This window comes from Desulfonauticus submarinus (assembly GCF_900104045.1).
Classification (GTDB): Bacteria; Desulfobacterota; Desulfovibrionia; order Desulfovibrionales; family Desulfonatronovibrionaceae; genus Desulfonauticus; species Desulfonauticus submarinus.
This window is the reverse complement of record NZ_FNIN01000004.1, coordinates 1-57671: the sequence shown is the minus strand read 5'-3', so window position 1 is coordinate 57671 and position 57671 is coordinate 1. Positions and strand designations below refer to the sequence as shown.

Sequence of the window (57671 nt, the reverse complement as noted above, 5' to 3'; positions counted from 1 at the left end):
AATAAGGAATTTATGAGTTCCATCCCTACTTACAGAGACTTTATTTAACTTAGGCCAAGAAATAGAAAATGTTTCATTTAATCGTTCACGCAACAATTTAGAAATATTTGTCATTTCATAAAAGTTCTCAACTCCTTTTCCCCATAACCACTGCCAAACTTGTTCAACACGAAATTTTTGCTCTCCTTGAGTTAAAAACCAAGCTAAAAGATCTTCTTTTTCTACTTCTAAAATATTACGCATTTATCCCCAAGACCTTAAAAACTTTTATTAGACTTGAAAATCAAGATCGCTACGAAATTACTATTTTACAAGATAAAAGGTTATGATGCTAAGATAATAACCAAATTTTAAGAAAGTTTCTCCTTAGTCGCATAACTACGCACAAATTCTACAGCTTCTTCCAAATTATTTACATCTCCACGAATTTGAGCTTGCAAAAGCTCGTCTCTAATCACCCCAACTAGTGGACCTGGCTTAATACCAGTATATTCCATAATCTGGTGACCGTTTAATAGCGGTTCCAACAATTCCTCACTAATCTCAGCTCTTTCTAACATCTTTAAATTATGGTTAAACTCTCTATAACTACCATTCCTAGCCTTCAAATCTGCTCTAACCATCTCTATAAGTCTTGGATACTCATCTAATCCTTTAAACCTTCTGATTCCCTTATCTGTCAGCATAAAATGAAAACGCATATGATGCTTTACCAAATGGCAAATTAAATCAATATCTTCACTCGGAAAACCTAATCGTCTTAAAATTTTTCGCGTAACTTTAGCTCCTATTTGATGATGTTGATAAAAAGTCAGTTGCCCATCTACTTCCTCTGCAGTGTAAAGTTTACCTACATCATGGAAAAGGCAAGCCAAAGTCCCATACCAATCATAAGGAAGCTCTTCTGGATAGCGCTTCATTACCTCAATAGTATGTTCAAAAACAGTTTCTTCTCCTTCTTCTGGGTTCTTTATATGCTTTACCCTACTTAAGGCAGCCAATTCAGGTATTAAACCGTGAAGTATCATGGAGTCGAATAACAATTGAACAAATTGCCACATATTTTCAGCTTCTACTTTTCTCCATTCATCCATAATATCTACTACAGAAACATAATCCACTACTCTTCTAGCAGCTCTTACAATGGCTAGCCACGTATTCGTTTCTATGGGCATTTGATAGTTTGCCGAAAACCTAAGTGCTCTAACAGCCAAAAGATAATCTCGTTTTAAAGTTTCATCAGCAATTCCCTTAAAAGCAATCTGACCACTATCCAAAGTCTCAAATCCATCAAACGCATCTTTAGAACGAGGGATATAAGGACAGGCTAAATTTAAAGACAATTCCCCCCTTGCTTCTAACTTTTTTAAAAGCCTAGGAGTAAGTCTAGCTAGTGCAGCCTCTGGGTAAGAGGCATCTAAAGTATCTGCATTGTAAAAATGAAATATTGTTTCTCCTTCTTTTAAATGAGCAAAACTATACTTTGCCAAAGGAGGACTTACATTTGGGAAAATTTTCTCCAAAGACTCCCACGAAATATCTGTACATATATCTATTTCCTTTTCTTGATTAGAATCTATTAGGGCTTTTTTTTGTAGAGGACTATTTATTATATACGCTTCATAACCATTACGGATAATGGCTTTACATACACTAATTGCATCTTTTAACGGTTGGGGCATCTCTCTATCTCCTCTAAAAATTTTTATTCAAGATAGCCTTAAAATCTAAATAGCTCAAGTTTTAAAGTTTAACCTCTTAAGGCACTTAATCTAATTTTGTTTAAGATTCCATTTTTTAAACTTGTAAGGATAAAGAGGATTGAGCAAAAGTAAATTCCACTACCAGTACCTATTCACTGTTAAAAATACATTTCATGCTAAAAAATATCTACTAAATTAAACCTCTAAGCTGCCAACCCATTCTTTTAAGCTAACTATTCCTAACTTATTCATAAGATGAGGCAACTCTTCAACCAATTCAAAACTAAGACCAGGACGCATAAAATTAGCACTACCTATCTGGACAGCTAATGCTCCAACTAAAAGAAATTCTAAAACATCTTCTACTTTAGATATACCACCTACTCCTATAACAGGAATATCAAATTTAGAAGCCACTTCGTACACCATCTTTAAAGCCACAGGCTTTATAGCAGGTCCAGAAAGACCACCAAAAATATTTTTTAATTTTGGTTTTTTAGTATAAATATCTACTGCCATGCCACTTAAGGTATTAATAAGAGATACAATATCGCTACCTGCATCTATTACAGCTCTAGCAATCTCTTTAATATCTGTAACATTAGGACTTAACTTCACAATTACAGGCTTTGGGCCTGCTTTTTTTCTCACTTCTTCCACTACTTTAAAAGCCATCTTTGGTTCTTGTCCAAATTGTACACCTCCTTGCTTTACGTTTGGACAAGATATATTTACTTCTAGTGCTGCAACTCTAGTCTCCTGACTCAAAATCTCTGCTAACTCTCCAAATTCTTGAACCGAATGTGCATATAAATTTACAATCACAGCAGTATCTTTAAAAGGAAGAAATGGTAACTTATCTTTTAAAAAAGCATCTATCCCTATATTTTGCAAGCCTATAGCATTTAACATTCCACAAGGAGTTTCTACGATTCTAGGCATGGGATTGCCTTGCCTGGGTTTCAAAGACAAGCCTTTTACTATAACTCCTCCTAAAGAAGCTAAATCGCCAAATTGAGAAAATTCTAGGCCATAACCAAAAGTACCAGAGGCCGTTAAAATAGGATTTTTTAATTTTAATGGTCCTAACTCAACTTCTGTATTCACTACTGACATTAAATCTCCTCCAATTCGGTCGCCTTAAAAACAGGTCCTTTTATACAGGTCTGAACATAGCCATTGACTGTTTTGGCTACACAACCAAGACATGCTCCGACCCCACAGGCCATTCTATTCTCTAAAGACAAATAAACCCTATCTGCACACTTAAATTCAAAAGCATACTTATGAACTATTTTAAGAAAAGGACGAGGTCCACAAACTAAAATTTTCCCTATGTCTTTGAAATTATATATCTCTTGTTTTATTTGTTTCTCAAACTTTTTTAAATCCTTTTCATTCTCTTGTCTAAAAGCAAATTTATCCACCAAAGAAGGAATTAAATTCCAAGGATAAACTCTTAAATCCAACCTATGACCAAAAATCAAACGAATATTCTGGGGATTTTGATGTTGAGTACAAAAGGATACAAAAGGAGCTATGCCCATACCGCCACATAAAATTAAAACCTTTTCTCTTCTATCTATAGGGAAACCATTTCCTATAGGGCCCCAACAATCTATCTTATCTCCTTTATTTAACAGAGCAAGGCGTCTCGTCCCTCGACCAACAACCTGCAAAAAAATATGCAATCCGTCTTTATCTTGATTGCAAATAGAAAAAGGGCGGGGCCAAAGTGGATCAAACTCCCAACCCCTTGGTCTAAGCATTACAAATTGCCCAGCACGGTGATTTATATCTAATCCCTCTAAAAACAAATGTATTAAAGGTGCTCCTTCTAACTTCACTATTTTTTTTACCTGCACTGTCTTAAATTCCATTTACTCCTTCCTTTTCCTAAACTTCTTTCCCACTAAAAATTAATGTGGTTTCATTCATAGTGCCAATTCTCCCTCCTAAACAAACTCTAAAACCTCTATACGCTACTTAAAAGACTTTGGGCTAAGACATCTCCCTGCGTTCCTCCTCCAGCCATTCTACTTAATTCTTGTTGTCTTTCTGCTTTTGATTTAAGTTCTTTACACACAATAATTGTTTCTTTTGCTTTACTCTTTTTCTCCACTCTAAAATGCTTATCTGCTAAAACAGCTAGTTGAGGCCAATGAGTAATTAAAAGAATCTGCTGTTTCTCTGCCAACTGTTTTATCTTTTCCCCTACCTTTAATAAAGTAAGCCCTCCTATCCCAGTATCAATCTCATCAAAAATAATCGTATCTCTGTCTGCTCCTTGCAATGTCATCAATGCTAATAAAAATCTAGATAATTCCCCCCCTGAAGCTATTTTATTTAAAGGCTCAAGATTTACTCCTGGATTGGGTTGCCACAACAACTTGAATCTTCTTTCTTTTAATTCATCATACAATAAAAAATCATAGGGTTGGAAATATATCTCTAAGCCCTGAGAAAAGCCTAAACTTTTAAGTTCTTCTTTTAATTTTATTGCCAATTCTCGACTTTTATCTTCCCGAAGTTTATTCAAATCTTGTAAAACTAATTCTAATTCTTTTTTTAATTTAATTTCTTTTTTTAAAATTTTAGAAAGTTCTAATTTACTAGCATCCAAAAAAGATAAATTTTCTTCTATTTCTTCTTTTAACCTTATAATCTCCTCTAGCGATTTGTTGAACTTTCTCTTTAAATTAGCCAAAGCATAGAGCCTGCTCTCCAGTCTATCTAATTCATAAGTAGGCTGGAATTCATATTTACCCAACTTTCCTTCCAATTCTTGAAGCAAATAAAAAAAATCTTGGGCCTGTTCATAATAACTCAAAAAGTCTTTGTCTTCTGCTAACTCTCCTAATGCATCTAATAATTCTCTAAAATCCTCCATAAAATGGCGAGTATTAAATAAAGCCAAAAGTTGCTCTACTTTCTCGTATCTTTTTTGTTCTTCTTTTATTTTAGAAACCTTGCCCAGTAATTCTTCTTCTTCTCCTGGTTTTGGATTAACCTTCTCAATTTCTTTTTGTTGAAAAGCTAGAAAATCTTTTTTTTCCTTTAACTCTGAAATTTTTTGTTCTAATTTTAACTTTTCTTTTAATAACGTATCTATTTTTTTACATAATTCTTCTTTTTTTACTTTTAAGTCTTCTAATAAAAAGGCATCAACTAATACAGTAGCTAATTTAGGATTTAAGAGCCTCTTATGGCCATGCTGACTTACATAAAGTAATAACCTATCTCCTAATTCTCGCACCTTTGCACTAGACGCTAAAATATCATTTATAAAAAAACGACTTCGTTTAGACAAAACCTCTCTTCGTATTATCCACTCATTATCTGACTCAATAAACACACCTTCAATAATCCCTTTTTTAGTTTCATCTCTCAATGTAATCTTTTGTCCACTTCCCCCTAATAAAGAAGTTAATGCCTTTAACAATAAAGATTTACCCGCTCCTGTTTCACCTGTAAAAACATTAAGGCCAGAACTTAATTCCATTTCCTGATCTGCTAAAAGAGAAAAATTTTTTATCCGCAAATACTCTAACATTTAATTACCTCTTTACACTTCTCCTTCCATACTAAGATAAGAAAAATGCCTTTTCAAACTCTCCTAAAATCGCCTTTTTACGTAACCAAAACAAACTCTCTTCCCCTTGTTTTTTGGCATTTTCATAAGCTAAATACAATTCTTCTTCAGCTTCTTTTAGACGAAAATTTTTTAAATTCGTTAAGACCAAATCCAAATTCAAACGCCAGTTATTTGGTTCTAGTAAAGAAAGCCAACTTTCCACTTTTAATAAAAAATTTTCTTGACCAGCAATTTTTTTCGCAAGTACCCTTGCTAAATGTAATACCTGCTCATTGTTCTGATTTTCTTCCAATGCTAAATAAATAAACTCTAAGGCAGCTCTGGGAAAATGTTTTTTGGAATCAAAAAGAAAACCTTGTCTTAAAATACGTTTCTCCTTCAAAAACTCTTTTGCCCAAAATAAATGGATATCTATTGAATTTAATTTCTCTACAACAATATTTTTGCCTTTAACATAACGCAATAAAAATAACTTCGCCAATCGTAAGTTGTCTAACCTTAAAGCGGCCTCACTACCTATAGCATTCAGTTCTAAATCTCTTTCTCCTATCTTATTTAATAATAAAAAATCCAATAATTCTTTTAGTTTTTGTTGCTTGTCAATAAATACTTCTAACAAAAGACTCCAATAGAAATTATCTCTAGGCAATGTAGATATGAATTTATCTATCTTATTCTCACAATTTTCATTAATACCATTTAAAGACAAAAAATAAAGACTTAGTATTGTATTATTATAAACTTCTAACTCATCTAGTTTTTTACTTTCAATATCCTGGACACAAGATAATATTTTTCTTACTCTATGCTCTGCTAAATGACACTTTAAAGACTTCTCATATCCATTTCTAGCAATGGATAAGGCCTTTAAATCATTCTTGATATAAAATTTTAACTTATCTCTTAGTTCTAAACCATGAGTATATGAAACAAATTCTTTTTCTGGTTCAAATAATAAATCTATACAAGGCAAATTTGGAGTAACTAAAAGAGCTCCATTTCCCATGGCCTCAAAAAATCTAAAATTTAAATCCCCAGCTATACATTCATTAACTACTATTTTACTTTGTTGATATAGACAAAACATTTCATCTCTGCCTATATCCTGTTTAAAAATAAAATCTGAAAAATTTTGTTTTAAAAAATTTATCAAGCGTTTTCTAATCGGTCTATATTGAGAAATTCTACCAACAAAGCATAGCTGATGTTTTCGTAAAGACCAAGATATCCACTTATTTTTTTCCACATACCAGGGTAAAAACTCTGCATGAATATTATGCTCTTGAAATTTATCGACCCAGTGGGGTTGGGCTGAAAAAACTATATCATAATTTTTCCCATAATATTTATGCCAAAAAAAATTTAAATGCGTATCTATAGACCAAAATACCTTTGGACAATGAAACTTATCCAAACCTATTAAAAGAGTTCTGGGGCCTAAATTTTCTTGGTGAAAAATCAATTCTGGTTTAAATTCTAATGCTCCAGGATATTTAGCTAAATCAATTATACCACCAGGTAAATTTACAGAAAATACTTCTCCTACTTTTGAAAATTCTAAATTCAAAGAACAATTAATTGTCAAAATTCTCATCTGTGTCGCCTAGGATCCAACATATCTCTTAGTGATTCTCCCAGCAAATTATAGCCTAAAACTGTTATAAGAATCATTAAGCCGGGGAAAATAGAAAGCCACGGAGCAATCTCTAAAACATCCTTTCCTTCCATCAACATATTGCCCCAACTAGGAATAGGAGGCTGCACCCCTATCCCTAAAAAACTCAAACCTGACTCAACCAAAATAGCTGAGGCCACACCTAAAGTGGCTGAGACCAATACAGGAGCAATACCATTTGGCAAAACATGAACAAGCAAAATTCTTAGGACAGAAGCTCCATTTAAACGAGCGGCTAAAATAAATTCTCTATTTTTCAAAGACATTGTTTCTGCACGAATCAGCCTAGCCACTCCCATCCAAGAAGTAAGGCCTATCACGATCATAATATTAGTTAAATTCGGCTCCAAAAACGCGACCACTGCCAAAATTAAAAAAAATGAGGGGAAACAAAGCATAATATCTACAAAACGCATAATAAGCTCATCTACTAAACCTCCAAAATATCCAGCAACTAACCCAAGCCCTAAACCTATAAATATAGATATTCCTACTGCTAAAAACCCGACCCAAAGTGACACCCTTGCTCCATAAAGCAAACGAGAAAAAACATCTCGTCCTAAAGCATCTGTTCCAAGCCAATGTAAAGAGGAAGGAGGCTGAAATATGGCATTTACATTAATAGCAGTAGGATCATAAGGCGCTAGATAAGGAGCCAAAACAGCTAAAACAGATGTTCCTAAAACTATGCCAAACCCAATAAAAAAAAATAATCGTTCATTTCTCATCTTTTAGCCCTAAATTCGTCCTCTTTTTAACAACATTTTAAAAATAAACTGTGTCATTTATTTTTAAGCTATTTTCTTGTCCGGGGATCAACCAGTGTATAACCGACATCTGCTAAAAAATTACCTATTAAAGTTAGAATGGCCCCCAAAACTAAATTGCCTAAAATTAAAGGATAATCTCTGGCCATAACTGCTTGATAAAAAAGCTGTCCTAGCCCTGGCAAAGCAAAAATTGACTCTACAATTACACTTCCGCCAATCAATCCAGGTACAGACAAGCCTAAAATTGTAATAATAGGCAATAAGGCATTTTTACCAGCATGCTTTAAAACCACTCGCCAGTAGGGCAAACCTTTAGCTCTGGCCAAAAGAATAAAATCTTGGCCTAAAATTTCTAACATACTGGCCCTCATATATCGCGAAAATCCTGCAAGTCCTGTAAGAGTAAAAACAAACACAGGCAAAGCCAAATGGCGAGCTAGATCCAAACATTTTTCCCAAAAAGTAAAAGATTCAAATCCCAAAGATGTTAGGCCCGAGATAGGGAAAATAGGAAGCCAAATACTTAGCCCAAGAATTAAGAGTAATGCTAACCAAAAACTAGGAATAGAAAATCCTATAAAGACAAACACTGTCATTAATTTATCAAACCACGAATTTACATACACAGCAGATAATATACCAATAGGAATAGCTAAGATAAAAACCAAAAATAAAGAAACTGCATTAAGAGTTAGAGTCAATGGCAAGCGTTCTTTTATTTTTTCCCATACAGGACGATGATCTCCACTCAAAGAATTGCCAAAATCAAAGTGAATGACTCTTTTAAGCCATTCTACATATTGCACATGGAGGGGTTTATCTAATCCATATAATTTTAATAATCTTTCTCTTGCTTCAGAACTTGCCTTAGGATTCAAAGTGGTTTGTAAGTCGGTTGGCGAACCAGGAGCTAAATGTATTACCCAAAAACTTATAATAGTAATCCCTAAAAAGGTTATGGTAAAAGATAAAATTTTTGAAAAAATTTTTTGTAATAATAACCTCCACATTATTAAGTTCATACTCTACTCTTCTTTTAATTTTCTTTCCATTAATTCACAAACAGCCTGTCTGGGATCCTTATTATCATACAAAATAGCGTATACCTGCTCTGTTATTGGCATCTCAACATTTAAACTCTGAGCTAATCTATATACTGCTTTGGTTGTTTTAACGCCTTCAGCCACCATACGCATAGAATTAATTATTTCTTTTAACTTTTCTCCTTGTCCAAGCCTAAGTCCAACCTGTCTATTTCTACTAAGATCTCCTGTACACGTTAAAACCAAATCACCCATTCCAGAGAGTCCCATAAATGTTCTCTCTTTTGCCCCTAAAGCTATACCAAGCCTACTCATCTCTGCAAGTCCCCTAGTAATAAGTGCAGCTCTTGCATCATGTCCAAAACCCAAACCATCAGCAATACCTGCAGCTAAGGCAATAATATTTTTCAAAGCTCCTCCCAACTCAACCCCTCTATAATCAGGATTATAATAAACTCTAAAATAAGAATTTGAAAAAAGTTGTTGAAGGTCCCTTCCCACTTTTTCATTAATACATCCTAAACTAACTGCTGTGGGTAACTTTGCACTTACTTCTTTTGCAAAAGAAGGACCTGAAAGGATTGCATATATAGGTTTTTTTTCACTCAAAACATCATTAATTACCTTTGAAAGAGGACTAAGGCTCTCTATCTCTATCCCTTTACTAGCACAAATTACTATAGGATTAACAGGGAACATATCTTTTACTTCTTGCAAAACTCCACGAATATATTGACAGGGAACAACCACTAGAAAATAGTTCGCATCCATAAGGACTTCTGTAATATCTGCAGAAGTTCTTAAATTAGAATGTAATTTAACTCCAGGTAAGTACCAAGTGTTTTCACCTTTTGCCTTTACTTCAGCAAGTAATTCTTTTTCACGTATCCAAAGAAATACCTCTAACTTAGCATTCTCAGCTAATAAGTTGGCTAAAGTTGTTCCCCAGCTTCCTCCTCCTAGAACTGCTATTTTTTTCACCACTTCCTCCCGACACCTAAGATTTTGATTGTTTCTATAATTTTAAAACAGACTTAAGTAAACTCAACTTTTAACCAAAAATAAAAAAAGGACAAGCAAGCTTGTCCTTTTTTATTTAAAAACCCAAACCAAAATTAAACGAAACTATTTTTCCAATCCTTCTACTATTTTGCCATTTGGCATCATATCATCACTAGGAGGAACTCCATGCTGCTGTCTATATTGCTTTCTTTTACATTCATTCATCATAGGGCCTTTACAATAACTCTGCAAAAATCCTTTTAAAAGAGCATCTTTTGTTCCCTTATATTTTTTAAAAAAACCACATTTGGGCAACAGCTCACACTCTAAATCAATCTTATACCTTTTTAATAATTTATTTAACTTATCTGCTAAATCCAACAACTTCTCACTAAAATCAAAAACATGAGAACTTGAAACAGCCATTAAATCAGCGATTTCCTTTACATTTTCTATTTCCTTTGCAATATTTTCTGCAGCAACAGCACTTTCATTAACTTGTTGAGAAACCCCTACAAGACCATCTGCAGCTTGACTCACATTAGTTGCAATATCTTTTGTAGTAACAGATTGTTGTTCCACTGAAACAGCAATTGTAGTAATAATTTCATCTATATCCTTTATTACTTTGGATATATCTTGGATCTCTTTTACAGTAAAATCTGTCTCTTGCTGAATTGCTTCTATCTTTTGTTTTATTTCCTCAGTAGCCACAGCAGTCTGTTTAGCTAACTCTTTAATTTCATTAGCTACAACAGCAAAACCTTTTCCTGCTTCTCCAGCTCTAGCAGCTTCAATAGTAGCATTTAATGCCAACAAATTGGTTTGAGACGCTATTGCATTTATTGTCTCAGTTACTACACTAATTTCATTTGCTGCTATGCCCAGCTTATTAACTCTTTGAGAAGCATTATTCGCTTTATCCACTGCTTTTGTAGCTACACTTTTAGCTTTAGAAGTGTTTTGAGCAACTTCGTCAATAGTAATAGAAAATTCTTCTGCTGCAGAAGCAACTGTATTAATATTATCTGATGCTTGTTGCATAATATGAGCTACAGAATGCATACTCTCATTCAAACTCCCTGCAGCTCCAACAGCACTAGTAACTAACGTATTAGTTTTTTCTGAGTTAGAATTTATTTCATCAGCAATAACATTTAGTTCTGCAGCAGAAGAGGATAACATCCCCACACCACCTCTAATTTCAAGAAACATGTTTTTTATATGTTCTACCATTATTTGAAAAGAATGAGACAACTCTCCTATTGCATCTTTTGCCTGATAAGAAAATTCTATAGAAAAATTTCCTTCTGCAATTTCCTCGCTTTTATACGCTAATAACCGTAATGGTTTAATGATCACTTGTAAAAAAAACCATAGCAAGATAGAACTAACTACAACGATTAAAATAAAAACTATTATACTATTAAAAAATAATCTTTTGTCTACATCTTGTAACAAATCACTCTTTTTTATTTGCACAGCGATATTCCAATCCAATGGCTTAAGATAACGAGTTATTAATAAATAGGTTTTTCCATTTAAAGAATAACTAACAACTCCTCTTTTTGAATCAAAAATTATTTTATTTTTAATAAAATTAAATACACTTCTTCCCTCTAAACTTCGATCAGAATGGATTAATATTTTGCCATTAGAATTAAAAACAAATACTTTTCCATTAAACTTTTTAGAAGCATCTAAAACATATTTCTCAAGTTGAGGGATTAAAGTTGTTCTTTCTATATTTTTCTGCATAGATATAGCATTATAAATACATTGAGAAATTTCTTCTAAAGACGACTTACCCACTCTGAATAAAGTTTTTTGAAATTGATAATAATTCAAGAAGCTAACAGATAAAATAGATATTCCTAATACACATATTACAGCTACAAAAAGTTTTGTTCCAAACTTTATCCTGGAAAACATTTCTCCTCCTTATAAAATAAAACTGAAACCTTTAATAGCTATCTCAAAATTTAAAATATGTAAATTTCGTTTAAATTAAACAAATAAGTTTACCCTATAAACCGTCTTACAACAATCTTACTCAATCCTATTTAGCAATATAAAATAAAAACTAGGAGATATTATTTGCTAGAAATATTTTTACAGTTTATTTTTTCAAAAGGAGAAATTTATTGATTGTCAATTTTTTTGAACTAGGATAAACTAAAGTTTAAATGCTTAAAAAATTTAAGAGGAGGAATGTAAAATGAAAGGCAGAAAAATGAAGCTTTGCTGGATAATATTTTTTATTCTATTTCTGCTTCCTATGTTTATTACTAAAAACAGCTTTGCCATAAAGGAAGTAGTGGTTACGGGTATGGCGCCTATGATGGGTAATCAGGCTCAAGCTAGAAATCAAGCTTTGCAACAAGCTCTAAGAAGCGCTGTAGAGCAGGGAATTGGAACTTTAATAGATTCTAGCACTATTGTAAAAAATTATCAGCTTCTATCAGATAAAATATATTCTCAAGCATCAGGCTATGTAAAAAATTATCAAGTGCTTTCAGAAGGTCCTAGTCCAGACGGACAAATGTATAATGTAACCATTAGAGCAGTAGTATCTACAGAAAGCATCAAAAATGATTTGAGAGCCATTGGCATTTTACGCCAACAAGTAGGTAATCCTCGATTTATGACTATATACTTACCAAGGACACACTCTAGTGCTTATCGAAACTCTAGAGCGGTTATTGCGGCTGAGCAAGCAATTCAAGGGGTATTTGCTAGAAAAGGCTTTGTAGTCCTAGATCAAATGTTTGTTAACAACGTCTATAATGAAATAGAACAAGCTGGAAGAATTGATATAGACATGGACGACCTCTCTGCCCTTGCCCTGAAATACAGAGCAGATCTCCTCCTGGTCTATGACGTCCATGTGGGAGTAAAAAAAGGTGGCAGAAGTAAATATTTTGGCGGTGTTATGGTAGAAGTAGATTTAAAAGCTGTCGCTCCTGCTACAGGAGATCTCATCGCCCAAAAACACGGCGACTTATATGTCCGCACCCAAAGAGTTAGTGGAAACTATTATGAAGATATGATGGCTGCCAAAGCTGCTGACAAAGTAGGTAAAGCCGTCGCTAAAGCTCTTATTGGTGATGTTCTGGCTTATTTTGAACGTCAAGTACATGGCGGAGCCAGGTTTGATATTTGGTTTAGAAATTTTAGCGAAGAAGAAGTTTATACCATTTATGATATTTTACAAAACATCTCTGGCGTAAAAGACATAAATGTAAGGCAACAATCTCCTGGCAACTTCCAAGTAGATGTAAATTATCAAGGTAAAAAGTTTGATTTTCAAAGACAGTTATATATGCAAATGAAAAGAAGAGGTATTGCTTTCCAAACTCAACAAGCTAAAGGCAACCGATTCTTATTTTTCAAAAAAGGTACGGATAATCCTTTTCGCAATATCAATATTCAATAAGGAGGGCATATGGAAGTAAAAAATTCTAAAACTATTTTGCTGTTATCTTTAATAGGTGCACTTTTCTTTATGTTTTCCTGTGCTCCCAAAGCAAAACTAACAGCAATAAAACCAGCAGAAGTAGCTATGCCAGGAGTAAAGACTTTGGCTATTTTACCATTTAAAGGAAAATATGGTGATTTAGTTCGAGAAGAATTCTATTCAAAATTAGATGAGGTAAAGCACTTCACCCTACAAGACCTTAGATATAACGAGGCCTTAGATAGAATCCAGTGGGAGCAAATGGATGACCCACGCTTTGTGCCTGCTTTTGAAGAAATCCAAGCAGACGCTGCCATAGCAGGATATGTAGTGGGACAAATAAGGGACATTAAAGGATATGATCAAGTTCAAATGAAAGAGGGTACAGGTCGATATAGAAAAGTAAAAAGAAAAAATATTTTTACTGGCAAAACTGAAATTGTAGATGAAGAAATTATGAAAACTGTTTTAAAAAGAGTTCCTTATATTGTTCGCACTGCTTCACTCACAGCATCTATTAAAGTAATAGACCTAAAAACAAGAAAAATTCTAGCTACTAAACAAGTTACTGAGAGTTTTAAACAAAAATATGGCGGTAAAGAAGAAGCCCAGGGCGGATTTTTAGGTATTTTTGGTGGAGGTAACAGTATCGAACAAGTGCCAACACCAGAAGAAACAATGAGTTTACTGGCTCAAAAAATAGCTTCTAAATTAGTAGCTAAAATAGCACCTACAAAATATACTATTGAGGTAGAATTGGATAAAAGCGGGCCTTCTTATGTCAAAAAAGGAGTTAAATTGGCAGAAAAAGGAGACTGGGAAGGAGCTATGGAAATGTGGTCTGTTGTATTAGAAGAAAATCCTCACTGTGCTCCTGCACTTTATAATTTAGGTGTAGCTTATGAAGCCAGAGGAGATTTAAAAAGTCTTCTTAAAGCAAAAGACCTTTTTGTAAAAGCCTCTCGCTATGGAGACAAGGACATTTACATTGAAGCAAAAGTTAGGATTAAAAGAAAAATTAGAGACGCTCAGAAGCTAAGAAGGCAAAAACATCTTCTTAGAAAAGCTCCTGAAAGAAAGGCTCCTATAGGAGGTGTCCAGGTTTATTAAATTTATTAAATAGCATTTAAAAAACAAAAAAAAGCGGTCAAACTTGACCGCTTTTTTTTGTTTCCTTGTGTAGTATGCTTTTTACTTAATCTTTTACTTATCCCTTTAACTCTTCAATAATACCCTTTAAACGCAAGGCTAGTTTGGCCAATTCCCCAATAGCTGCATTGCTTTGCTCCATAGTATCTGCAATCTCTCTAGATACTTTCCTAATTTCCTCCATAGAATGAGTTATCTGTTCTGATGCAGCAGACTGTTCCTCTGATGCTGTAGCAATATTCCTGACTTGATCAGAAGTAGACTCCACAATATGAACAATATCCTCTAACGCTTTCCCAGATTCTTCAGATTTATGTCTAGTTTCTTCTACAACTTCTAAGGTTTTAGTAGTCTCAAAAATATTTTCTTGGGCACTATCTTGAATCTGGCCAATATAAGTAGCTACTTCCTTTGTTGCGGCCATAGTTTTTTCTGCCAACTTTCTCACTTCATCAGCTACTACAGCAAAACCTCTTCCTGCATCTCCTGCCCTTGCTGCTTCAATAGCTGCATTTAAAGCCAATAAATTAGTTTGATCTGCAATGTCTTCTATAGTGACAATAATTTTTCCAATACCTTCGGCTTGCACGCCTAAATTTTTCATACTTTCCATTAAATGCTTGCTGTGTTCCACAACCTGGGAAATTAAATTCATGGCTTCTTTTACTACAGTTTGTCCTGCAATAGCCTTTTCTCTTGCTTCCTCAGCCAAATTGGCGGCATTCGCCGCATTTTTAGCAACTTCTAAAACAGAAACATTCATCTGTTCCATAGCTGTGGCAGCCTCTGAAACCATCCTTTCTTGTCTGTTTGTCCCACTAGCTGCTTCTTCCATTTGAGCAGAAAGTTCATCAGAAGCAGAAGAAACCTGTTCAGAAACTTCTAAAGCTTTTACTGCTGCTTGTGCAATTGCTTTATTCTGAGCTTCTATCTGTTCTTGTTGATTTTTAAGCTTTGTTAAATCCGTAATTAAAATAAATGCACCAATAAGCTCTCCATCTAAATCTCTTAAAGGAGCTGCATCTCCTATAAAAAAAACCTTTTTACCTTTTCTATTTGTGATACTTCGTTGTATGTTTCTCATCACTTCGCCTGTTTCTAAGGCTTGTCCTACTACTGTTTTGTGATTTTTATCTCCGTAAAAAAATTCTCCAACATATTGTCCGATATAATCTTTGGGTTCGCCTTCTAACCCTAAAAAATCAAGCATAGCTTTATTAGTATAACTTACTTTTTGCTCTGTATCACATACCAAAAATGGAGCTGTTAGACTTTGTAAAACTCCTTTTGAAAATCCCAGTTCTCTTTTTAGTGTGTCTACCATATGTTCTAAATTACGAGCAAGGTCTCCTAACTCATCTTTACGAGAAGTAATAAACTCCTGGCTATAATTACCTTTAGCAATTGCACTACTTGCCTGAGCAATTTCTTTTATTGGTTGTAAAACGTTTTTACGTAAAAATAGGTTGACTATCACTACGAGAAGAATCAACGCTCCACTACAAGCCAAAGCAATTTCCCATGTCTGGGACTTTATCTTTTTCATGGTAGGAGTAACATCTTGAAAAATAATTAAGCTACCTAAAATATTATGCGCCTTACCATGGCAATGATAACAACTCGGCTTATTAAAAATAGGCTTTGCCCTTACAAAATACACATTTTTGTCTAAATTCACTAAAGACATTATCTCATTTCTTATTTTTCCTTCTAATATATTTTTAAAATCTAAAATTTTTTGGCCAAATTTACTCTGAATAAAATTTTTTCCTCTTTGATCCTTTAAAGTGGAATAAGTTGCCTTACCTTGAAAGTCAGTAAGAAACACATGCAAATCTTTATGTGTTTTGGAGAGATTTGAGAATTCTTCTTTAGTACCCTCATCATCACCTCTAATCATTGGTTTTCTTATTCCGTTTTCCAATGCTTGAGAAAGTTTTTGCACATCTCCCTCTAAAAGAGAAAAAATAAGCCTTCTTTCTAAAAAATTCATCGCTCCTAATAAAGCTACAAAAATAAATAAGGCTACAACTGTTACAAGAACTCCTGTTTTTAAATGCAAACTTGAAGACAATTTATTCCACATAATAATTACCTCTTTTCCGCCACATAAATTTAATGCACTCCACCATAAAGCAAAGGCTTAAAATTAAAAGTTTTTACTCTTTCAGATGTATGACAATCATTACAAGTTTTTAAATCCATTTTTAATCTAATTAATTCAGGATCTCCTCCAGATTCTACATGTTCTTTGCCCGGACCATGACAAGTTTCACAACCAACATCACTTAACTCTGGAGTTTTTTCATAAGAAATAAACCCACCTTTACCATATCCAGTGGTATGACAAGCATAACATTCTTGTCTTTCTCTTTCCTCAAGTTTTGGGAACATCTTTTTTATATGTTCAAAACTTTTTGCTTTTTTGGAATATGTTATAAAATTTTTATACTCTTTCTCATGACATTCACCACACTGCTTTGATCCAACATAATCACCTGCATTTACGTTGACAGAAATAAAAATAAAAAAACTTAAAACTATTATAGAAAATATACACCTCTTCATCATAACATCCTCCCACGTTTATCCTCACATCATTTTTAATAAAGACTTTTTGATTTGCAAGTCCTTTAAAATGTTTTTAAAATGTGCCTAAATAAAACCAAATACCTCCTATCGGGTTTATATTTTAACTAAGTTTTAGTTTAAAAATCAACTCGTTTAGATGAAAAAAAACAATTTTAAGGTATATTTTTTTCTCAAATTAAACAAACTCAAAAAATAAAATATTATTTTTACAGTCCCAATGTTTTTAGCTAAACTTAAAATATATACAAAAACAACATTTTTGACATAATAGAAAAATCTTGCCTAGTACCTCAAATTTTCATATGAAAGTTTGTTTCAAAAGCACACACGTTTCCCAAAAACTCTTGGGTGCTCCCTCTCAAGGAGAGAGTTTTTGGAAACGGAGGAAAAACCCAAGGAGGTATTATTATGTCTTATGTTACAATGAAGCAGCTCTTAGAAACAGGTGTTCATTTTGGGCACCAAACTAAACGCTGGAATCCCAAAATGAAGCCCTATATTTTTGGGGCAAGAAAAGGGATCCATATTATCGACTTACAACAAACCGTAAAAATGTTCCAAATTGCCCACGACTTCATTGTAGATGAAGTTGCTCAAGGGAAAACGGTTTTATTTGTAGGCACAAAACGGCAAGCTAAAGACATTATTAAAGAAGAAGCAGAACGATGCCAAATGCCTTATGTTATTCACCGTTGGTTAGGGGGTACACTTACTAACTTTCAAACCATTCGCAAAAGTATTGACCGCTTAAAAAATTTAGAAGCAATGTTTGAAGATGGAAGCATTGAACGCTTTCCTAAAAAAGAAATTATAAAAAAACAAAGGGAATTAGACAAATTAAACCGCAATTTGGGCGGGATTAAAAACATGGAAGGCCTACCTGGAGTAGTATTTATTGTTGATCCTAAAAATGAAGAAATCGCTGTAAAAGAGTGTTTAAAATTAGGAATTCCAACTGTAGCAATTGTAGACACTAATTGTGATCCTGATTTAATCGATTATGTTATCCCCGGAAATGACGATGCTATTAGAGCAATAAAGCTATTTGTCTCTAGCATTGCTGATGCCTGCTTACAAGGCATGGCCAAACGAGAAGAGCGGGGAGAAGAAAGTGAAAAAATTGAGAATGTAGAAGAAACAACTACTGCAGAAGATAATGAGAAGGAGGAGAAATAAATGGCAATCACAGCAGCTATGGTTAAAGAACTTAGGGAAAAAACTGGCGCAGGAATGATGGACTGTAAAAAGGCATTGGAAGCCAGCGGCGGTGACACAGAGAAAGCCATTGCTTGGCTAAGAGAAAAGGGATTGGCTAAAGCTCAAAAACGCGCTGACAGAGCTACTGCTGAAGGCTGGATAGGTTCTTATATCCATTCCAACGGCAAAATTGGAGTAATGATTGAACTAAAATGTGAAACAGATTTTGTAGCTAAAAGCGATCGTTTTCAACAACTGGCTAAAGACCTTGCTATGCAAGTAGCAGCAGCTAATCCTATTTGTTTAAAGCCAGAAGATTTGCCTCAAGACTTACTTGAAAAAGAAAAAGAAATTTATCTCAAACAAGCCAAGGAAGAAGGAAAACCAGATCATATTGCAGAAAAAATTGTCGAAGGACGTTTAAAAAAATATTATAAAGAGGTCTGTTTACTAGAACAGCCATTTATAAAAGACGATTCTAAGACCATAGCAGATCTTTTAAATGAAGCTGTAGTAGCTCTTGGAGAAAATATTCAAATAGGTAGGTTTGTAAGACTTAGCTTAGGAGAATAAAAAAGGGCCAACAATTGGCCCTTTTTTATTAAACATTAAGATAAACTTTTAATTAAAGGTAAAATATGAAATTTAAAAGAGTCTTACTAAAACTAAGTGGAGAAGCTCTAGCAGGAGACGAAAAATTTGGGATAGAGCCACACACTATTCAAGAAATTTGTGCAGAAATAGCAGAAGTAGCCAAGTCTGGCATTCAAGTAGCTCTTGTTATTGGGGGTGGGAATATTTTTAGAGGAGTTTCTGCTTCCTCTAAAGGCATGGACAGAGCATCTGCAGACTATATGGGGATGCTAGCCACTGTTATTAACGCTCTTGCAGTTCAAGATGCTTTAGAAAAAGCTGGCGTCCACACAAGAGTTATGACAGCGATCACTATGCGCGAGGTTGCCGAACCATATATTAGACGACGAGCAATCAGACATTTAGAAAAAGGACGCATTGTTATTTGTGCAGCAGGAACAGGCAACCCATATTTCACTACAGACACAGCTGCTGCTCTTCGAGCAATGGAATTAAAAGCAGATGCTATTTTAAAAGCCACAAAAGTAGACGGTGTTTACGATAAAGATCCCCTAAAATATTCTGATGCTAAAAAATTTGACTCTTTAACTTATATTGAAGTGTTACAACGTCGTTTAAAAGTAATGGACTCTACCGCTATTTCCATGTGCATGGACAATGACCTCCCAATAGTAGTGTTTAATCTTTTTGAAAAAGGGAATATATTTAAAGTATGTAAAGGAGACATAGTAGGAACCATAGTAAGAGGAAATTAAAAAACGTAATGCAGGGGAAATCTTGAGGAGGTGTCTTATGGAGCAGGTATTTAAAAGTGGAAAAGAAAAAATGAAGAAAGCAGTGGGTGTATTGGAAAAAGAATTAGCAAAATTGAGAACAGGACGTGCATCAACAGGTCTTGTAGAAAATTTAAAAGTAGATTACTATGGAACTCTTACCCCACTAAATCAATTGGCCTCTATCTCTATTCCAGACAGTAGAACAATTGCTATCCAGCCATGGGATAGAGGAGCCTTTTCAGAAATAGAAAAGGCTATTCAAAAATCTGATTTGGGATTAACTCCAGTCAATGACGGTAAAGTCATTAGGATAAACCTTCCTCCTCTCACAGAAGAACGAAGAAAAGAATTAGTAAAGCTAGCGAAAAAATATGGAGAAGAAGCTAAAATCGCAGTCCGTAATATTCGAAGAGAATTAAATGAAACTTTAAAAAAAATGAAAAATGAAAAAGAAATTACAGAAGATGACTTACATCGAGGTCAAGATGAAGTACAAAAATTAACTGACAAGTATATTGCCCAAATAGATGAAATCCTTGCAGACAAAGAAAAAGAAATAATGGAAATTTAATTTTTTATGGACAAAGAAGAAAAATTACCTGCTCACCTTGCTATTATCATGGATGGTAATGGCAGGTGGGCGAAAAAAAGAGGGCTATCCCGAACAGAAGGACATAAAGAAGGAGTTAAACGAGTAAAGGAAGTTATTGCTCATTGCTGTAAAATAGGTATTAAGTATTTAACTCTTTATACATTTTCTAAAGAAAACTGGAAAAGACCAAAAACAGAAATTTCAACTCTTTTTAACCTTTTAAGCGAACATTTAAAAAAAGAAGAGCCTTCTTTAAAAGAACAAGGCATAAAATTAAATATATTAGGAGAACTAGAGGATTTACCTCTTTTTACCAAAAAAATTATTCAACAAGTAATACGCAATACTTCTCAATGTAAAAAAATGACTTTAAATTTAGCCTTAAATTATTCAGGTCGAGAAGAAATTGTGCAAGCAGTACAAAAAATTATAAAACAAAACCTACCTCCGGAAAAAATAAATATAGAACTAATAAGCAAAAATTTATATACTACAGGCCAACCAGATCCTGATTTGATTATTAGAACTAGTGGAGAAATGCGCTTGTCAAACTTTCTTATTTTCCAGGCCGCCTACGCAGAACTATACTTTACTCCTGTATTATGGCCTGATTTTACTCCAGACCATTTAGATCAGGCCTTGTTAGAATATAGCAAAAGAGAAAGAAGATTTGGTGGTTTAGGTTCATGCTAAGCTCTCATCAAAAACGCCTTTGCACAGCTTTAATTTTATTGCCAGTTCTAGCTCTTATTATTTGGCAAAAAGGATTTTGGATAACAAGTGGTTTGATTATTATTTCTCTACTGGGCTTATTTGAATTTTATAATATCTTTTGGCAAGAAAAAAAATATCTTATTTTGAAAAGCACAGGGATTTTACTAGGAATTGGGATAATACTTATTCCTATAGAGATTTTTAGACATTTTGCTCCACTTGTAACCCTTATTTTATTTTGGTTATGTGCTTTAATCTTTTTAACTGACTTCGGATTAAAAGAAAAATATTCTTTCTCAGATGCTTTAATTCTTTTAGCCTCTTTTTACTACCTACCCTTAAATCTAAAAATTTTTCAAGACTTAACTTCTTTTGAAATTATCTTAGTATTAATTTCTGCTTTTGCCTCTGACACACTAGCTTATTATGCCGGATGTTTATGGGGAGATAAAAAAATATGGCCTAAAGTCAGCCCCAAAAAAACATGGATAGGAAGTTTAGGAGGACTCATAGGCTGTACTGCAATCAATATTTTAGCTGGTTTTTTTTGGGGCAAAAAAACAATTATTCTTTATATCCTTTTAGGTGTCTGTTTAAACCTTGCAGCTCAATTAGGTGATTTTTTTGAATCTGCTCTTAAAAGAAAATATAACATTAAAGATTCTGGAAATATCTTGCCAGGACATGGGGGAATTTTAGATAGGATTGATTCCTTATTATTCATACTACCTGTTTACTTTGGATTTAAATTTTTAGGACTATTTTAAACTATGGATTACATATCATCTTTAAATATAGACACCTCTTTGCCTCGCTCTGTAGTAATTTTAGGCTCTACTGGTTCTATTGGACAAAATACACTAAATGTCATCTCACATCACCCTGAAAAATTTAAAGTAATTGGACTAGCGTGTGCAACAAATATTCAACTTCTAGCCTCACAAATTAATAAATTTAGGCCCAAGTATGTAGCTGTTTTAAATAAAGATGTAGGAACTAAACTAAAATCTTTGTGCTCCACATATATCCCTAAAATATTATGGGGAACACAAGGGTATCAAAAAATAGCTAGCTTATCAGAAGCAAATGTAATTGTTTCTGCTATGGTAGGAGCAGCAGGACTTTTACCTACCATAGCTGCTGCTAAAAAAAGTAAAATTATTCTCTTGGCTAATAAAGAATCGCTAGTGTTAGCAGGACAACTTTTACGCTCTATTTTAAAACAGACTAACGGAGTAATTTTACCTATAGATTCAGAACACAATGCAATTTTTCAGGTTATTCACGGAAAATTTCAACATATTAAAAAAATTATCCTAACTGCTTCTGGAGGGCCTTTTTTAGGTAAAACAAAAAAAGAATTAAAAAATATAACTCCAGAGCAGGCTTTAAATCATCCCAATTGGTCAATGGGAGCCAAAATATCTGTGGATTCTGCAACTCTAATGAACAAAGGCTTAGAAATTATAGAGGCACATTATTTATTTGGACTTCCTTTAGAAAAAATTAAAGTAATTGTTCATCCTCAAAGTATTGTTCATTCTCTAGTAGAATTTATAGATGGCTCACATTTAGCCCAATTAGGCATTGCAGATATGCAAATACCTATTTCTTATTGTCTTGCCTATCCCGAGAGGATCAACTTATCCTACTTACCTAAGTTAGACTTAACTGAAATAGCTAATCTTACTTTTCAAAAACCAGATGAAACAAATTTCCCTTGTCTTCAAATTGCAAAACAGGCTTTAAAATTAGGACAAGCTGCATGTATAGCCTTAAATGCAGCTAATGAACTTGCTGTAGAAATGTTTTTAAATAAAAAAATAGGCTTCTTAGATATTCCCAAGATATTAAAAAAAGTACTAGACAGTAGCCCAGACATGACTATTGATTCTGTGGAAACCATTTTAGAGTTAGATAAAAAGATAAGAAAAATAACCCTAAACCTTGTAGAGAAGATAAAATGATTGGAATTTTTGCAGTTATTATTGTCTTAGCCTTACTTATTTTTTTTCACGAATTAGGTCATTTTTTAGTAGCTAAGATGTTTAAAATGGGAGTATCTATCTTTTCTTTAGGATTTGGACCAAAATTAATAGGGATAAAAAAAGGAAATACTGATTACCGCATCTCTGCTATTCCTTTAGGCGGATATGTAAAATTAGTAGGAGAAAAACCAGATGAACCAATAGAACCACCTTTTACCAAGCAAGAAAGTTTTGCGCTAAGACCAGCTTGGCAACGTATTTTAGTCGTCTTAGCTGGTCCTCTATTTAATTTTGTTCTAGCTTGGTTTATTTTTTGGGGACTATTTTTCACTCAAGGAAAATTACAAATATTACCTTCTATTGGAAAAGTAATCCAAAACTCTCCAGCTGAAACTGCTGGTTTAAAACCAGGCGACTTAATTTTAAAGGTAAACAACACCCCTATATCTACTTGGGAAGAACTAGTTAAAATTGTAAAAGAAAATCAAGAAAAACCATTAAGCTTAACCATTCAGCGAGGGAAATATGTCTATTCTCTAACAGTTACTCCAGAGATTAAAACAGTAAAAAATATATTCGGAGAAACCATAAAAACACCTCAAATAGGAATTGTTGCCGGAAATAATTTTAAAACTTATAAACTAGATTTTTTTACCTCCAGCATAGAGGGTCTTGTCCATACTTTTAATCTAACCAAGCTAACAGTAATAGGAATCGTAAAGCTAATAGAGCGTATTTTACCCCTTGAAACTATTGGAGGTCCAATAACCATTGCAAAGTTAGTAAGTGATCAAGCACAATATGGAATCATCAACCTTTTAAACCTTGTAGCACTTTTAAGTATTAATTTAGGTTTATTAAACCTTCTGCCTATCCCAGTTTTAGATGGCGGTCATATTTTATTTTATGGACTAGAAATTATTTTACGCAGGCCACTAAGTGAAAAGGTACAGCAAATAAGTATAAAAATAGGATTAACTATTCTCTTCTCATTAATGGGACTTGCGATTTACAATGACATCATGCGAATCATTAAATAATAAAAAATATCTACTAGTTTTAAACGGAGTTGAAGACTATCTACAAGTAGTCTTAGGAACCAAAGACCGTTTATTATGGGCATGGCAAGCTTTTACATTTCAAAAAGGCATGCTTTTTTTAGGTCCACAACTAGAATATCTATTTTCAAGCCTTGCTATTTCTCCTAATCAGTTAAAATCTATTGTCTTGGTAAGTGGTCCTGGATCTTTTACTGGGCTTAGACTAACTTTTGCTCATGCCTATGGTCTAGCCCTTGGGGCTCAAGTTCCTCTTGGTAGTATAGAATATTTACCCTTAGTTGCTAAAAGTATACCCCTTAAAAAAGAAATTTGGGTTCTAACCTATTCTAGACAAAAAGAGGTTTATATCCAGGGATTTGATTCGAAAAAATCTCCTCTTACACCTCCAAAAGCGATAAATTTATCTCAGGCACAAGAAATCTTAAAAAAAAGACCATCAGATATAATTCTAACAGGAAGTGGCTTGAGAAAACATCCACAAATACTCTCGTGGGGCTTTACTACGTTAGAAGAAACATTTGATACCCCTCTACCACAAGTGCTTTTAAAAGAAGCCTTTTGCGCGAAATCTAGTTCAAACGCTCCCCTCCCAATATATCTACGAGCCTCTAATGCTGAAGACAATCTTGAAAAAATTATTCAGCAAACAGGTCTCTCTCTTAAGGAAGCTCAAAAAAAACTTTTCTCTGGGTCCAAAATAAGTTAAAAGCCTTAATAGCTAAATTTTTTAAAGTATAAAACAATGAATAAAAAAAAGAAACAACTAACTCCAAGTCTAGAAGACTACCTAGAAACAATTTTTCATTTAGAAAACACCTATTCTTCTGCCCAGGCCAAGGATATTGCTTCTAATTTAGGAGTAAAAAGAGCTTCTGTGACAGGAGCCCTACGAGCCTTAGCTGCCAAAGGATTAATTAACTATGAGCCATATAGTAAGATCACGCTAACCCCCGAAGGCTTTAGACAAGCTACACGTATAGTACACCGTCATAAAGTATTAGCAGAATTTTTAGAAAATTTCCTCTGTTTAAACCGCAAGCAGGCAGAAGAAAATGCTTGCCGCTTAGAACATCACATAGATGATTTAACCTTGGAAAGATTAATAGATTTTATTGAGTTTATTCAAAAATGTCCTAGAACAGGTAAATCCTGGATAAAAGCCCTCCAAAATCATTGTCATAAGGCAGGCAATTGTTCTGTCTGTAAAAAATGTCTTCAAAAAGCTCTTGAAGAATTTGAAGAAAAAATTTCCTCCTAAAGTTTTTCTTTAACCAACCGATATATAAAGTAACTCAAGGGCAGGGAAGCCCACAAAAAAACTTCAAGGAGGAAGATTATGGCTCTAGTCATTAATCACAACCTAATGGCCATGAATGCGGCCAGGAATTTAGGTGTAGCTTATGGGAGATTAAGTGTATCTACTAGAAGGCTGTCCTCAGGACTTCGTGTAGGTACTGCTGCTGACGATGCTGCTGGTTTGGCAATTAGAGAGCTTATGCGCGCAGATATTGCCGCTCTAAACCAAGGTATTAGAAATGCGAATGACGCTATTTCTTTAATTCAAACTGCAGACGGTGCTTTACAAGTTATCGATGAAAAGCTCATTCGTATGAAAGAACTAGCAGAACAGGCAGCTACTGGTACTTATACATCAGACCAAAGGCTTATCATTGATTCTGAATATCAAGCAATGGCCTCAGAAATTACCAGAATTGCCAATGCTACTGACTTCAATGGTATTTACCTATTAAATGGAAATTTATCTTCTAGTGCTGTTAACCCTGCTTCGTGGGGTGCAGATCACAGTGGTAGTGGCCTAGTGTCAACAGGACCATTAAAGGTTCACTTTGGAAGTGGTAACGACTCTGCAGAAGATTACTATTATATTGCTATAGGAAATGCTACTGCTTCTGCTTTTGGCTTGGGTAATAATGCTGCAACTAGTTCTGCAGGCTACACAATTTCTACTCAATCAGCAGCTCAAAATGCATTAGAGGCAATCAACGCAGCTATAATTTCTAAGGACAAAATCAGAGCATCGCTTGGTGCCCTTCAAAATAGGCTTCAAAATACTGTAACAAACTTACAAATCCAGGCAGAAAACTTACAGGCTGCTGAATCACGAATTTCAGATGTAGACGTGGCAACAGAAATGACCAACTTTGTGCGTAACCAAATTCTTACTCAATCTGCAGTAGCAATGTTAGCCCAGGCCAATGCTTTACCTAGAATGGCTTTACAACTTATCAGTGGATAATAATCTCTTAACCCTACTAAAAAATAAAGGCCGGGCTAATAATGCTCGGCCTTTATTTTTTTTACGGAATATTTTTTGCAAAAAATAATTTTAAAAGAAATTTTTTCCTAATCGAGGAAACATTATGACAGACATAGCTAATGATTATCTTATCTCGGGCCAAATTCACTTTACAGGTCTCGGCTCAGGTACTGATTTTGATACAATGATCCAAAAATTAATTGAAATAGAAAAAAATCAACATGTAACTCCCCTAGAAGATTGGAAAAAAACATGGGAAGACAAAGTCAGTGCCTTTCAAGAATTAAATACTGCTATGTTAAATTTAGAAAATACGTTAGAATCAATGGATAGCATAAAAGAATTTTTTATAAAAACTGCCACTTCTACAGACACAGATATTCTAACCGCAACCGCAAGTAGCGACGCACAGGAAGGGACTCATTCCATAGAAATTAATCAATTAGCTCAAAATGATATTTTAATCAGCCAAAATTATTTTTCTTCAGAAGATGCTGTTATAAATAATACTGGTTCTGATGAAACATTTAGCTATACTTATAACGGGAACAATGTAAGTTTAAATGTTCCAGATGGGACTACTCTTTCTGCCTTTGTTAGCATGATAAACAATGATGCAGACAATCCAGGCATAAAAGCTTCTATAATAAAAAAAGCAGACGGACAATTCCATCTTCAGCTTGCTGGTTTAGATTTAGGTAGTTCTTATTCTATAACTATTAGCGCAGGCCCAAGTAGTTTTGATGCAGACAGTAGTAGTTCTGTTACTAATGCGGATTTTTATCACACTCAAACAGCCCAAAACGCTCAAATAAAAGTAGATGGCTTTCCTAACGATGGTACTTGGATAGAACGAGATACAAACAGTATTGATGATGTGATTACAGGAGTGACTTTAAACTTAAAAAGTACAGGAACAGTGCAAGTTACTATATCCAATGATACTGAAGCAATTAAAGAACAAATTAAGACTTTTATTGAGCAATTCAATAAAGTTGTTTCTCTTATTAGAGAACAAACAAAAGTCACTAAAACAACTAACAATAAAGTAGAAGGGTCTATTCTTACCGGAAACTATGGGCTTCAGATTATACAACAAAGGTTAAAAACCTTACTAGCTGGGGTTGGCATAGGATTTGATCGCAATGAAGATCCATATCCTTCTTTATCTAATATTGGCATCACTACAGATGCAGATGAAGGATCTCCTACTTTAGGAGAACTTAAAATAGATGAAGAAAAGCTTGATGATGCCCTTTCTACAAATGCTCAGGCTGTAGCTGAAATATTTAGCGCAGATTATGTACCTGCTACCTCTTCCTCTGATTTCAAGTATTATTCCCATATTGATGGAGTCACCAAAGGTGGAAAATATACTGTAGAGTATACTGTAAGTGGAGGTAGTATCACTTCTGCGAAGATAGATGGATATGATGCAGGCATAGATGGAAACATTATAACCTCAAAAGAAGGAGATTCTAAAGGTCTTGCTATACAAATAGACAATCTTTCTGATGGGACTTATAGTGGGACTATTCGCTTAAAATACGGGAAAACTCTAGAGTTAAGAGATGAACTTGATGAACTAACAGATAGTTATGATGGAACTTTAAATGTACTAAAAGATAACTATAATGAAATTATAGAAGACATAGAGAAAAAAATTAGTTGGGAACAAAAAAGAATAGATAGATATGAACGGGATCTGCGACAAAGATTCGCAAGATTAGAAGCTCTTTTGGGATATTATAATTCATTAGATGCCCAATTGTCATCTCAAATTGCATCCTTAAAAGCAGGAACTAAATAGTGAGGAGGGAAAAATTATATGCAGGCAGTACAAGCATATTTAAACACCAAAGTATCTACAGCATCTCAAAAAGATTTAGTTGTTCTCATATTTGAGAGCGCCATCAGATACTTAAAACAAGCTAAAGAAAAAATAAAAGAAAAAGACTATGCCCAAAAAGGTATTCTCATTTCTAAGGCATTAGATTGTATTGCAGAATTAGACGCTAGTTTAAATATGGAAAAAGGTGGAGATATAGCTAAAAATCTCCACGCTCTTTATTTTTATTGTCAAACCAGACTACTTCAAGCTAATATGAACTTAGATCCTAAAAAAATAGATGAAGTCATTTCTATATTACAACAAATTGGAACAGCCTTTGCGGAAATTAAAAATTCTTCTGCTTAATTCTTTTAAGTAAATTTTAGTATCATCTATAAATTGACATATTTTTATTCTCTGAGTAATTCCTAAAAATTATTACTAAAAAGTTTTAAGTGACACTTAAATGTCTTATAATAAAATAATTTTTTATTTTTATCTTCTTAGCGTTATACTTAGTGGATGTATACTTTCCCCAAATTTACCTCCAAGAGAAACAACTATCCCTCCCAAAAATTATTTAAATTCTAATTCAACTTCTTTTTATTGCCCAACAGAATGGTGGAAAATCTTTTCTGACAATTATCTAAACTCCTTAATAAAGACCTCTCTTCTAAAGAATTTTGATCTAAAGCAATCAATGTTGACCCTAATACAATTAAAAAAACAACTAGATATAGAAAAGGCAAGCCTATATCCTAATATAAACTTAGAAGGCAAAATACAACGAGAGGGCAAATATCTCCAAAATGTATTAGGAGAAAAATATTACTCCCTAACAAATACTTATTCTGCCTTTTTAATAACTTCTTATGAATTAGATTTATTTCAAAAATTATCTGCCCAAAGAGTTGCTGCGTGGATGCAAGTTCTGGAAAATCAACACTATTTAAAATCATTCAAACAAAGTCTGATCTCATCTCTGGTAAACTTGTACCTTCAACTAAGTTTTGAACAAAATAAAATAGATATTTATAAAAAAATATTAAAATTAGAAGAAAAAAATCTTCTTTACCTAGAAAAATCGTATAATCAAGGATATGCTAATTTAGCTGACATTCTTGCTCAAAAACAAATAATAGAAAACTTAAAAAACACTATTTTAGAAAGTAAAAAACACTTTCAAGACATAGAGTATCAAATATGTAGTTTAATGGGAAAATATCCTCAACATATCTATTTTTCTTCTTGGCACAAATTTTCTAAAACAAAATTAAAAGTCAATCCAGGTCTTCCTAGCTTACTGTTAAAATCCAGACCAGATATCCTCGCTAAGGAAAATAAATTAAAAAAACTTGAAACAAAAGTTAAAGTAGCAAGAAGGGCAAGATTCCCTAAAATAACTCTTACTGGTCAATTTGGTTATGCTAGTACGGAATTACAAAACCTTTTTACCCCGACTAATGCTCTTTTTCGCTTGGCAGCAGGAATCCTTCAGCCAATTTTTCAGGCAGGAAAACTGAAAAAACAAGAAGATATTGCTATTTTAGAATTCCAAAAAGCAGAAATTGATTATGCAAAAACAATTTTAACTGCATTTAAAGAAGTAGAATTAGCCTTATTTTTAAGACAAGTGATAGACCAACAAGAAAAACATTTCTCTAATATTTTAAAATTAAAACAAAAAAAACTACAATTAACACAATATAAATATTCTCAAGGACAAATATCTTTTTTAGAACTAAACCATGCTAAAAAAGAATTTTTAGAAGCACTTTTAAATAAAGAAAAAATACATTTAAATTCTTTGCTAAATCAAGTAAACTTAATAAAAGCACTAGGGGGAAACTGGGGCTAAACAAATGATTTTATCAATGAAAAATAAAGTTCTATTCAATGCTATTATAATTATTCTAATTTTATTGTTTGCAACGTTTGGATTTAAATTCCTCGCTAATCAAAAAAAACATCCAAACCCGATCCAAACTCTATCTCAAATTCCTGTGGTACAAACTCAAATAGTGAGAACACAAACAGAACAAATCATTTTTTCTGCTCAAGGCACTGTAGAGGCAAGAGAGGTAGCCTCTTTAGTCCCTCAAGTAGGAGGGAAAGTCATTTTTATATCTAAATCTCTCAATCCAGGAGCAATAGTAAGACCTAACCAACTTTTACTAAAAATAGACCCTGCTTCTTATAAAATTGCTCTTAAACAAGCCAAAGCTTCTGTTATAGAGGCAAAAGCTAATCTGACTTTGGTACAATCTAAAGCCACAGAAGCTATTTGGGCTTGGCAACTAGAACACAAAGGATCTCCTCCCCCATTAGTTGCTAAAGAACCACAATTAAAACAAGCAGAGGCTAAACTTGCCCAAGCAAAGGCATCCTTAGAGCAGGCAGAGCTTAATTTAAAAAGAACATCTCTATATGCTCCTTTTAAAGCAAGAGTAATAGAACGGAAGATAGGCTTAGGTCAATATATCTCTCCTGGACAAACAGTTGCCACATTATATAAAATAGACAACCTTGAGGTAAAAGTTCCTATAGAACAAAACAAATTAAAATGGATAACCCCTATAAAAACGAAAGTAAAAATTATAGATCCTAATACGCAAAATACATGGGAAGGAAAATTTGTACGTATTTCAGCAAATATAGATACAAGCACTAGGCTCTTGTATATTTATGTAAAAGTATTTAACAGTAAAAATCTTTTTCCAGGATCATTTGTAAAAGTAAAGTTCTACGGTAAAAATGTACTTAATGTATGTTGGATCCCTGAAAAAGCTTTGCACGACTTTAACACTATTTGGGTTGTAAAAAATAACAAAATATATTTTAAAAAAGTTCAAGCTTTGATTAGAAAAGAAAATAAAGTCTTAGTGCATGGATTAAAAGATAAAGATGAAATTATTATTTCTCCTCTAGGAGAGGTAAAACAGGGATTAACTGTAAAAATAATTAAATAAACAAATGAAAAAAATAATTAGCTGGTTTACAGAAAATCACGTTGCTTCTAATCTTTTAATGTTTTTTCTCCTAATAGGGGGTATTATTTATTCCCTGGGAATGAAGGTGGAAATATTTCCTGAAGTTAGTCTAGATAAGATAAGTATTAGTGTTGAATATCCTGGAGCTTCTCCAGAAGAAGTAGAAGAAGGTATTATCCTGCCTATAGAAGAAGCAATTTCTGGTTTATCTGGAGTTAAGGAAATAGATTCTACAGCTTCTGAGGGTTTTGCTTCTATTTTAGTAGAAGTATTAAAAGGATGGGATACTAGTGCATTATATGATGATATTAAGTCAGAAGTAGATAGACTTACTACTCTCCCAGATAAAGCCAAAGAACCTGTCATTCAACGCATTATACGTAAGAGCCAAGTATTGGATATAGCTGTTTATGGAAATGTTTCTGAAAAAATATTAAAAAAATTCGCCCAAAAAATAAAAGACGAAATCACCTCTTTACCTGAAGTAAGTTTAGCCAGGCTTGATGGAGTGCGCGAAAATGAAATTCATATAGAGCTTAACCCAGTTACTTTGCGTAAATATCATCTCAGCTTAACTGAAATCGCCCACAAAGTAGCCTTATACAGCAAAGATGTACCCTTAGGACGGATTAAAGATCCTGCTGGAGAAGTTATCTTACGTCTAAAAGCAAAACGCTATACAAAAAATGATTTTGCTCAAATTCCAATTCTTACCAAAACAGATGGAAGTATTGTCTATCTTAAAGATATTGCAAAAATTAAGGACACATTTGAAGACATAGATGCAAAAGTATTGTTCCAAGGAGTTCCTACAGCCCTTATCGAAGTATTTAGAATTGGAGATCAAAACGCCTTAAAAGTAGCTAAAGCTGTTCATTCTTACGTAAATAAAATAAGAAAAACTCTTCCTCCCAATATTAAAATTCAAATCTATAACGATAGTTCAAAACTCTTAAAAAGCAGGCTTAATCTTTTATTAAAAAACATGGCTTATGGCCTTATTTTAGTAAGTGTTGTATTAGGATTATTTTTAGAGCTGAAGTTAGCTTTCTGGGTTACCTTAGGTATACCTATTTCCTTTGCAGGAGCTACCATGTTTCTACCTGCGGTAGATGTATCTATTAATATGATATCTCTTTTTGCCTTTATTATGGTTTTAGGAATAGTAGTAGACGATGCAATTGTAATTGGAGAAAATATTTATACTAAATATCAAAAAGGAAAACCACCTTTTTTGGCCTGTGTAAATGGTGCATCTGAAGTTGGCAGGCCTGTTATTTTCTCTGTACTCACAACTATTGCAGCCTTTACTCCTTTACTTTTAGGCAGTGGACAAATGGGTAAATTCATGCGCAATATACCTTTAGTGGTGAACTTAGTTTTAGCGGCATCACTCATAGAAGCCCTATTAGTTTTACCTTGTCATCTACACTCATCTTTAAAGAACAAAAAGCCATCTAAACCCAAACTCTTACCTAGACTTTTAGAAAAATTTATAAATGGACCATATGCCAAAACTCTAAATCTATGCCTAAAGTATCGCTATATTACCCTGACAGCTGTTATAGCTATATTAATTTTGTCCTTTGGGATTATAAAAGGAGGTATTATAAAGTTTACTTTTTTCCCAAAAGTAGAATCAGACTTTTTAACCTGTAATCTCACTCTACCACCTGGAACACCTGTGGAATATACAAAAAAAATTATTAAAAAAATTGAATATGCTTTAAATAAAATTATTGAAGAAGAAGATGCAAAGCGACCTAAAGATGCTCCTTCTCTTTTAAAATATACTTTAAGTCTAGTAGGTTTTCAGATGTCTCCTCATGAGACGAGTATGGTTACTACTCAAAGTGGAGGTAATGTGGGCCAAATATTTGCCGAACTTTTAAGCAATGAAGAAAGAACAATAAAGGCCAATTACCTAGTGAAACGTTGGAGAAAAGAAGTAGGCAATATACCAGGAGCAGAGGAGCTAACCTTTTCTAGTGATCTATTTTCTTTTGGCAAACCACTTGCAATAGATATTTCACACCCCAATTATAAACTACTTAATCAAATCTCTCTTCAACTCCAAAAAGAGTTAAAAAAGATACCAGGGGTATTTGATATAAGTGATAGTTTTATTCCTGGTAAAAAAGAAATTTATATACGCCTAAAACCAAATGCACTAAATCTTGGTTTTACTACAGATTATATTGCCCAAGAAGTTCGAGCTGCATTTCATGGCTTAGAAGCCCTTTCTTTCCAACGAGGCAAGGATGAAGTAAAGGTAAAGGTCATGCTTCCAGAAAAAGAAAGGCACTCTCTTGATTCTCTAAATCTATTATGGCTAAAAACTAATACAGGACAATTTATCCCTCTATCTAATGTAGCTGACTTAGAATTGACTCAAGGATATTCACGCATAAGCCGTCAAAATAGACAACGTATAGTTAGTGTGTATGCAGATATTGATGAAACAAAAGCAAATGCAAATGAAATTAGAAATTATTTAAAAACACGCATTCTCCCTCATCTTCAAAAGCTTTATCCTAGCCTAAATTGGAATTGGGCAGGAGAAGGGAAAGAACAAAAAGAATCTCTTCGAGATATTTTTCAAGGCTTTAGCTTAGCCCTTTTACTTATTTATATCTTGCTTGCTGTACCACTACGCTCTTATGTTCAGCCCTTAGTCATAATGTTATCTATTCCTTTTAGTATCTTAGGGGCAATCCTAGGACATCTTATTTTAGGATTTAATCTAAGTATTTTAAGTTTGTTCGGCATTGTAGGGTTAGCAGGTGTCGCTGTAAACGACGCTTTAGTGTTAATGGATGCTGCCAATATGCTAAGAACACAAGGAAAATCTCCTTTTGAGGCAGCCTTTAATGCAGGAAAACTTCGCTTTAGAGCAGTCCTATTAACCTCTCTTACCACTTTTGCAGGTCTTATGCCAATGATTATGGAAAAAAGCCTACAGGCTCAATTTTTAATCCCAATGGCAATTAGTCTAGGGTTTGGAATTTTACTAGCAACCTTTATTACCCTCCTAATCATTCCTTGTGGATATGTCATCTTATTTGATTTAATTTCTTTAAAACACAAACAATTCTAATATTTTTCTAAAATATTTTGTACAGCCTTACCTATTGCCTCTGCTGAACGTTTGATAGTTTCTTCAGGAACGCAGAAAGCAAATCTCACATATCCGGGAAATCCAAAACCTTTCCCAGGCACAGCCAAGACATTCTCTTTAAGCAAAGCAGTAATAAAATCATCTTCCTGCTTATTTGGAGCTTTAGGAAAAAAATAAAAACCACCTTTTGGCCAAGTAAATTCTAAACCTGCTTGTTCCAAAATTTGTCCCATCAATTGTCTTCTTTTTTGATACACACTTATATCTACTAGACTTCCTAAACCTGCTAAAAGCAAATATTGACCTATTATTGGAGCATTAACAAAGCCTAAAATACGATTAGTCAAAACCAGTCCAGCTAACAGTTCTTGTTTATTTGGCATATCTGGATTTACCAAAACATAACCAACTCTCTCTCCTGCCAAGCCTAGGCTTTTAGAAAACGAGCTAACTACAACGCTAAATTCATAAAATTTTAAAATAGAAGGCACTTCCACTCCATCATAAACCAAAAACCTATATGGTTCATCTGCTACCAAAAAAATAGGTTTCCCAAATTTTTGGCTTTTCTTTCTTAGCAAATCTGCAATCTCTTTTATCTCTTGCTCAGAATAAACTTGACCACTTGGGTTATTAGGCGAGTTTAAAATTATCGCTCTTGTTTTCTCCCCAATAGCCTGGTCTAATGCACCTAAATCTAAAGAAAAATCTGGCTCTTTAGTTTTAACTACCTTTAATATTCCATTGTGATTTTCAGCATAAAACCCGTACTCTACAAAAAAAGGAGCAAAGGCTACGACTTCATCCTTAGGCTCCAATATGGCCCTAAATAAAGCATTGATCCCTCCAGCAGCCCCACAAGTTATAATTACTTCTTCTCTGGAAATAGAAACCCCTTGTTCTTTGGAAAGAAATAAAGCTAATTTTTCCCTCAACTGAGGTAAACCTGCATTTGGCATATAACCTAAAGCTAATGGTTTAGATGACAATTCCTTAAGTTTGACAAACTCATTGATTATTGAAGATGGTGGAGGTAAATCAGGATTACCAAGACTAAAATCAAATACCTTATCCGCCCCAAATTCTTTTTTTAATTCTGCTCCCTTTTCAAACATTTTTCTAATCCAGGAAGACCTTTGTAGATATGTCTTAACCTGAGTATTTAAAAGCATATTTTCCCCCTTTTTTAAGGAATACTTATTCCCTGTTTTTTATATTCATTAAGTTTATTTCTAAGAGTACGCACCGAAATCCCCAAAAGCTGAGAGGCTTGAGTTCTATTGCCTCCTGTAAGTTTTAAACTCTTTAAAATCATTCTTTTCTCCATCTCTGCCAAAGATAACACTTCTTCTAAAGAATCTTCTCTTTCTGTTTCTTGGTTTTCTTCTATTTGTAAGTGATCATATTTACCATCTAATAAAAAGTGCTCAACTTTTATTTCTTTACCTTGAGCCAACAACACTGCCCTTTCCATTAAATTCTGTAGTTCCCGAACATTCCCTGGCCATGAGTGTTCACGCAACCAATTTTTGGCTTGCTCTGAAATAATTTTAAAAGGCAGTTTGTAATCTCTACAAAACTTAGCAATAAAAAAATCAGCCAATAAAATTATATCTTCACCTCGCTCTCTTAATGGCGGAATTTTTAAAGGAATAACATTTAAACGATAAAACAGATCCTCACGAAATTTATTTTCTTTTACTTGTTTTTCTATATCTCTATTGGTTGTAGCAATTACTCTTACATCTATCTTTATGGTTTCTGTTCCTCCAACTCTATCAAATTCTTCTTCTTGTAACACTCTTAAAAGCTTAGCTTGTAGATTAATATCCATTTCTGTAATTTCGTCTAATAAAATTGTTCCATGATGAGCTAGTTCAAATTTACCAAGTTTTTTAGAAATTGCTCCAGTAAAAGCCCCCTTTTCATGTCCAAATAATTCACTTTCCAATAAATGCTCTGGCAGAGCTGCACAATTTACTGCTATAAAAGCCCCCTTACGGCCACTTTCACGATGAATAAACCTAGCAAAAAGCTCTTTTCCTGTTCCTGACTCTCCGGAAATTAAAACAGAGGCTTTAGATTTAGCTATTCTTTTTGCAAGAGCAAGGGTAGCCTGAATTGACGGATGATTTCCTATGATTTCTCTAAAATTACTTTCTGACGTAAAATCAGAAATAGATGATCGTGAATCATGAGTTAAAGAATCTAAGACTATTTCTAATTTTTCAAAATTTAAAGGAGCAAGCCAGTAATCTTTAACTCCCATTTCCATAATTTTTTTTGCTTCTTCAGCACTACCTCTTTCAGTAAACACATAAACAGGAATAGAAAAAGATTTTTCCTCTAGCCACTCCATTAAATTTTCCACGCGAAATCCAGGTAAACTTACTTGGGCAAAAATTATTAACACATCTTCATTTTCCAAAATCTTTTTGGCAGCAGATAAATTGTCTGCCAATACCAGGGTAAATCCTTTTTCCTGTAAACAAGCATAAAAAGACGTTATTTGTTCTGGACGAGAAATAAATAAAATTCTTTTAGCCATTTCAACTTCTTATCTATTTCTTCAAGTCTTTTCAACTAAGAATACAACCTTTCCTTAGATTACTTTGTTTTAAAAACTAACATTTCTTCACCTTAAAAACCACTTTCTCTTCTAACCTGTAGGCTGATAACAGTTATTAATCCGAATTCATCCCCTTCTCCAAATTTGAGATCGCTATGAAAATTGAAGAAATCAGAAGAAGAAGTTGACAAACTTTAAAATTTAAACTTTTAGACAAAAATCTTTACGGAAAAATAAGTTTAGGTTAGACAAGAAAAATGTATTGGTTTTAAAAAATTAAATTTTTAAACAAGAGGGGGCTTTTTATGTTTAGTGGATTTATGCTCTTATTAGGATTATTTACCGTAGGTCTTATTATTACAGAACTTAAATTAACCTCCCAAAAATAACAAAAGACAAAAAATTTTCCGCCCTTAGCTCAGCTGGATAGAGCGTCGGACTTCGAATCCGCAGGTCGGGGGTTCGAATCCCTCAGGGCGGGCCATTTTTAGATTAAGCGGCTTTAAGCCGCTTTTTTAATATTTTTGGCTTGCTAGGAAGTTCAGGTTTTGGTAATGCCAGCTTAATTTTGAGCATTTGATCTTTAGTTTTATATGAAGAGGAGTAAGCCTTGATAAAAATAGAACATGTGCACAAATGGTTTGGAGAGAATCACGTTTTAAAAGACATTAACTTACATATTAAAAAAGGGGAAGTTGTTGTTATCTGTGGTCCAAGTGGTTCAGGAAAAAGCACACTAATTAGATGTATTAATAGATTAGAGCCAATTCAAAAAGGAAAAATCTTGGTAAATAATGTAGACGTAAACTCCCCTAAAACCAATCTCACAGCCTTAAGAGCAGAAATCGGATTTGTTTTCCAACAATTCAACCTTTACCCTCACATGACCGTCTTAGAAAACATTACGTTAGCTCCTATTTTAGTAAGAAGAATGGATCCCAAACAAGCAGAAGAACTGGCAATGGAACTTTTACATAAAGTGAATATTCCAGACAAAGCCAATGCCTATCCGCCTCAACTTTCAGGAGGACAACAGCAAAGAGTGGCCATTGCTAGAGGCCTAGCCATGAAGCCCAAAATAATGCTATTTGATGAGCCAACGTCAGCTCTTGATCCAGAAATGATTAATGAAGTCTTAGACGTAATGAAAGGATTGGCTAGAGAGGGTATGACCATGGTAGTAGTAACTCATGAAATGGGATTTGCCAAAGAAGTAGCCGACAGAGTTATATTTATGGATGAAGGCACATTAATAGAAGAAAATACCCCTCAAGAATTCTTTAACAATCCCAAAAACGAACGCACAAAATTATTTTTAAGTAAAATACTTAGCCATTAGCTAAGTATAATAAAATCCAAAAAGGGAGGAAAGATTATGTTTAAGTTCAAGGCACTGTTTATAGGGTTGCTTGGCATTTTACTGTTTGCCCAGTTTGCCTTTGCTGGCCCTACTTATGAAAGGGTTATGAAAACAAAAGTTATTAGAGCAGGCATTATGACAGATTCTATACCTGGAGCCTTTTATAACGATAAAGGAGAATGGGTAGGTTTTGATGTAGATATTGCTGAAGCAATTGCTAAAAGACTTGGCTGCAAGTTAGAACGGGTTGCAGTTAACAACAAAACAAGAATAGCCTTTGTCCAACAAGGCCGTATAGATATGTCTGTAGCTAATATGACTCATAAAAGAGAAAGAGATAAATCCATTGATTTCTCTATTACTTATTTTTTTGATGGGCAAAAATTTTTAGCCAAAAAAGGCAAATACACTAAATGGGAAGATTTTGTAGGTAAAAAAATCGCTGTACAACAGGGAACTACCTCAGAAATTAATGTTAAAAATCTACTCAAAAAACTTGGTGATCCAAATTATGAGAAAAATGTCATCTCCTTTCAAAAAGAATCTGAATGCTTTCAAGCTTTAAAAATGGATAGAGTTGCTGCTTGGTCAACTGACTCTACTATCCTACTTGGATACGCAGCTAAAGAACCTGGAAAATATGAATTAGTTGGAGACTTTTTTAGCGATGAACCCTATGGCATTGGCTTACCTGAAAATGACTCAGATTGGAGAGATGCTATTAATTTTACCTTACAGGATATGTGGAAAGACGGAACTTATATGAAAATTTATAATAAGTGGTATGGCCCCAATACGCCTTATTATTTTCCTTTAACTCGCTCTATTGAAATGTGGCCCTAAATCTTAAACTTCAAAGGGTCTAGGGATACCTAGGCCCTTTTTTATTTTTTTATATTTACATACATTTCTAACAGTGGAAAATATTATGTGGAGATATGTTTTAGAAAAAAATTGGACTCAAAATCTTATTCTAATCTTCTTTGGCCTTATAATGGTCTATTATTGGGGTTTTGTCTTTGATTTTGGCTATAAGTTTGATTGGTCTGTTCTATATACAGTCAATGAAACTTATGGAGAAAATCTGGGCTTTTACTTAATTAAAGGCCTAAAACTTACTGTTGAAATTTCTTTATGGAGTTCTGCCTTTGCTTTATTGTTAGGAGTTGTTTTTGGGTTAGGGCGGCTCTCTTCTTTCAAACCCTATTATTATTTTTCCACAGTTTATGTGGAATTTTTTCGTAATACCCCTTTATTGGTTCAACTCTTTTTCTGGTATTTTGCCCTACCCCAAGGATTACCTGAAAGTTGGCGTCAATTTCTATTCTCTCAAAACTACGAATTTTTAAGTGCTACGTTAGGTCTTTCAATTTATACTGGCGCATTTATGGCAGAAATCATCCGGGCAGGTATTCAATCTATTCCTAAAGGACTCTTAGAGGCTGCGTACTCCTCTGGACTTTCTTATTTTCAAATTTTAAGAAAAATTATCTTACCTTTAGCCTTTAGAGCCATTATCCCTCCTTTAGGGAGCGAATTTCTAAATAACATGAAAAACTCATCTTTAGCTATGGTAGTAGGAGTTCCTGAACTCTGCTGGCAATCCCAACAAATAGAATCTCTTACCTTTAGAGGTTTTGAAGCTACTACCGCAGCTACCTTTATTTATCTTTCACTATCTCTAACTATATCTGGTATCCTAAATCTAATAAATGCCAAACTCCAAATAATACCTAAAGAAAAAAGAACTTGGCAACATAAACTGGCTTATACAATATTCTCTCCCTTTGACTTTATCTTTCAGTTATTAAACTGGATAGGTCAATTATTTTCCTCTAAGAAAAACAGGTTATCTCCCCAAGCAAGCAAAACTAAATTGGAACTACTCTGGTACAATTTGTGGTTGTGGACAAAAAAAATTACAAGCTTCTGTCTTAAAACCGTATTTATACTGGCTCTATCATTTTTGCTTTATAAAGCAATTATGGGAATTTTCCATCTCAACTGGACAATAATAGAAAAAAATATACGTTACCTTTTAATTTGGAGATTTCCTAGCAATGAACCAGGAGATTTCTTTTGGGGGCTTGGAGGACTTGCTTTTTCTATTTTAATGGCTGTAATCGCAATTAGTGTAAGTTTTTTTATAGGACTTATTGTAGGTATTGCAAGAACTAGCAAATATCGGCTCTTCCGTATTCCAGCATTACTCTATATAGAATTAATTAGAGGAAACCCTTTAATCATGGTAATCTTCTGGGTTTACTTTTTTGTGCCTATATTTACTAAAGTATATATCAATGTCTTTTGGAGCGCTACCATTGCCCTAACTATTTTTACAGGAGCCTATTTAGCTGAAATAGTTCGCGGCGGAATACAAAACTTACCTCTAGGGCAGTTTGAAGCAGCCTACAGCACAGGACTTAATTATTTTCAAACAATGAGAAAAATAGTTTTGCCTCAAGCTCTAAAGCAGATGATCCCGGCTATTGTAGGACAGTTTATAGCAATTTTTAAAGATACTTCTTTAGCCTATGTAATAGGGGTATTAGAACTTACCTTTGTGGCTCAAAGTTTAAATAATAGACTTATGATCTATCCATTTGAAATTTATACAACTGTAGCTTTTCTTTATTTTATTTGTTGCTATCTTATGAGTATTGTTGCTGCTAAATTAGAAAATAGGCTCAAAACTGATACGTTTAGGCTCCAAATGTGATTAATATATGTCCCAAAAACCTATTCTATTCAGAGTCACAAATAATCTAGGCATTGGGGGGATTCAAAGAAGATTACGATCCCTCCTGCCAAAATTGCTTCCATGGTATGAAGTACATATTGTAACTTATAAAGCCAAAGGAATTTTCTTTAACGAATTACAAAAACAAGGTGTCCATTGTCATTTTATCCCCTTAAAAGGAAAATGGGATCCTATTGGCATTATAAAATTAGCTAAACTGTTTAAAAAATATAACGCAGATATCGTTCACACACATTCTTTAGGAGGAAATATCTCTGGGATCTTAGCTGCAACTATAGCTAAAGTCCCTGTAAAAATAGCCCAAGTGCATTTAAGTTCACTCCACTGGTACGCAAAAAATAAAATACATAGGAAAAAACAAATTATTGAAGAAAATATTGTCCATCTTTTATTTACAAATAAAATTCTATTTGTCTCCAAAGAGTCTCAAAACTATTTTCTAAACCATACTAGGGGATTAAAACACAAAGTTTTTTTATTACATAATGGACTAGAACTACCAAAAAACAGTATTTCTATAGCACCAGAACTTTCAAAACTTAAGAAAAAAGTTGTAGGTTTTGTAGGAAGAATAGCTAAAGGAAAAGGATTAGATTACTTTTTAGAATTTGCTGTAGAGGTTTTAAAGCAAAGTGACGACTTTGTCTTTGTTATCGTAGGTCCAGGCGAAGTTGAAAAATGGAAAGCAAAAATTCCTAAGTGGGCAAAAAATGACATCTTATTTCTAGGAGAAAAAAAAGATATTTATAAGTACTATAAAGGACTAGATATTTTATTGTTTACCTCTGAACCTAAAATTGAAGGAATGCCAGGTGTAGTTTTAGAAGCAGCCTGCTTAGGAATTCCCATATTAGCAAGAAAATCAGAGGTATTAAGGGAAATCCAAGAATATTACCCTAACCTCAAATTTATTGACGAACATGTTAGTAAAGCAGAAATGCTCTACAAAACTCTCGCCTTAAAACCAGCAGACACCTCAAGAATTAAGGAACATTTCTCAATAGATGCAATGTTAAAAAGAACTATACAATTATATCAAGAATTAATGGGCAAAATTTAATTTTTTATCATCTGTCAACCATGCAAATAGCATTTGTTAATTCTACTCATAAGTGGGGAGGAGTAAAAACTTGGACTTTAGATGTTGCTCTAGCCCTAAAAAAATATGCCAAAACTAATTGCATTATTTTAGGTCGCAAAGGCCCTTTTTTAGACAAGGCTCAAGAACTTTCTCTAAGAACTTATGAAATAAAATTTGGCCCAGATTATAATCCTATAACCATTGCAAAATTTATAACTATCTTTAAAAAGGAAAATATACACTATGTTATAGTGAATGTAGGCAAGGACATGCGTACTGCAGGAGTGGCAGCTAAAATACTCAATATCCCTGTTATCCATAGAGTAGGATTGCCTGGAGATATGAAAAACAAAATAGATGTAAGGTTAATGCACAAATGGATAAAGCCAAAAATTCTAGTGCCTTGCGAATATATCAAACAAGGTTTATTAAAAAATTTACCTTTTCTTCAATCCAATGAAATAAAAGTTATTCTAACAGGCAAAGAACCTTCACCCACCCCTCCTCAAAAAGTCCATACCCCATTACAATTTATATCAACTAGTCAATTAAACCCAGATAAAGGCCACAAAGATATATTATTTGCTCTTTGTAAATTAAAACAACAAGGATATGACTTTCACTATCATATAGTTGGCACTGGTAAAAGCGAACAAGAGCTAAAACAACTAGCATCTCAATTACAGTTAAATGATAAAATAACATGGCATGGATTCCAAAAAAATGTGCGCAACTTGTTAAAAAAAGCAGATGTCTTTATTTTAGCCTCATATAGTGAAGGCTTGCCAAACAGTCTTTTAGAAGCTATGGCAGAAGGTCTCATTCCTGTTGCAAGGAATGTAGGAGGGGTTAAAGAAATATCTCCATCCCATACTTTTTTATGGGAAGAGGAAAATCTTTTTTTATCAATACTAGAGGATTTACTAAATACCCAAGAATACAAACTATTAAAATTAAAAAAAGAAATTTGGTCTTTTTTTCAGAAAAAATTTAATTTATTGCAAAAAAGTTTAGAATTAAATGATATATTATATAAAATCAATAGCAAAAAATAGCTTCGAAAGTCTAATTCAAAATAAAGATATAGCTTTTTGTTTACTATTTTTTTCTTTTTTATTTTTTCTGCCAGTCAAGGTAGATATATATAATGGAGTAGGGATCTTATATATTTTTATTCTTTTAACAAAGAAAAAAATATACTTATATAATTTATATGATGAATTTATTTTTATTATTATAGGTTTATGGATAATATCTTTTATAAGTTCACTATATAATAACTTAGCAACGAACACAACTTTTGATATTTTAACAGCAATATTCCCTTATCTATTTGCAAAATTTTTAAAATATGAAAATATAAATAAATATTTACTGTCTTTCATAATTATTTTGCTACTAGTTTGTATAATTTGCTTTTTTAAAAGATTCGGCCATACTAATTTTAACCTAGTATCAGCTTTATTTTTTAAAAATATCTCAAGAAGTTCTTTATTCTTAGCCTGTGGAATATTAATATCTTTATTTCTCAGCTTGAAACAAGAAAAAATACTTTTAAAATATATTTTTCTAACTATTAGTCTCTTTTTTATTCCTTTTATCTTTTCTCTACAGGAATTAACAAGTTTAGCTGCAGTAGTTTTATGTGTGTGTATTTTACTATTTAAAATGACATCTAAGCGCTATACTATCTTAATAATTTTATTTGCCTCGATCGTTCTCGTCTTATTTACTAATAATAAGTTCAAAACTCTATCCAATAAACCTCTCAGCCATGTTACTGTCAACCACAGATATAATATGTGGATAGCGGCGATAAATATGTTCAAAGAGAAACCTTTATTGGGACAAGGATACAAATCTTTTAAAAAGAAATACACATATTACCTAGATAAAAAAAATATGCACTATGATCCATCAATTATAAATGGAGGATATCAAGATGCTCATAATATTACCTTACATTTATTAGCAGAAACTGGCATATTGGGCGCTCTACTAATTACATTAATGTTTATTTATATTTTCTACATAGGTATATGGAAATTTTCTACTAACTGTATGCTATTTATTTCATCACTTTGCATTCTCTTAATATATCTCAATATGCAATTGCATGTCCATTTAGATGTTAATAGTGTTAGAGCTCTTCTTTTCTTTTTTATAGGATTATTTAAAAATAGTCTCTCACATATTCAAAATGATCATTAGATATTTTGCAAAAACTCATATCCCTTCTTATAGTGCTAATTCTATTCAAGTAGTAAATATGATTATATCTTTATCCAAGCAAGTCGAAAAAGTATTTCTCTATATTCCTTTTAAACCTAAAAGACTATTGCTCAGTAGCCTTAAAACAATCTTTTTTCGATATGGAGTGAAATATCCTAAAAATTTAAAAATTTCTTTTTTAAAAAAAGATAAAAATTTTCTATTTGAAGAATCTGCTATTAATTATATAAATAAAAAACTACAAAATAGCACCGATCTTTTTTTTACAAGAAATATCTTTATAGCCTATTTTTTAACCCAAAAAAACAAAAAAGTCATTTATGAATCTCATGAGTTCTCAAAAGATAAACAATTTAAAAACTTTAAAAGTTTTATAGAATCAATCAATAAACACAAATATAGTAAAATTATTGCAATATCTAACTCTATATCACAAAAATATCAAAAAAATGGTCTTATGCAACAAAAAATTAAAGTTTTTCCTGATGGAATCAATGAAGACTTCTTCAAAAAAAAGAATAAAAAGACAAAAGAAAAATATCTTTCTAGATTATTTAAAAATAAAGGGATATATAACCAAAAAATTGTTTTGTACACAGGATCTTTAAAAAAGGAAAAAGGCGTCTATTTTCTTTTGAAAATAGCTCAAAAACTACCTCATATAAATTTTATAATTGTTGGAGGAAGGCCTAAAGAGATAGAAGAGATTAAAAAAGATATTAATAGTTACAAAAATATTTATATACATCCCTATATTAAGTATAAAAATATACCTGTTTTGCTTCAAGAAGCAGATATTTTAGTTATGCCTTATCTAAAAAAAGGGAGTTTAATTGATTCAATGTCTCCCTTAAAAATGTTTGAATACTTAGCTAGTGGCAAACCAATTTTAGCTTCAAAATTGCCAGTAATAGAAGAAATATTGCAAGACAATTACAATTCCTTTTTATTTGAACCTGAAAACATAGATAGTTTTATAAAAAGTCTAAAAAAAATATTTTCCTTATCTATTGAAGACCTTAAGTATATCTCTAACAATGCTCTTCAAACTGCAAAACAACATACCTGGGATAAAAGAGTAAAAAATATTCTAAATTGGTATCATAAAACATGCGTATAGTATTTTTCTCTTCATCTAGTACTAGTAGCGGAGGAACAAGGCAGGCTCTTTATACCCTTCAAGAATTGACTAAACTTGGTCATAAGACAGCTTTTGTAGTTCCTAAGAACTCTACTATCATTAACAAATGTCCAAATACTAATTGGATAGAACTTCCCAATAATATCCAACAGTGGAAAGATTTTTTCTTTAATTTTATCTATAACTATAAACCGTCAATAATCCATGCTTACCATAACAAGGCAATCAAAAAAATAGCCTGGTGGAGTCTTTTTTTTAAAACTAAAAAAATTGCTATCCTAGCCCATAGGGGAGTTGTATTTAGACCTACAAATCCTTTACCCTATTGGTCCTGGGGTATTGATTGTTTTACAGCTAATTCCCAAGCTTGTGCTCAAAAAATACATCAAATTGGTGTTCCAAGACAAAAAATAGAAGTCGTGTATAACTGTCTACCTCCTAATCGCACCTTACCAACCATTGATAAAAAAAGCATTTTGCAACAACTCCATATTAATCCCCAAGAAGTAGTAATTGGTACCATCTCAGGCAACTCTCCTATTAAAGGAGTAAATATCTTTCTAAGAGCTATATCTAAATTAAAGGATTTATCTTTCAAAGTTTTAATCTTGGGTGCTAATAAAGAGAAGTGGATAGATTTAGTTCAACAACTTAAAATCGAACACCTCGTACATTTCTTAGGACATCAAGAAAATGTGGCTAACTATCTCCAAATTATGGATATTTTTTGCATACCATCTCTTAGCGAAAGTATTCCCAATACTCTATTAGAAGCTATTGCTTTCAACCTGCCTGTAGTAGCTTCCAAGGTAGGAGGCATACCTGAAATATTAGAAGGGAAAGGGATCCTTGTATCTCCAGGTAGAAGCGATGAGTTAGCCCAAGGTTTAAAAAAGCTCTATTTAAACAAAAAACTTAGAAATATCTTAGGAGAAAAGCTGGGAAATTTAAGAAAAAATTTTCTACCTCAGACCAAAGCAAAACAATTAGAAACTTTATATCAAAAACTTCTTAGGAAAAAACTATGTTTTTAACATGGCGAAACATCCCAATCCTATGTTATCATGACATGGGTACTCCTCAGGGCCACAGTCTTGATTTATTTGAAAAACATCTTCAAACCATAATCGATTTAGGATTTAAGACTATCTCTGGCCATGAACTATACAAAATAGTAACAAATAAAAAAAAATTAGACGACAAATATATCGTACTCACTTTTGACGACTGTCATGTAAGTAATTGGCTATTTACCATTCCCCTCTTAAAAAAATATAAAATGAAAGGGATATTTTTTGCTATCACAGACTTTATCTGGGAAGGAAAGATACGCACTACTTCTGATATTAAATCACTCGACAAATTAGCAAATGCCTTTAGAAGAGCTTTAAATAAAAAAGATTATACCCAATTTATGAATTTACAGGAAATAAAAGCTACTATAGAGGACCATAACATGGAAGTCTATTCTCATTCTTCTGTGCATGCTGGTTGTTTTCGTTGCTTGAAACAAGAAGGAACTATAAAAGATAGAGCTCACTGGGCTGTTAATAGTATATATAAAAATATTTACCCTAATCTACCTGTGTTTCCTATTGGAAGTGCTTATGCTTATAATGGTTTTTGGCCTGTTCCAAACGACTCACTTCCAATCAATTCTCAAAATACCTTTGAAATAAATAAAATAAAATTTATCCAACGTACAGATGAAGAACGCTATAAATTTTGTCTTCAAGATTTTAAACGTTCATATCAAAAGATAAAACAAATCAATAAACAAAATCTTCAGTTGTTTTGTTGGCCCTGGGGGCATTTTGATAACTTAAGTCTTAAGGCTCTAAAAATGGCTGGATTTAATGGAGCGTTTTCATTAGAACGATTTTATAATGGACCAGGGACAAATCCTTTTAAATTACATAGGATTGGCATAGGTAGAAAAAAAGATCAAAAATGGTTAAAAACAAGATTGCTTATGCATACCTCTAGACTAGGAGCTAGCATTTTTTTTAAATTTTTTAGAAAGAAAAAAGAAACCGTTTTATAAACTTAATCCTAACTTTAAAGAAGGAATAAACCTAAAATGAAACTTCAATCTGATTGGAAAAATATCAATAGTTTAAAGTTACTTAAACGGTGTCTAAGTTATTTTGCACCATATAAATTTCGTATATTTATATCTCTTATCTCCATGGCAATTGTAGCTGGTTGTTCTGCTGCCGCGGCTTTTTTAGTAAAACCTGCTTTAGATGATATTTTCATAAAAAAAGATAAGGACGCTTTAATATTTATTCCCATTGCCCTTGTAGTTGTGTTTATCTTAAAAGGTATTTTTAGATTTCTACAAAATTATGAAATGAATTATTGTGGCCTTAAGGTATTGGAGAAGTTAAGAAATGAATTACATGCTAAAATAATTCGCCTTCCTATTTACTTCTTTGATGAAAACCAAACAGGGATGCTAATGTCTCGAATCCTAAGTGATGTAACTCTCATTCGTTCTAGTCTTCCTAGTCTAGTAATGTTAATTCGCCAAGTTCTTACTATGATTGGGCTTTTATTTGTAGTCTTCTATAGAGACCCATACCTTGCAACCATGGCAGTATTGGTACTTCCTATAGCAGTATATCCTTTTATTTACTTTGGTAAAAAATTACGTAAATTAGGACGCAAAAACCAAGTAAAAATATCTGACATCTCGTCTTTTTTGCAAGAAGTTTTTAGTGGAATTAAAGTTGTTAAGGCCTTTGCTACAGAGGACAAAGAAGATAAAAACTTCCAAAAAGAAAACTCTCGACTTGTAAATATTGCTGTTAAAGAAATTAAATACAATGAGCTATCCTCTCCTGTAATGGAATTTATTGGAGCTTTAGGAGCTGGGTTAGTTGTTTGGTATGGAGGGAATCAAGTCATTGCAGGGCATTCTACTCCTGGGACCTTTTTTTCCTTTATGACAGCTTTAGTCATGCTTTATGATCCTTTAAAAAAGCTTACCAGTGCTAACTTAAATATTCAAAAAGCATTAGCAGGAGCAGAAAGAGTATTCCAAATATTAGACTCGCCTGAGTTAAGCATAGAACAATCTGGCAATAAAACTTTAAAACCACCTTTTAAGACTCTGATCTTTAAAGATGTATCTTTTACTTATCCTGGCACATCTTGTCCTGCTGTAAAAAATATCAATCTTACTATTAATAACGGAGAAAAAGTTGCCATTGTTGGACCAAGTGGAGCAGGAAAAACCACACTTGTTAATTTAATTCCTAGATTTTATCTATACGATTCAGGGCGTATTTACATCAATGGGGAGCCCATTGAAAACTATTCTTTAGCAAGTTTACGCATGTTTATGGGAATTGTAGCCCAAGACAACTTTTTGTTTAACACAACTATATTTGAAAATATATGCTATGGTCTAAAAAACGCAGACAAAAAGAAAGTAATCGCAGCAGCAAAAGCTGCCTATGCCCATGATTTTATCATGCAACTACCTAATCAATACAATACTATCATTGGAGAAAGGGGCGTTAAACTCTCTGGGGGGCAAAAACAACGCCTCACCATAGCAAGAGCTATATTAAAAAATCCTCCTCTCTTAATTTTAGATGAAGCAACTAGTGCCTTGGATACAGAATCAGAACGCATAGTTCAACAAGCATTAGATAATTTGATGCAACATAGAACAAGTATTGTCATCGCCCATAGATTATCTACTATTCTAAGCTCTGATAAAATTGTAGTAATGGATAAAGGTAAGATAATTGCCATTGGCAAACATGAAGAGTTATTAAAAAAATGCACCTTATATCAAAAAATATATGAAATGCAATTTGCAGAAGAGTAATATATCAAGAAATCTTCCAAAAATTATTCTGTATTTTGATAAATTTTATCTAATATTTCTTGTCCACCTTTAGCCAACACTTTCTCTGCTAAAGTTTTGCCCAATATTTCAGCCTGTTGATATTTGCCTTCTACTTCATCTTTAATTATCACGCTACCATCTAATTCTGCAATCAAACCTCGCAACACCAACCTTTTATCTTCCCATATAGAAAAAGCCCCGATAGGTACTTGGCATCCACCTTCTAAACGAATTAAAAAGGCTCTTTCTGCCAAGACTTCATATCTTGTGTAAAAGTCATCTAAAAAGCCTAAAAAAGAATCTAAGTCTTCTCTTTCCTCCAAATATTCTATACCCAAGGCCCCTTGGGCTACTGCAGGAAAAAATTCTGGGGGTACTAAGCCAAACTCATACTTAGCTTTTAAACCAAGTCTTTTTAAACCAGCACCAGCCACTACAATAGCATCAAACTCACCTTCTTTTAATTTCTTCACTCTTGTATCTAAATTTCCTCGCAAAGAAACTACCTTTAAATCTGGCCGTAAATATAAAAGTTGAGCCTGTCGTCTTAAACTAGACGTCCCTACTCGGGCTCCCTTAGGTAAAGACATTAGGTCTGGATACTTTTGGGAAAGTAAAATATCTGTATTTATTTCTCGCCTTGGTATTATGCCTATTTTTAACCCTTCTGGTAGTTCTGTAGGAACATCTTTCATTGAATGTACAGCAATATCAGCTCTACCATCTAACAGAGCTTCTTCTATCTCTTTTACAAAAAGCCCTTTTCCTCCGACTTGAGCTAAAGGAACATCTAAAATTTTATCGCCAGTAGTTTTAATTTTAATAAGTTCTACTTCCAAGCCAGGATATCTTGTTTTTAAACATTTGGCTATATATTCTGCCTGCCACAATGCTAATTTACTTCCTCTAGTAGCTATCCGTATTTTCTTTATCATTTTTAAACTCTATTTGTCCTTTTCAATTCAAAAATTATGCTTACTTAAAGCCCACATGTAGAACAGTTGCCACCACTACATCCAGCACAAGAAGATTTACTACCACTACTAGTACCAGCAGCAGACTTAGATGAATCTAACACTATGGGGCCACCTGTTTTGAATCTACAGGCAGACATAAGTTTATTTACTTCTTTTGAATGGCACTTAGGGCAAAATACTTCTGAATCTTCTTTTAAAACCAATTCCTCAAATTCTTCACCACACTTTTGACAGACAAACTCATAAATAGGCATTTAAAAATCCTCCCTGTCATCAATATATTTTTCTAAAGCTTCTCCATCTTCAAATAAAAAATAATCTATTAACTCACATAAAATATGACCAATTGCAATATGGACTTCTTGAATAATAGGAGTCTTTTCTGAAGGTACCAAAAAAAGATAATCGCAGTGATCTTGCATCAAACTTGGTTTAGCACCACAAAAACCAACTGTAATCATTTCTCTTTCTCTTGCTACTGCTAAGGCTGCCAAAACATTTGCACTCTTTCCAGAAGTAGATATGCCAAACAAAAAATCTCCCCCCAAACCTAATGCCTTAACTTGTTTTACAAAAACATCAGCAAATGAATAGTCATTGCCTATAGCAGTCAATATAGAAGAATCTGTAGTAAGGGCAATTGCAGGTAAAGGAGGCCTTTCCATCTTGTACCTATTGACAAATTCTGCAGCTATATGTTGAGCATCTGCAGCACTGCCACCATTTCCACATAAAAGAATTTTTGAACCACACGTTAACCCTGCAGCTACTTTTTTGGCAACCTCTACGACTATATCTTTATGAGTTTCCCAAAAATTACGCCTAACCTCTAGGCCTTCTAAAAAATGTTGTTCTCCTCGCTTATACGCTTCTTTATCCATATTAGGCCTCCAGGGAACAAATATTACCCCTTAACATATCAACACCTTATCCTTAATGCTTTTGATAGTTTTGGCAAGTTTTTCGCTGCATAGCTAAACTAAAGAATTAAAATATAAGTAAATCATTTTTAACAAAAATTTTATATCCTACCAGCTAAAAAAATCTTTACTATTCCTACTTTTTCAGTTTATAAGACCCCCCTATAAAATCTACAATTTTGTAATTCTCATGAAACCCCATCTATACCAATTAGTTATGGGGGAGGCGTAAATCAAAAACTTTATTAAAGGAGGGGTGATTGTGAAAAAATTTTTTTGGTGGATGTTAAATGTTATTTTTATTTTAGGAATAGTGTCTTTAGCCTATGCAGGCAATACAATAAAAATAGGCTTTAACATTCCTTTAACAGGAGACATTCCCAAAGTGGGAGAGGCTTCAAAATATGCAGCAGAAATGCTCAAAGAGGATATTAACTCTAAAGGCGGTTTAAAAGTAGGAGACAAACAGTATAAATTAGAATTTATTTATGAAGACAATGAGTCCAAGGCTGAATCTGCTGTGAGCGCAGCACTAAAACTTATAGAAAGGGATCAAGTGTTGGCCATTATTGGTCCTAATTCTAGTAAACAAGCAATTCCTGCAGGACAAATTTGTAATGACAATAGAACTCCAATGATTTCTCCCTGGTCTACTAACCCTGATACCACAAAAGATCGTCCTTGGGTGTTCCGTGCGGCATTCTTAGATCCATTCCAAGGTCCAGTAGCTGTGAATTTTGCCTCTAAAAAATTTGGAGCTAAAAAAGCCGCTGTTATGTTTGCTCTAGATAATGACTATTCAAAGGGGCTAGCAGAAATATTTAAAACAGAATGGGAGAAAAAACACGGTCCTGGTTCTGTTGTAGCTTTTGAAACCTATGCTAGCAAAGACCAAGATTTTAGCGCCCAATTAACAAAAATTATCTCTGCTAAACCTGATTTTATTTTCTTACCTGACAACTATAATGAAGTGGCTTTAATTGTAAAACAAGCCCATGACCTGGGATGGAAAGGTCCTTTTATGGGTTCTGATGCATGGGGATCTGCAGAACTTATGAATTTATGTGGAAAAGATTGTGTAGGACAATATTTCTCTACTCATTATGCAGCAGCTGGAGCTACTGGAGCTACAAAAGAGTTTATTGATAGATATAAAGCAAAATATGGTTATATTCCTGATGATGTTGCAGCCTTAACTTGGGATGCTACAAGACTTGTTTTACAAGCTATCCAAGATGCTGGGCATCTAACTGGAAACGTTAGAAAAGACCGTAAATTGATTCGCGATGCTTTAGCTAGCATTAAAGAATTTGATGGAATAACAGGTAAAATGCGTTTTGACAAACAAGGTGACCCAATTAAATGCGCAGTTATTGTAAGGATAAGCGAAAAGGGAGAATTCGTATTTACTGAGTCAGTATGTCCTAAATAAATAACCTAAGAGGGCAAGTTTTTACTTGCCCTCTTTTTTTTAAACAATAAACCAAGAAATTTTCAAAAGAGGTAAGTTAAGTGCTGGAAAGTATCATTCAAAATATATTCAATGCCTTGCAGTGGGGGAGTTATTATTCGCTAATAGCCTTAGGGTATTGCTTGGTTTATGGAGTTCTACTATTAATTAACTTTGCTCATGGCGATATTTTTATGGTAGGCGCCTATATTGGCTTTTTTATTTCAACTCTCTTTTTGGGGCATTACCACTTTTTTCCTTATGTTCTACCTAAGGGAGTTGTTTTAGCTTTAACAATTCCCTTAACAATGTTTCTAACATCCTGTGTAGGAGTATTTATTGAGCGAGTAGCCTATAGACCACTTAGACGCAAAGGTGCAAATCGTCTTTATGTTGTTATTACAGCACTCATGGCTGGGTTAATTTTAGAAAACGGGAATTTGGCCCTTTTAGGAGCAAGCAGAAAAAAATTCCCAGAACTTTTAGATAAAACAATTTATCACTTTGGCAATATAACTTTAACAAATGTAAAAATTATTGTTATTCTTTCTGCCTTTCTTGTTTTTTGGCTTTTACACTTTATTGTAACTAAGACAAAAATAGGGATGGCAATGCGAGCCATCTCATATGATAGATTCGCAGTGCCGCTTATGGGCATTCCTGTTGATACTATAATTGTTTTTACTTTTATTTTAGGTTCATCTATGGCTGCAATTGCTGGAATCTTATTTGCTATGTCCTACCCTATACTTGATCCTTATATGGGAGCAATGGTAGGCTGGAAAGCATTTATTGCTGCTGTAGTTGGAGGTATTGGGGATATTAGAGGAGCATTTGTAGGAGGGTTTTTACTTGGATTTGTAGAAATTTTAGTAGTAGCGTTTTTCCCTTCTACTTTTAGAGATCTTATCGCTTTTACTATCTTACTGATAATCTTAAGTTTTAAACCAACTGGAATATTTGGAATAGCTAAAACAACAAAAATTTAAAAGGGGTTAAATAAAAATTATGCGTAAATTTACTGTACCTCTTCTAATTACTATCCTTTTTTTTATTCTTGTCGGACTTGCTTATTATGATAAAATAGATCTTTATACCCAATCTGTACTAATGTTTATGGGTATTAATATTATCTTTGGCAGTAGTTTAAATATAGTTAATGGCTATATGGGAGAGTTCTCTTGTGGCCATGCAGGGTTTATGGCTGTAGGAGCATATGTTTCCTCTGTATTAAGTGTTTTATTTTTTGCTCAAGACAGAGTATTTGGGGCTCCTCTTTTGCCGCCTGAGTACGCTATTTATGGGTTTCCTATTATTATAATAATTTCTTTTATTGCTGCTGCCTTAACAGGTCTCTTAGTAGCCTTGCCTTCCTTTAAAACTAGAGGAGACTATTTGGCTATTATTACTATTGCTGCAAATTATATCATCATCTCTACTATTATTAACTTAGATGTCATTGGCGGACCTAGAGGTTTTATGGGGATGAAAAATGTAATCTTTGCTATGGAAGACGTAGTATTTTTGCCCTGGATGCTTATCTGGGTCTATGTTTTTACCATATTAAGTTTATGGGCTATGTATAGGTTTGTTAGTTCTACTTATGGAAAAGGGATTGTTGCTATTCATCAAGATGAAGTGGCAGCTGAAATTATGAGCGTTAATACAAACAAAATGAAACTCGTTGCCTTTATGTTTTCTTCAGGATTAGCAGGAGTATCTGGTGCTTTATTTGCTCATGTATTGGGATATGTAAATCCAAATTCATTTAATATTTTAAAATCCACAGAAGCATTGGTAATGGTCTATTTAGGTGGAATGGGCTCTTTAACTGGCTCCATTTTAGCTGCTATTTCTTTTACTTTTCTATTAGAACTTTTACGACCCTTGCAAATAATAAAATGGGTGGTAATCCCTCTTCTTCTTATTATTCTTATGCAATTTAGACCAGAAGGTATTATGGGAAATAGAGAATTATCAGATATTTTCCCAAAACTTAGAAAGTTTTATCAATTTAAATAGGTGGGAACAATGGCGTTATTGGAAATCAAAGGACTCACACAGTATTTTGGCGGCCTATGTGCGCTTTCTGATTTCAATATTACTCTTCAGAAAGGAGAAATGGTTGGCTTAATAGGGCCCAATGGGGCTGGAAAAACTACTGTTTTTAATTTAGTAAGTGGGTTTTATAAACCTACACAAGGCGAAATCATATTTAATAATAAAAAAATAACAGGACTAAAACCCCATCAAGTTACAAGTTTAGGCATTGCTAGAACTTTTCAAAACATTCGTCTTTGGCATGAAATGAGTGTATTAGATAATATACGAATCGCTCAACACTATAATTTAGGTTACGGATTAAAAGATCTTTTCCTCCGTACAAAACGTTATTTTATAAACGAAAAGAGAATAGAACAAGAAGCAATGCAAATTCTAGAGGTAATGGATTTAAAGAAATATGCTCAGGAAAAACCCAAAAATCTTCCTTATGGAATGCAAAGAAAAGTAGAAATAGCTAGAGCTCTTTCGGTTAAGCCCAAGCTATTGCTTTTAGATGAACCTGCTGCAGGACTGAATTCTGCTGATGTAAAAGATCTAATAAAATTAATAAGATGGATCTATGACGAATTTAAATTAACTATTTGGATGATAGAACATCAAATGACTGTTGTAATGAATTTATGTCAAAGAATTAAGGTCATTGACTTTGGGGCAACTATTGCTGAAGGGACCCCAGAGGAAATCCAAAAAAATCCAGAAGTAATAAAAGCTTACTTAGGAGATGGGACAATATAATGTTATTGGAAGTACAAAATTTAAAAGTTAAATATGGTAGTATTGAGGCACTTCACGGCATTTCCTTTAACGTAAAGGAAGGAGAAATAGTAACCCTTATAGGAGCTAATGGAGCAGGAAAAACTACAACACTTCATACTATAACAAGGGTACCGCCTCCTGAGGGACCAAAAGTATGTGAAGGTGACATCCTTTTTAAAGGTAAGAGTATCTTAAACTTAGAACCTCACGAAGTAGTGCATAAACTACATATAGGCCTTGCTCCAGAGGGACGGCATATTTTTGGAAATCTCACAGTTGAAGAAAACTTAAAACTAGCAACCTATGCCCGCAACGATGACTCAAAAATAAAAGAAGATTATAAGTTAGTATATAGACTATTTCCTCGCCTTTATGAAAGGCGCAAACAACGTAGTGAATCTCTAAGTGGTGGAGAACAACAAATGCTGGCTGTGGGCAGAGCTCTTATGACTGGAGCAAACTTCCTACTTTTAGACGAACCATCCATGGGCCTAGCTCCTCTTCTTATGTATGAAATGTTTAGGGCATTAAAAGAATTAAATCAAAAAGAAGGCATTACTATCCTATTAATAGAACAAAATGCCCTATTAGCCCTACAATTTGCCCATAGAGGATATGTATTGGATACTGGTGAAATTGTACTTTCTGGAACTTCTGAAGAGTTATTAAACAACCCAGAAGTAAAAAAAGCATATTTAGGTGGTTAATGCCTAATAAAGAAAAAATTATTCGTTCTTTCTTTATACAAACACAAAAATGCCTTATCCTTATTGGGATGCCTGGCTCAGGCAAGACTACGTTGGGCAAAGCCATTGCCTCAAAACTTTCTTGGGCTCATGTAGATACTGATTTTATTTTTCAAGCATGGTGGGGTACTGACTTAGAAACTATCTTAAAAACTATTGGACTCGATGGTTTTTTAAAAGCAGAAGAAGAAATAATTCTTAGTCTTAAATTAAATAGATGCATTATTTCCACAGGGGGAAGTGTAGTTTATTCAAAAAAAGGAATGCATTACCTCCAAAAATTAGGATACATTATTTATCTCCACGCCAACCTAAAAACTCTCCAAGACAGAATTGCCAAAAATCCAGAAAGGGGAATGATAATAAAACCAAATCAAAACCTAGAAGACTTATTTAACGAACGTTCTCCCTTATATGAACGATATGCTCACTTTACAATTTCAACAGAAGCACCCTTAAACCAAAATATAAAAGAGATTATAACATGGCTATCACAACAAAAAAACGAAAAATTCTAAAAGTGTTCAATAAACTTCAAGAATTATATAAAGAAATGGAAAACGAATATCAAAAACATGCTAACCTACTAGGTCTTAGTTGTAAAAACTGTGAAGATAATTGTTGTACTAGCTTTTTCCATCATCATACATATATAGAATGGTCATTTTTTTTATATGGACTATCCTTACAACCAGAATCTATCCAACAAAATATCAAAAAAAAAGCAGCTTCTTATGTAGAGCAGATGCAAAAGAGTTTATCTCAAGGAATGTCTCCAAATATCATGTGCCCTGTAAATGATAATGGGCTTTGCATGATGTATGATTATAGATTAATGATTTGTAGACTCCATGGAGTGCCAAATTTTTTTATGCTTCCAAATGGTCAAATTAAAGAATTTCTTGGCTGTTTTAAAAGCCAACAACTTCTAAAAAATAAAAATATTCCTTTTTTAAATCGAACTCCTTTTTACCAAAAACTAGCTGCCTTAGAACAAGAATTTATTGGCAATACCTCTTTACCTAAGGTCAAACTTACTTTAGCTGAAATGATTTTAAACTCACCTCCTAAGAAGTTATTACTCTGTTAATTACACCTATTTCCCTCCTGAACACAAAATTTGTAGATTTTAGAGTTTCCTATATCGTAAAGTTTAAAAAATTCTAATTAGTCAACAGACAAATAGTAAAATAAATATTCACAAATCAGGACCTGCTGGATTTGTAGGATTACTTGGAGAGCTTCCTCCTGTTCCTTGCGCACTTTCTCCAATTCTATTTCCTCCACCGTTTCCTACCATCTGATTATACATCTGTGCGAATTTGTCTAAGTCCAATTCATAGCCTTTACTTAAACTTCCTTTTAAAAAGCTCTCAAACTCTCGGTTCTTAGAAATTGGTATTATTCCATCTCCGTTTATATCCCACTTGCTTAAATCTGGATTCTCTTTTAAAGCCTCTGCTAAAGTCTTTTCTAATTTATTTCCATGAGATAAATTCCATACTACTACATGTTTTGGAACTGCAAATTCTGACCACGCTCCTCCAAATAAAGAATAATGTATCTTTACCAAATCTCCTTTCTTGTTAAATCCGTATTGTGGCTTGCTTTCTGCCTGAGCATTTCC

General features: G+C 33.4%; 53 protein-coding genes and 1 tRNA gene (1 of these 54 running past the window's edge). 36 read left to right on the top strand and 18 right to left on the bottom strand.

Annotated elements, in window-relative coordinates:
* From rlmN to BLP60_RS05585, 10 genes are all read right to left on the bottom strand, one after another.
* Positions 1-243, bottom strand: the beginning of a protein-coding gene (gene rlmN / locus BLP60_RS05630) for a dual-specificity RNA methyltransferase RlmN (protein ID WP_092064742.1). The gene continues 789 nt to the left of window position 1, outside the view; the window shows 243 of its 1032 coding nt (coding positions 1-243); its start codon is at positions 241-243; its stop codon lies off the left edge, out of view.
* A gap of 107 nt (positions 244-350) precedes the next feature.
* On the bottom strand, positions 351-1682 hold the full coding sequence (locus BLP60_RS05625) for an HD domain-containing protein (RefSeq protein ID WP_092064738.1): 1332 nt from the start codon (positions 1680-1682) through the stop codon (positions 351-353).
* 216 nt (positions 1683-1898) lie between these two features.
* Complete coding sequence (locus BLP60_RS05620; RefSeq protein WP_092064735.1) at positions 1899-2819, bottom strand: dihydroorotate dehydrogenase; 921 nt, start codon at positions 2817-2819, stop codon at positions 1899-1901.
* Entirely contained in the window at positions 2819-3583 is a 765-nt protein-coding gene (locus BLP60_RS05615) for an iron-sulfur cluster-binding protein (RefSeq protein WP_092064732.1), read from the bottom strand. Before BLP60_RS05615 ends, BLP60_RS05620 begins: the two co-directional genes overlap by 1 nt.
* Positions 3584-3678: 95 nt before the next feature.
* Positions 3679-5256: an AAA family ATPase gene (locus BLP60_RS05610; RefSeq protein WP_092064729.1), complete on the bottom strand. Its 1578-nt coding sequence runs from the start codon at positions 5254-5256 to the stop codon at positions 3679-3681.
* A gap of 31 nt (positions 5257-5287) precedes the next feature.
* Positions 5288-6892 (bottom strand): glycosyltransferase family protein, encoded by a 1605-nt coding sequence (locus BLP60_RS05605; protein ID WP_092064726.1) that lies wholly within the window; start codon positions 6890-6892, stop codon positions 5288-5290.
* The gene (locus BLP60_RS05600; RefSeq protein ID WP_092064723.1) at positions 6889-7701 is read right to left on the bottom strand and encodes an ABC transporter permease; all 813 of its coding nucleotides are present in this window, start codon (positions 7699-7701) and stop codon (positions 6889-6891) included. The genes BLP60_RS05605 and BLP60_RS05600 overlap by 4 nt, the downstream gene beginning before the upstream one ends.
* Positions 7702-7769: 68 nt before the next feature.
* Complete coding sequence (locus BLP60_RS05595) at positions 7770-8765, bottom strand: ABC transporter permease (protein ID WP_234970960.1); 996 nt, start codon at positions 8763-8765, stop codon at positions 7770-7772.
* 3 nt (positions 8766-8768) lie between these two features.
* Positions 8769-9767: an NAD(P)H-dependent glycerol-3-phosphate dehydrogenase gene (locus tag BLP60_RS05590; protein ID WP_092064720.1), complete on the bottom strand. Its 999-nt coding sequence runs from the start codon at positions 9765-9767 to the stop codon at positions 8769-8771.
* Between the two features lie 144 nt (positions 9768-9911).
* Entirely contained in the window at positions 9912-11720 is a 1809-nt protein-coding gene (locus tag BLP60_RS05585; protein WP_092064718.1) for a methyl-accepting chemotaxis protein, read from the bottom strand.
* 286 nt (positions 11721-12006) lie between these two features.
* Here BLP60_RS05585 and BLP60_RS05580 point away from each other — a divergent pair, with 286 nt between their 5' ends.
* Positions 12007-13224 carry a flagellar assembly protein T N-terminal domain-containing protein gene (locus tag BLP60_RS05580; RefSeq protein WP_092064715.1) on the top strand — a complete coding sequence of 406 codons (1218 nt, stop codon included), beginning with the start codon at positions 12007-12009 and terminating at the stop codon, positions 13222-13224.
* 9 nt (positions 13225-13233) lie between these two features.
* Positions 13234-14355 carry a DUF6340 family protein gene (locus BLP60_RS05575; protein ID WP_092064710.1) on the top strand — a complete coding sequence of 374 codons (1122 nt, stop codon included), beginning with the start codon at positions 13234-13236 and terminating at the stop codon, positions 14353-14355.
* Positions 14356-14452: 97 nt separating this feature from the next.
* Here the strand turns inward: BLP60_RS05575 and BLP60_RS05570 are convergent, their stop codons facing one another.
* Together BLP60_RS05570 and BLP60_RS05565 are read right to left on the bottom strand one after the other, a co-directional pair.
* Positions 14453-16480, bottom strand: a complete 2028-nt coding sequence (locus BLP60_RS05570; protein ID WP_092064707.1) for a methyl-accepting chemotaxis protein — start codon at positions 16478-16480, stop codon at positions 14453-14455.
* Positions 16481-16509: 29 nt separating this feature from the next.
* Positions 16510-16965: a cytochrome c family protein gene (locus BLP60_RS05565; RefSeq protein WP_234970959.1), complete on the bottom strand. Its 456-nt coding sequence runs from the start codon at positions 16963-16965 to the stop codon at positions 16510-16512.
* 429 nt (positions 16966-17394) lie between these two features.
* Here BLP60_RS05565 and rpsB point away from each other — a divergent pair, with 429 nt between their 5' ends.
* The 16 genes from rpsB to BLP60_RS05485 all read left to right on the top strand — a co-directional run bounded on the left by rpsB (position 17395) and on the right by BLP60_RS05485 (position 34104).
* The gene (gene rpsB, locus BLP60_RS05560) at positions 17395-18162 is read left to right on the top strand and encodes a 30S ribosomal protein S2 (RefSeq protein ID WP_092064702.1); all 768 of its coding nucleotides are present in this window, start codon (positions 17395-17397) and stop codon (positions 18160-18162) included.
* Positions 18163-18756 carry a translation elongation factor Ts gene (tsf, locus tag BLP60_RS05555; RefSeq protein ID WP_092064699.1) on the top strand — a complete coding sequence of 198 codons (594 nt, stop codon included), beginning with the start codon at positions 18163-18165 and terminating at the stop codon, positions 18754-18756.
* Between the two features lie 65 nt (positions 18757-18821).
* On the top strand, positions 18822-19532 hold the full coding sequence (pyrH, locus tag BLP60_RS05550; protein WP_092064696.1) for a UMP kinase: 711 nt from the start codon (positions 18822-18824) through the stop codon (positions 19530-19532).
* A 37-nt stretch (positions 19533-19569) separates the two neighbouring features.
* Positions 19570-20124, top strand: a complete 555-nt coding sequence (gene frr, locus BLP60_RS05545) for a ribosome recycling factor (RefSeq protein WP_092064692.1) — start codon at positions 19570-19572, stop codon at positions 20122-20124.
* 6 nt (positions 20125-20130) lie between these two features.
* Positions 20131-20838, top strand: coding sequence for an undecaprenyl pyrophosphate synthase (gene uppS, locus BLP60_RS05540; RefSeq protein WP_092064690.1), 708 nt, complete (start codon positions 20131-20133; stop codon positions 20836-20838).
* Positions 20832-21626, top strand: coding sequence for a phosphatidate cytidylyltransferase (locus BLP60_RS05535; protein ID WP_092064687.1), 795 nt, complete (start codon positions 20832-20834; stop codon positions 21624-21626). The genes uppS and BLP60_RS05535 overlap by 7 nt, the downstream gene beginning before the upstream one ends.
* Before the next feature lie 3 nt (positions 21627-21629).
* On the top strand, positions 21630-22826 hold the full coding sequence (locus BLP60_RS05530) for a 1-deoxy-D-xylulose-5-phosphate reductoisomerase (protein WP_092064684.1): 1197 nt from the start codon (positions 21630-21632) through the stop codon (positions 22824-22826).
* Positions 22823-23887: an RIP metalloprotease RseP gene (rseP, locus tag BLP60_RS05525; protein WP_092064682.1), complete on the top strand. Its 1065-nt coding sequence runs from the start codon at positions 22823-22825 to the stop codon at positions 23885-23887. The genes BLP60_RS05530 and rseP overlap by 4 nt, the downstream gene beginning before the upstream one ends.
* Positions 23862-24614, top strand: coding sequence for a tRNA (adenosine(37)-N6)-threonylcarbamoyltransferase complex dimerization subunit type 1 TsaB (tsaB, locus tag BLP60_RS05520; protein WP_092064680.1), 753 nt, complete (start codon positions 23862-23864; stop codon positions 24612-24614). Before rseP ends, tsaB begins: the two co-directional genes overlap by 26 nt.
* Before the next feature lie 36 nt (positions 24615-24650).
* Positions 24651-25166 (top strand): metal-dependent transcriptional regulator, encoded by a 516-nt coding sequence (locus BLP60_RS05515; protein WP_092064678.1) that lies wholly within the window; start codon positions 24651-24653, stop codon positions 25164-25166.
* A 78-nt stretch (positions 25167-25244) separates the two neighbouring features.
* Positions 25245-26165 (top strand): flagellin N-terminal helical domain-containing protein, encoded by a 921-nt coding sequence (locus BLP60_RS05510; protein WP_092064675.1) that lies wholly within the window; start codon positions 25245-25247, stop codon positions 26163-26165.
* Between the two features lie 124 nt (positions 26166-26289).
* Positions 26290-27996 (top strand): flagellar filament capping protein FliD, encoded by a 1707-nt coding sequence (gene fliD, locus BLP60_RS05505; protein WP_092064672.1) that lies wholly within the window; start codon positions 26290-26292, stop codon positions 27994-27996.
* 18 nt (positions 27997-28014) lie between these two features.
* Positions 28015-28383: a flagellar export chaperone FliS gene (gene fliS / locus BLP60_RS05500; RefSeq protein ID WP_092064669.1), complete on the top strand. Its 369-nt coding sequence runs from the start codon at positions 28015-28017 to the stop codon at positions 28381-28383.
* A 100-nt stretch (positions 28384-28483) separates the two neighbouring features.
* Entirely contained in the window at positions 28484-29875 is a 1392-nt protein-coding gene (locus BLP60_RS05495) for an efflux transporter outer membrane subunit (protein WP_092064666.1), read from the top strand.
* Positions 29876-29879: 4 nt separating this feature from the next.
* Positions 29880-30986, top strand: coding sequence for an efflux RND transporter periplasmic adaptor subunit (locus BLP60_RS05490; RefSeq protein ID WP_092064663.1), 1107 nt, complete (start codon positions 29880-29882; stop codon positions 30984-30986).
* A gap of 4 nt (positions 30987-30990) precedes the next feature.
* Positions 30991-34104, top strand: a complete 3114-nt coding sequence (locus BLP60_RS05485) for an efflux RND transporter permease subunit (RefSeq protein ID WP_092064660.1) — start codon at positions 30991-30993, stop codon at positions 34102-34104.
* Here the strand turns inward: BLP60_RS05485 and BLP60_RS05480 are convergent.
* Both BLP60_RS05480 and BLP60_RS05475 read right to left on the bottom strand, forming a co-directional pair.
* Positions 34101-35297, bottom strand: coding sequence for a pyridoxal phosphate-dependent aminotransferase (locus BLP60_RS05480; protein ID WP_092064657.1), 1197 nt, complete (start codon positions 35295-35297; stop codon positions 34101-34103). The genes BLP60_RS05485 and BLP60_RS05480 overlap by 4 nt on opposite strands.
* Positions 35298-35311: 14 nt before the next feature.
* Complete coding sequence (locus BLP60_RS05475) at positions 35312-36673, bottom strand: sigma-54-dependent transcriptional regulator (protein ID WP_092064654.1); 1362 nt, start codon at positions 36671-36673, stop codon at positions 35312-35314.
* A gap of 428 nt (positions 36674-37101) precedes the next feature.
* Here BLP60_RS05475 and BLP60_RS05470 point away from each other — a divergent pair.
* The 11 genes from BLP60_RS05470 to BLP60_RS05420 all read left to right on the top strand — a co-directional run bounded on the left by BLP60_RS05470 (position 37102) and on the right by BLP60_RS05420 (position 49110).
* Positions 37102-37178: transfer RNA gene (locus tag BLP60_RS05470), tRNA-Arg, on the top strand.
* A 126-nt stretch (positions 37179-37304) separates the two neighbouring features.
* A complete protein-coding gene (locus BLP60_RS05465) occupies positions 37305-38033 on the top strand; it encodes an amino acid ABC transporter ATP-binding protein (protein ID WP_092064651.1) in 729 nt (242 codons plus the stop codon).
* Positions 38034-38069: 36 nt separating this feature from the next.
* Positions 38070-38897, top strand: coding sequence for an ABC transporter substrate-binding protein (locus BLP60_RS05460; protein ID WP_092064648.1), 828 nt, complete (start codon positions 38070-38072; stop codon positions 38895-38897).
* 85 nt (positions 38898-38982) lie between these two features.
* Positions 38983-40773 carry an amino acid ABC transporter permease gene (locus BLP60_RS05455; RefSeq protein WP_092064645.1) on the top strand — a complete coding sequence of 597 codons (1791 nt, stop codon included), beginning with the start codon at positions 38983-38985 and terminating at the stop codon, positions 40771-40773.
* 7 nt (positions 40774-40780) lie between these two features.
* Positions 40781-41875 carry a glycosyltransferase gene (locus BLP60_RS05450; RefSeq protein ID WP_092064642.1) on the top strand — a complete coding sequence of 365 codons (1095 nt, stop codon included), beginning with the start codon at positions 40781-40783 and terminating at the stop codon, positions 41873-41875.
* A 20-nt stretch (positions 41876-41895) separates the two neighbouring features.
* Complete coding sequence (locus BLP60_RS05445) at positions 41896-42951, top strand: glycosyltransferase (RefSeq protein WP_092064639.1); 1056 nt, start codon at positions 41896-41898, stop codon at positions 42949-42951.
* The gene (locus BLP60_RS05440; protein ID WP_092064636.1) at positions 42917-44107 is read left to right on the top strand and encodes an O-antigen ligase family protein; all 1191 of its coding nucleotides are present in this window, start codon (positions 42917-42919) and stop codon (positions 44105-44107) included. Before BLP60_RS05445 ends, BLP60_RS05440 begins: the two co-directional genes overlap by 35 nt.
* Positions 44097-45248: a glycosyltransferase family 4 protein gene (locus tag BLP60_RS05435; protein WP_092064633.1), complete on the top strand. Its 1152-nt coding sequence runs from the start codon at positions 44097-44099 to the stop codon at positions 45246-45248. The genes BLP60_RS05440 and BLP60_RS05435 overlap by 11 nt, the downstream gene beginning before the upstream one ends.
* Positions 45239-46303, top strand: a complete 1065-nt coding sequence (locus BLP60_RS05430) for a glycosyltransferase family 4 protein (protein WP_092064630.1) — start codon at positions 45239-45241, stop codon at positions 46301-46303. The genes BLP60_RS05435 and BLP60_RS05430 overlap by 10 nt, the downstream gene beginning before the upstream one ends.
* The gene (locus tag BLP60_RS05425) at positions 46294-47313 is read left to right on the top strand and encodes a polysaccharide deacetylase family protein (RefSeq protein ID WP_092064627.1); all 1020 of its coding nucleotides are present in this window, start codon (positions 46294-46296) and stop codon (positions 47311-47313) included. Before BLP60_RS05430 ends, BLP60_RS05425 begins: the two co-directional genes overlap by 10 nt.
* Before the next feature lie 36 nt (positions 47314-47349).
* Entirely contained in the window at positions 47350-49110 is a 1761-nt protein-coding gene (locus BLP60_RS05420) for an ABC transporter ATP-binding protein (protein ID WP_092064624.1), read from the top strand.
* 23 nt (positions 49111-49133) lie between these two features.
* On the opposite strand, the gene hemC is transcribed toward BLP60_RS05420, so the two are convergent.
* The 3 genes from hemC to BLP60_RS05405 are packed head-to-tail and all read right to left on the bottom strand — an operon-like array spanning position 49134 to position 50989.
* A complete protein-coding gene (hemC, locus tag BLP60_RS05415; protein WP_092064914.1) occupies positions 49134-50063 on the bottom strand; it encodes a hydroxymethylbilane synthase in 930 nt (309 codons plus the stop codon).
* Positions 50064-50110: 47 nt separating this feature from the next.
* Positions 50111-50362: an FmdB family zinc ribbon protein gene (locus BLP60_RS05410; protein ID WP_092064621.1), complete on the bottom strand. Its 252-nt coding sequence runs from the start codon at positions 50360-50362 to the stop codon at positions 50111-50113.
* Positions 50363-50989, bottom strand: coding sequence for a D-sedoheptulose 7-phosphate isomerase (locus BLP60_RS05405; RefSeq protein WP_092064618.1), 627 nt, complete (start codon positions 50987-50989; stop codon positions 50363-50365).
* 322 nt (positions 50990-51311) lie between these two features.
* Here BLP60_RS05405 and BLP60_RS05400 point away from each other — a divergent pair, with 322 nt between their 5' ends.
* The 7 genes from BLP60_RS05400 to BLP60_RS05370 all read left to right on the top strand — a co-directional run bounded on the left by BLP60_RS05400 (position 51312) and on the right by BLP60_RS05370 (position 57134).
* Complete coding sequence (locus BLP60_RS05400) at positions 51312-52460, top strand: ABC transporter substrate-binding protein (protein WP_092064911.1); 1149 nt, start codon at positions 51312-51314, stop codon at positions 52458-52460.
* Positions 52461-52540: 80 nt separating this feature from the next.
* Entirely contained in the window at positions 52541-53467 is a 927-nt protein-coding gene (locus BLP60_RS05395; protein ID WP_234970958.1) for a branched-chain amino acid ABC transporter permease, read from the top strand.
* A 19-nt stretch (positions 53468-53486) separates the two neighbouring features.
* On the top strand, positions 53487-54500 hold the full coding sequence (locus BLP60_RS05390) for a branched-chain amino acid ABC transporter permease (protein WP_092064615.1): 1014 nt from the start codon (positions 53487-53489) through the stop codon (positions 54498-54500).
* 9 nt (positions 54501-54509) lie between these two features.
* Positions 54510-55277: an ABC transporter ATP-binding protein gene (locus BLP60_RS05385; RefSeq protein ID WP_092064612.1), complete on the top strand. Its 768-nt coding sequence runs from the start codon at positions 54510-54512 to the stop codon at positions 55275-55277.
* The gene (locus BLP60_RS05380; protein WP_092064609.1) at positions 55277-56005 is read left to right on the top strand and encodes an ABC transporter ATP-binding protein; all 729 of its coding nucleotides are present in this window, start codon (positions 55277-55279) and stop codon (positions 56003-56005) included. Before BLP60_RS05385 ends, BLP60_RS05380 begins: the two co-directional genes overlap by 1 nt.
* Positions 56005-56562: a homoserine kinase gene (gene thrB, locus BLP60_RS05375; RefSeq protein ID WP_092064606.1), complete on the top strand. Its 558-nt coding sequence runs from the start codon at positions 56005-56007 to the stop codon at positions 56560-56562. The genes BLP60_RS05380 and thrB overlap by 1 nt, the downstream gene beginning before the upstream one ends.
* Complete coding sequence (locus tag BLP60_RS05370; RefSeq protein WP_092064603.1) at positions 56529-57134, top strand: hypothetical protein; 606 nt, start codon at positions 56529-56531, stop codon at positions 57132-57134. Before thrB ends, BLP60_RS05370 begins: the two co-directional genes overlap by 34 nt.
* A 108-nt stretch (positions 57135-57242) precedes the next feature.
* Here the strand turns inward: BLP60_RS05370 and BLP60_RS10580 are convergent.
* Positions 57243-57671 (bottom strand): hypothetical protein (locus BLP60_RS10580; protein WP_159427691.1); only part of this gene is annotated, 429 nt, incomplete at its 5' end.

Excerpts from the sequence above, each read along its gene's own strand:
- BLP60_RS05620 (WP_092064735.1), bottom strand. The coding sequence starts at position 2,819 with ATGTCAGTAGTGAATACAGAAGTTGAGTTAGGACCATTAAAATTAAAA.
- BLP60_RS05425 (WP_092064627.1), top strand. The coding sequence starts at position 46,294 with ATGTTTTTAACATGGCGAAACATCCCAATCCTATGTTATCATGACATG.
- BLP60_RS05430 (WP_092064630.1), top strand. The coding sequence starts at position 45,239 with ATGCGTATAGTATTTTTCTCTTCATCTAGTACTAGTAGCGGAGGAACA.
- BLP60_RS05565 (WP_234970959.1), bottom strand. The coding sequence starts at position 16,965 with ATGATGAAGAGGTGTATATTTTCTATAATAGTTTTAAGTTTTTTTATT.
- BLP60_RS05490 (WP_092064663.1), top strand. The coding sequence starts at position 29,880 with ATGATTTTATCAATGAAAAATAAAGTTCTATTCAATGCTATTATAATT.
- BLP60_RS05385 (WP_092064612.1), top strand. The coding sequence starts at position 54,510 with ATGGCGTTATTGGAAATCAAAGGACTCACACAGTATTTTGGCGGCCTA.
- BLP60_RS05610 (WP_092064729.1), bottom strand. The coding sequence starts at position 5,256 with ATGTTAGAGTATTTGCGGATAAAAAATTTTTCTCTTTTAGCAGATCAG.
- BLP60_RS05400 (WP_092064911.1), top strand. The coding sequence starts at position 51,312 with ATGTTAAATGTTATTTTTATTTTAGGAATAGTGTCTTTAGCCTATGCA.
- fliD (WP_092064672.1), top strand. The coding sequence starts at position 26,290 with ATGACAGACATAGCTAATGATTATCTTATCTCGGGCCAAATTCACTTT.
- thrB (WP_092064606.1), top strand. The coding sequence starts at position 56,005 with ATGCCTAATAAAGAAAAAATTATTCGTTCTTTCTTTATACAAACACAA.
- BLP60_RS05480 (WP_092064657.1), bottom strand. The coding sequence starts at position 35,297 with ATGCTTTTAAATACTCAGGTTAAGACATATCTACAAAGGTCTTCCTGG.
- BLP60_RS05390 (WP_092064615.1), top strand. The coding sequence starts at position 53,487 with ATGCGTAAATTTACTGTACCTCTTCTAATTACTATCCTTTTTTTTATT.
- BLP60_RS05405 (WP_092064618.1), bottom strand. The coding sequence starts at position 50,989 with ATGGATAAAGAAGCGTATAAGCGAGGAGAACAACATTTTTTAGAAGGC.
- BLP60_RS05595 (WP_234970960.1), bottom strand. The coding sequence starts at position 8,765 with ATGAACTTAATAATGTGGAGGTTATTATTACAAAAAATTTTTTCAAAA.
- BLP60_RS05575 (WP_092064710.1), top strand. The coding sequence starts at position 13,234 with ATGGAAGTAAAAAATTCTAAAACTATTTTGCTGTTATCTTTAATAGGT.
- fliS (WP_092064669.1), top strand. The coding sequence starts at position 28,015 with ATGCAGGCAGTACAAGCATATTTAAACACCAAAGTATCTACAGCATCT.
- BLP60_RS05600 (WP_092064723.1), bottom strand. The coding sequence starts at position 7,701 with ATGAGAAATGAACGATTATTTTTTTTTATTGGGTTTGGCATAGTTTTA.
- BLP60_RS05570 (WP_092064707.1), bottom strand. The coding sequence starts at position 16,480 with ATGTGGAATAAATTGTCTTCAAGTTTGCATTTAAAAACAGGAGTTCTT.
- BLP60_RS05510 (WP_092064675.1), top strand. The coding sequence starts at position 25,245 with ATGGCTCTAGTCATTAATCACAACCTAATGGCCATGAATGCGGCCAGG.
- BLP60_RS05370 (WP_092064603.1), top strand. The coding sequence starts at position 56,529 with ATGGCTATCACAACAAAAAAACGAAAAATTCTAAAAGTGTTCAATAAA.
- BLP60_RS05535 (WP_092064687.1), top strand. The coding sequence starts at position 20,832 with ATGCTAAGCTCTCATCAAAAACGCCTTTGCACAGCTTTAATTTTATTG.
- BLP60_RS05475 (WP_092064654.1), bottom strand. The coding sequence starts at position 36,673 with ATGGCTAAAAGAATTTTATTTATTTCTCGTCCAGAACAAATAACGTCT.
- BLP60_RS05515 (WP_092064678.1), top strand. The coding sequence starts at position 24,651 with ATGAATAAAAAAAAGAAACAACTAACTCCAAGTCTAGAAGACTACCTA.
- tsaB (WP_092064680.1), top strand. The coding sequence starts at position 23,862 with ATGACATCATGCGAATCATTAAATAATAAAAAATATCTACTAGTTTTA.
- rpsB (WP_092064702.1), top strand. The coding sequence starts at position 17,395 with ATGTCTTATGTTACAATGAAGCAGCTCTTAGAAACAGGTGTTCATTTT.
- tsf (WP_092064699.1), top strand. The coding sequence starts at position 18,163 with ATGGCAATCACAGCAGCTATGGTTAAAGAACTTAGGGAAAAAACTGGC.
- BLP60_RS05530 (WP_092064684.1), top strand. The coding sequence starts at position 21,630 with ATGGATTACATATCATCTTTAAATATAGACACCTCTTTGCCTCGCTCT.
- BLP60_RS05585 (WP_092064718.1), bottom strand. The coding sequence starts at position 11,720 with ATGTTTTCCAGGATAAAGTTTGGAACAAAACTTTTTGTAGCTGTAATA.
- BLP60_RS05580 (WP_092064715.1), top strand. The coding sequence starts at position 12,007 with ATGAAAGGCAGAAAAATGAAGCTTTGCTGGATAATATTTTTTATTCTA.
- BLP60_RS05615 (WP_092064732.1), bottom strand. The coding sequence starts at position 3,583 with ATGGAATTTAAGACAGTGCAGGTAAAAAAAATAGTGAAGTTAGAAGGA.
- pyrH (WP_092064696.1), top strand. The coding sequence starts at position 18,822 with ATGAAATTTAAAAGAGTCTTACTAAAACTAAGTGGAGAAGCTCTAGCA.
- BLP60_RS05440 (WP_092064636.1), top strand. The coding sequence starts at position 42,917 with ATGATATATTATATAAAATCAATAGCAAAAAATAGCTTCGAAAGTCTA.
- rseP (WP_092064682.1), top strand. The coding sequence starts at position 22,823 with ATGATTGGAATTTTTGCAGTTATTATTGTCTTAGCCTTACTTATTTTT.
- BLP60_RS05605 (WP_092064726.1), bottom strand. The coding sequence starts at position 6,892 with ATGAGAATTTTGACAATTAATTGTTCTTTGAATTTAGAATTTTCAAAA.
- BLP60_RS05625 (WP_092064738.1), bottom strand. The coding sequence starts at position 1,682 with ATGCCCCAACCGTTAAAAGATGCAATTAGTGTATGTAAAGCCATTATC.
- BLP60_RS05495 (WP_092064666.1), top strand. The coding sequence starts at position 28,484 with ATGTCTTATAATAAAATAATTTTTTATTTTTATCTTCTTAGCGTTATA.
- uppS (WP_092064690.1), top strand. The coding sequence starts at position 20,131 with ATGGACAAAGAAGAAAAATTACCTGCTCACCTTGCTATTATCATGGAT.
- BLP60_RS05455 (WP_092064645.1), top strand. The coding sequence starts at position 38,983 with ATGTGGAGATATGTTTTAGAAAAAAATTGGACTCAAAATCTTATTCTA.
- BLP60_RS05485 (WP_092064660.1), top strand. The coding sequence starts at position 30,991 with ATGAAAAAAATAATTAGCTGGTTTACAGAAAATCACGTTGCTTCTAAT.
- BLP60_RS05410 (WP_092064621.1), bottom strand. The coding sequence starts at position 50,362 with ATGCCTATTTATGAGTTTGTCTGTCAAAAGTGTGGTGAAGAATTTGAG.
- BLP60_RS05420 (WP_092064624.1), top strand. The coding sequence starts at position 47,350 with ATGAAACTTCAATCTGATTGGAAAAATATCAATAGTTTAAAGTTACTT.
- BLP60_RS05435 (WP_092064633.1), top strand. The coding sequence starts at position 44,097 with ATGATCATTAGATATTTTGCAAAAACTCATATCCCTTCTTATAGTGCT.
- BLP60_RS05460 (WP_092064648.1), top strand. The coding sequence starts at position 38,070 with ATGTTTAAGTTCAAGGCACTGTTTATAGGGTTGCTTGGCATTTTACTG.
- BLP60_RS05380 (WP_092064609.1), top strand. The coding sequence starts at position 55,277 with ATGTTATTGGAAGTACAAAATTTAAAAGTTAAATATGGTAGTATTGAG.
- BLP60_RS05450 (WP_092064642.1), top strand. The coding sequence starts at position 40,781 with ATGTCCCAAAAACCTATTCTATTCAGAGTCACAAATAATCTAGGCATT.
- frr (WP_092064692.1), top strand. The coding sequence starts at position 19,570 with ATGGAGCAGGTATTTAAAAGTGGAAAAGAAAAAATGAAGAAAGCAGTG.
- BLP60_RS05445 (WP_092064639.1), top strand. The coding sequence starts at position 41,896 with ATGCAAATAGCATTTGTTAATTCTACTCATAAGTGGGGAGGAGTAAAA.